A 47500-nucleotide genomic window follows, 5' to 3' on the forward strand; every position below is an offset into this window, starting at 1 on the left:
GGACTGTTTATCAAAAACACAGCACTCTGCAAACACGAAAGTGGACGTATAGGGTGTGACACCTGCCCGGTGCCGGAAGGTTAATTGATGGGGTTAGCGCAAGCGAAGCTCTTGATCGAAGCCCCGGTAAACGGCGGCCGTAACTATAACGGTCCTAAGGTAGCGAAATTCCTTGTCGGGTAAGTTCCGACCTGCACGAATGGTGTAACCATGGCCATGCTGTCTCCACCCGAGACTCAGTGAAATCGAATTCGCCGTGAAGATGCGGTGTACCCGCGGCTAGACGGAAAGACCCCGTGAACCTTTACTACAGCTTGGCACTGAACATTGAACCTACATGTGTAGGATAGGTGGGAGGCTTTGAAGGCGTGACGCCAGTTGCGCTGGAGCCGTCCTTGAAATACCACCCTTGTATGTTTGATGTTCTAACGCAGGCCCCTGAATCGGGGTCGCGGACAGTGCCTGGTGGGTAGTTTGACTGGGGCGGTCTCCTCCCAAAGAGTAACGGAGGAGCACGAAGGTTGGCTAATCCTGGTCGGACATCAGGAGGTTAGTGCAATGGCATAAGCCAGCTTAACTGCGAGACGGACAGGTCGAGCAGGTACGAAAGTAGGTCATAGTGATCCGGTGGTTCTGAATGGAAGGGCCATCGCTCAACGGATAAAAGGTACTCCGGGGATAACAGGCTGATACCGCCCAAGAGTTCATATCGACGGCGGTGTTTGGCACCTCGATGTCGGCTCATCACATCCTGGGGCTGAAGTCGGTCCCAAGGGTATGGCTGTTCGCCATTTAAAGTGGTACGCGAGCTGGGTTCAGAACGTCGTGAGACAGTTCGGTCCCTATCTGCCGTGGGCGTTGGATGATTGAAGGGAGTTGCTCCTAGTACGAGAGGACCGGAGTGAACGAACCTCTGGTGTTCGGGTTGTCACGCCAGTGGCACTGCCCGGTAGCTAAGTTCGGAATCGATAACCGCTGAAAGCATCTAAGCGGGAAGCGAGCCCTGAGATGAGTCATCCCTGACCCCTTGAGGGTCCTAAAGGGCCGTTGGAGACCACAACGTTGATAGGTGGGGTGTGTAAGCGCGGCGACGTGTTGAGCTAACCCATACTAATTACCCGTGAGGCTTAACCATACAACACCCAAGAAGTGTTTCTGGCCTTGTAGCGAATGAACGAACTACGAATTCAGTGATAGCGACCAAGTCGTTATTCACGTCAGCTTTCCAAGATTGAAGAATTTGCCTGGCGGCCATAGCGCCGTGGAACCACCTGAACCCATGCCGAACTCAGAAGTGAAACGCGGTAGCGCCGATGGTAGTGTGGCATTCGCCATGCGAGAGTAGGACACTGCCAGGCACCCAATTAAACGGTGATGTGAAATCACGTTACTGGCTGCGAGGATGACACCTCATAAAGAAGCAGCAAAAGATTTAGCGAAAGCTAACCGAATGCGGAGCGGTAGTTCAGTCGGTTAGAATACCGGCCTGTCACGCCGGGGGTCGCGGGTTCGAGTCCCGTCCGCTCCGCCACTAACAAGAAGCCCAGTCGACAGACTGGGCTTTTTTTCGTCTCGACGATCTCCTTACCCTATCTCTGTTACCCAGATTTCGCTGTTCCATCCTGTTTCATGCTCATCTGAAAATTCGCCGCCGCCCATGGTTGTCGCTATAATGGCGCCCTCAAGCAAGGTGGTGGTATGAAAGCAGAGTATCTACAGCGATTCGGGGGCATTGCCCGTCTTTATGGTCAGAGCGCGCTTCGCTCCTTCAGCCAGGCGAAAGTCTGCGTGGTCGGGATCGGTGGCGTCGGCTCCTGGGCGGCGGAAGCCTTGGCCCGTGCTGGCATCAATCAGATCACTCTGATCGACATGGACGATATCTGCATCACCAATACCAATCGCCAGATCCATGCGATGCAAGGGACAGTTGGTCGCCTCAAGACAGAGGTGATGGCCGAGCGTATCCGAGCCATCAACCCGGATTGCGAGGTGATCGAGGTGGATGACTTCGTCACAGCAGACAACCTGGCTGAACACATCAAACGGGAGTTTGACTATGTGGTGGATGCCATCGACTCGGTCAAGGCCAAGGTGGCACTGATTGCCTTCTGCAAGCGCAACAAGATCCCGGTGATAGTGGCGGGCGGTGCAGGCGGGCAGATGGACCCGACCCAGATCACCGTGGCCGATCTGGCCAAGACTATTCAAGATCCACTGGCCGCCAAGGTGCGCTCCGATCTGCGTCGACTGCACAACTTCAGCAAGAATCCGGCGCGCAAGTTCGGTGTGGAGTGTGTCTTCTCAACCGAGCAGCTGAGCTACCCGGACGGCCATGGTGGCACCTGTCAGGCCAAGGCGGCCAGCGATGGCAACATGAAGATGGATTGCGCCTCTGGCTTTGGTGCCGTGACGCCGGTGACGGCGACCTTTGGTCTGGTGGCCGCGTCCCGGGTATTGAAGAAGATTGCCGAGCGCGGGGCTCGCGCCGAGAAAGAGATGGTTGGGCCGGTTAGCGAGGCGTAATCGGCCATTGAAGCCAGGAGTGTTCGGCTATACCGCTTGCTCCCGGATTGCCAAGACGATCGCCCTGAGCCCGTTACCTCGTGACGGGCTCAAGTGTTTCTCAAGTCCCAGTTCGCTGAAATACCCTTCCATATCAAAAGCCTGGATCGCCGCAGACGATTGGTGGTTGAGTGCCGCCAGCACGATGACGATAAGGCCCCGAACGATGCGGGCATCGGAATCACAGGCAAAGTGCCAGCAGCCATCCTCGCTTTGTTCTCCCTTCAGCCAAGCCTGGCTTTCACACCCCTTGAGGCGAAACTCCTCCTGCTGCCATTCGCCGGGTAGCGCTGGCAGCTGTTTGCCGAGCTGGATGATGAGCCGGTACTGGTTCTCCCAGCCGTGGGCTGCGGCAAACTGCTGGCGGATGGTGTCGGTGTTGGGCTCAAGGCCAATCCGGGTATAGCTTGCGAGATCACTCATTCGGTTGTCTGCCTTAGAAGAAGTCACTGAGTTTGTGCAGGGCGGCCAGCAGGGCGTCGACATCATCCCGATTGTTGTAGCAGGCCAGCGAGGCGCGCATGGTGCCGCCGATCCCGAGCGATTCCATCAGCGGCATGGCGCAGTGATGGCCGACTCGCAGGGCGATCCCCTGCATATCGAGCAGGGTAGCGGCATCTTGCGGGTGGATGTCGTCGAGCAGGAAAGAGACCGCACCGGCGCGCTGATTGGGTTCGCCGACCAGACGCAGCCCTGGCACCTGTTGCAGACCAGCGATCAGATAGTCTGTCAGGGTTTGCTCATGGCTGGCGAGCCATTGCCGATCTTGCGCCATCACAAAATCGATGGCGGCGGCGAGGCCGATAGCGCCAGCGATATGGGGGGTGCCCGCCTCGAATTTGAAGGGCAGGGTATTGAAGGTGGTGCCGCTGAAACTGACCCGCTCGATCATCTCGCCACCAGCTTGCCAGGGCGGCATCCGCTCCAATAGCTCGGTGCAGCCCCACAACACACCGATGCCGGTCGGGCCATAGAGCTTGTGGCCGGAGAAGGCGTAGAAGTCGCAACCGATGGCTTGCACATCCACCTCGAGATGAGCCACCGCCTGGGCACCGTCGATCAGGGTCAGGGCGCCGACTGCCTTGGCCGCCGCCACTATCTCGGCAACAGGGTTGACGGTACCGAGGGCGTTAGAGACATGGGCCACGCTCACCAGTCGGGTACGTGGTCCCAGCATGGTCAGATAGGCGGCCATGTCGAGATCGCCCCGCTCATCGAGGGGGATGACCCGGATCACGGCGCCGGTGCGCTGGGCGACCAGCTGCCAGGGGACGATATTGGCGTGATGCTCCAGAGCGCTGAGCAGGATCTCATCCCCAGCCTTAAGCTCGTTCATCCCCCAGCTCTGGGCCACCAGATTGATCGCCTCCGTGGTGCCGCGGGTCCAGATCACCTCTTGGCTGCGGGGTGTATTGATAAAGCGGGAGACCGTCTCGCGGGCAGTTTCGAAGGCGCGGGTCGCGCGGCCACTCAGGGCGTGGGCGGCACGGTGCACATTGGCGTTGTCGGCCCGATAGTAGTGAGTGATGGCATCCAGTACCGCGCGCGGCTTCTGGGTGGTGGCTGCGTTGTCCAGATAGACCAGAGGGTGGCCGTTTACCTCCTGCGCCAAGGCCGGAAACTGGCTGCGCAGTTGGTCGTGCTGTTGCTGATTCATGCTCCCCTCATCATCTGGAAAAAGTCATCATCTCGAAAGGTCGGCCATGATCCTGAAAATAGCGCCCGAACACAAGGCGCGATAAGCCAGATGAGCGGTTGACTGCCGTGCAGCAGGTACGGCTCATCGGGTGATTTCTGGTACAATGCCGCCCCTCATCATAAGCCAAGAGATCCGGCCCATGAAGCTCAACCCCAATCAGAACGAAGCGGTCAAGTATGTTTCCGGCCCTTGCCTGGTGCTGGCGGGTGCCGGATCGGGCAAGACCCGCGTCATCACCAACAAGATTGCCTATCTGGTGCAGCAGTGCGGCTACAACGCGCGCAACATAGCAGCGGTCACCTTCACCAACAAGGCGGCGCGGGAGATGAAGGAGCGGGTCGGCCAGACTTTGGGTCGCAAGGAGGCGCGGGGGCTGATGGTCTCCACCTTCCATACCCTGGGTCTCGATATCATTCGTCGTGAGCACAAGAGCCTGAATCTCAAGGCGAACTTCTCCCTGTTCGATGACACCGACCAGCTGGCGCTGCTCAAGGAGCTCACCGAAGACGAGCTCGACAACGACAAGGACAAGCTCTCGGCCCTTATCAGCCAAATCTCCAACTGGAAGAACGACCTTATCCTGCCCGCCCGTGCCATGCGCATCGCCCGCGGGCCGGAAGAGGTGCTGATGGCCCAGCTCTACGAGCGTTATCACCGCCAGATGGTGGCCTATAACGCGCTGGATTTTGACGACCTCATCGTGATGCCCACCCTGCTGCTCAAGAGCAATCAGGAGGTGCGCGAGCGTTGGCAGAACAAGATCCGCTATCTGCTGGTCGATGAGTACCAAGACACCAATACCAGCCAGTACGAGCTGGTGAAGCAGATCGTCGGCGAGCGTGCCCGTTTTACCGTGGTAGGGGATGATGACCAGTCCATCTACTCCTGGCGCGGTGCCAAGCCGCAGAATCTGGTGCTGCTGAGTGAAGATTTCCCCAGCCTCAAGCTGATCAAGCTGGAGCAGAACTACCGCTCCAAGCGGCGGATCCTCAAGTGCGCCAACATCCTGATCGCCAACAACCCGCACGTCTATGACAAGGCGCTCTTCTCCGAGTTGGATGAAGGGGTGAAGCTCAAGGTGCTGTTTGCCAAGAACGAGGAGCATGAAGCGGAGCGGATCGCTGCCGAGATGATGGGTCACAAGTTTATGAACCGCACCCGGTTCAAGGATTACGCCATCCTCTATCGGGGCAACCATCAGTCGCGCATCTTCGAGAAGGCGTTGATGACCAACCGGATTCCTTACCGCATCTCCGGCGGCACCTCGTTCTTCTCCCGCACCGAGATCAAGGACATCATGGCCTACCTCAAGCTGCTGGTGAACCCGGATGAGGACACCGCCTTCCTGCGGGTGGTCAACCTGCCGCGCCGCGAGATTGGCACCACTACCCTCGAAAAACTGGGTCAGTATGCCAATCAGCGCGGCAAGAGTCTGTTTGCCGCCAGCTTCGAGCTGGGACTGGAGCAGCACCTCTCCGGCCGTGGCCTCGTGGCCCTGCAGGCCTTTACCAATTGGCTGGTACGCCTTGGCGATCAGGCGCTGCGCGGCAATCCGGTGGAGGCGGTGCGGGACATGATCAAGGAGATCCACTACGAAGAGTGGCTCTACGAGACCTCCCCCAGCCCGAAAGCGGCCGAGATGCGGATGCAGAACGTCTCCACCCTCTATCGCTGGATCACCGAGATGCTGGAAGGGGATGAGCTGGAGGAGTCGATGACGCTGGCTCAGGTGGTCACTCGCCTCACCTTGCGCGACATGATGGAGCGCAACGAAGGTGAGGATGATGCGGATCAGGTGCAGTTGATGACGCTGCATGCCTCAAAGGGGCTGGAGTTCCCCTATGTCTACATGGTGGGGATGGAGGAGGGCTTGCTGCCCCACCAGACCAGCATAGATGAAGACAACGTGGAGGAGGAGCGGCGTCTCGCCTACGTGGGGATCACCCGGGCTCAGGCCGAACTGACCTTCACCCTCTGCAAGGAGCGGCGCCAGTTTGGCGAGTCGGTACGGCCAGAGCCGAGCCGCTTCCTGCTGGAGCTGCCGCAGGATGACCTTGAATGGGAAAACCAGAAGAAGGTGACTGCCGAGGAGCGTCAGCAGAAGGGGCAGGTCGGTGTTGCCAACCTGCGGGCGCTGTTCAAGAAGGATTAATCCTAAGGATTGGCCGGGGTCAGTAGCGGCACTATATCTGCTCCCGGCATGGGCGGAGAGATATAGCGCCCTTGCCCCATCCGGCAGCCAATATCAATCAGCTTTTGCAACTGCTGCTGGTTCTCGATCCCCTCGACTACCAGGGTGTAATCGAGATCCTGACAGATATCCCGCATGGCGCGGATCAGCGCCAAATCTTTAGGCGATTGCAGCATCCGTTGGGTAAAGCTGTCATCCACCTTGATGTAATCCACCGGGAAGTGGAACAGGGCGTTGAGGGAGGAGAAGCCTGTGCCGAAATCATCGAGGCTGATCTGGATACCCTTGGCCCTCAGGTCATGCAGGGATGCCAGCGCATCGGAATCTTGCCGCGACAGCTCCCGCTCGTTGAATTCAAAAATCAGATAGCCGGGGGCGACACCTTCCTCTTCGATAATTCCCATCAGCCGCATGATGTGGTCATGGTTGACCAGATGCTTGCCAGACAGATTGATGGCGACCTTGAACTTGCCCTGCCCGGAGATTGGCAGCCAGTTCTTCAGCTGCTGACAGGTGTGGCGCAGGATCTGGTAATCCAGCTCCAGTATCAGACCACACTGCTCTGCCAGCGGAATAAAGTCGAACGCATCCTTCAGAATCCCCTCCTCGGTCAGCCAGCGCGCCATCACCTCCAGTCCGGTCAGGCGGCTATCCTGCAGCCGGATCACCGGTTGGAAATAGGGGACGATACGCCCCTCCCGCAGGGCTCTGGCCAGCATCTCTTCCGGCGAATTCCAGTTCTGATTGATGCAATCATCCGAGTAGCTGACGATGCGACTGCGACCATTGCGCTTGGCCTGATACATGGCCAGATCGGCCTGATGGAGCAGCTGGCTGATATCTGAGGTTTGCTCGGATACGCTCGATACCCCAAGGCTGACGGTAATGCTCAGCTCGTTGCCGAGTAGCCGGAACGGGTAGGAGAGACGGCTGATAATGCGGTTGAGCACCGGGCTGATGTCATCGTCGCTCTTGCTGCTGTCCAGATAGATGACAAACTCGTCGCCCCCCAATCTGGCCACCAGATCGTTTTGCCGGATGCAGGTTTGCAGGCGGCGGCTCACCTCCTTGAGCAGCTGATCGCCAGCGCTGTGGCCGAGGGTGTCATTGATCTGCTTGAAATGATCCACATCGATAAAAATTACCGCGAATCCCGGCGACTTGTAGCGGTTGTAGTGGGTCATGGCATGGTTGAGGTGGTTCATCAACAGCGCGCGGTTGGGCAGCTGGGTCAGCGGGTCGTGAAGCGCATCGAATTGCAGCCGCCGTTCCAGCTCCTGATGCTGCTTGAGCTGCTTTTGCAGCCTGAGGTTGGTCTGACGCAGCTGTTGCAGCCGCTGGTTGATGGAGTCTTCGGTATTGATGTCGTTGAGCTGCTGGCGGATCCGTCTCAGCTCCAGCAGCAGGGTGAGCTGGCCACGCAGGAAGTCGAGAAACAGCTTGTCGTCGGTTTCCAGCGGTTGAGCCGTGCTGATGATGAAGTGGGCGAAGTACTGTTGTTGCAGCCGCAGCGGCATGCTGTGCCAGTAGCGTGACTCCCTGCTCACCTCGATATTGCTGGTGCTGTGGCACAAGCCGCTGATGAACTCGTCCCCTTGATGGGGATGGGCGGGGTAGATCTTTTCCAGCTTCTGACTGGTTAGCCTGACCAGCAGCATGTCCTCGATGGTGAGCATCTGGCGCAGTACCGCTTCCAGTTGGGAGAAGAGCGCCTGGGCCGGCAGGGTATTGGCGAGCCGCATGATGCGGCTGATGCTCTCGATTTTCTTTTTCCAGTTCGGGTCTTTGCGAATCAGCGGCGAAGGCAGCTCGGTGAGATGGGATCCCGCCTGGGTTTCGGTCAGCCGTTTGGCCAGACACTCCAGCAGCAGGCGCAGGGTCGGCAGGTCGGCTGGGGTGCCACGCGCCAGCAACCACTGTATCTGGCCATGCTCAATGGGGAAGACGCACCACCCTTCGGCCTCATCCAGCTGGGTGAGCTGATCGGTGATGCGGGACTGCTCCCGGCCCAGCTGTTGCTTGAAGATGTCGCTGACCTTGTAGGCGTAAAGCCAGTTCAGGCCGGTATCGGAGAGGCCCAACATGCCGAAATGTTGCAGCGGGCAGAGTTGGTCAATCTGCTGGATCAGGGAATCGTAATCGTCAGACGTGGCGGTTTGTGGCGCCGGGAAGTCCATAATGGCAGAGACCAACGCCAACAGAGGAGTTGAGTAGTGGGGTTCGATGGATTGGGCCGACATGTGCAACTCCCGATATGTCTACCTTACAAGAGTAGTCGGAAGCCGATAGATTGAAAGGGCCGCAATTGCGGCCCTTTCAAATACTTACAGCTTGTCGATCATGTAGTGGATGGCGTTTTCAATCTCTTCATCACTACAGTTCGCACAGGTACCGCGCGGAGGCATCATGCCGGACTTGCCGGTAAAGCCTTCAATGGCATGTTTCTTCAGTGTGTCTATCCCCTGTGCAACACGGGGTTCCCAGGCTGCCTTGTCACCCCGTTTGGGGGCACCGGCTGCACCGGTGTCGTGACAGGCAAAGCAGGCGCCCTTGTATACCGTTTCGCCATCGCGGGGACCGGAAGAGGCGGCCGCCGTCGGTGCAGCACTCGCGCCGGCAATACCTTCCAGATCCTTGGCGGTATAGACCTGACCGATTGGTTTGATCCGCTCGGCAATGGCTTCCGGTGACATCTCATCGGCAGCAAGCACTGCCCCAGACAAGCTGGCGGCCGTCATCCCGACAGCCAGCAAATAGCTCAGTTTTTTCAACACGCTCATATACTCCCAGCAGTCTTTTATTATCCATGTAAACGACGGGATTATAACCGAATAGTTACAGCCATTTAAACGCTTGTGTGTGAAGTGTTAAACACTCTGCGTACAAAGTTTTGGGCGATATCACGGCAATTTGGGTGGTGGAGATAAAAAGAAACCCGGCATTCGCCGGGTTTCGGGTACCCAAGGGGTGAAATGGGTTATTTGTCCCAGCTCAGGATCACCTTGCCGGAGTGGCCGGAGCGCATCGCATCGAACCCCTGCTGGAATTCGTCGATATGGAATCTGTGGGTGATGATGGGGGAGAGATCCAGCCCGGACTGGATCAGGCTGGCCATTTTGTACCAGGTCTCGAACATCTCGCGGCCATAGATCCCTTTGATAAACAGCCCCTTGAAGATCACCTTGTTCCAGTCGATGGCCATGGTGGAGGGGGGGATGCCGAGCATGGCGATCTTGCCGCCGTGGTTCATCTTGTCGAGCATCTCCTGGAAGGCGCTCGGGACGCCGGACATCTCCAGCCCCACGTCAAACCCTTCGGTCATGCCCAGCTCGCTCATCACGTCAGCCAGCTTCTCCTTGGCCACGTTGACCGCGCGGGTGGCGCCCATCTTGCGGGCTAGCTCCAGCCGGTATTCGTTGACGTCGGTGATCACCACGTGGCGCGCACCCACATGGCGGCAGACGGCGGCGGCCATGATGCCGATGGGGCCTGCCCCGGTGATGAGCACATCTTCACCCACCAGATCGAAGGATAGGGCGGTGTGCACCGCATTGCCGAACGGGTCGAAGATGGCAGCCAGCTCGTCCGGGATGTTGTCCGGCAGCTTGAAGGCGTTGAATGCGGGGATCACCAGATATTCGGCGAAGGCACCCGGGCGATTGACACCAACACCAATGGTGTTGCGGCAGAGGTGAGTGCGGCCAGCGCGGCAGTTGCGGCAGTGACCGCAGGTGATATGCCCTTCACCGGAGACCCGATCGCCGATGGCGAAGCCGCGCACCTCCTGACCGATGGCGACCACTTCCCCGACATATTCGTGGCCGACCACCATGGGTACCGGAATGGTCTTCTGGGACCACTCGTCCCAGTTGTAGATGTGGATATCGGTGCCGCAGATGGCGGTTTTGCGGATCTTGATCAGCAGGTCGTTGTGGCCGAGCTCAGGGGCCGGCACATCCGTCATCCAGATGCCGACCTCTTTGTGCAGTTTGGAGAGTGCTTTCATGGCTGTTCCTTCAATATGAATGCAGAAAAAAGGGGCTGCAGCCCCTTGATTCAAATCAGATAACGCCGAGTTCACGGCCGATGCGGATAAAGGCGTCGATCGCCTTGTCCAGCTGCTCGCGGGTATGGGCGGCAGACATCTGGGTGCGTATGCGCGCCTGACCCTTGGGCACGACCGGGAAGGAGAAGCCCACCACATAGATGCCGGCTGCCAGCATGCGGCTTGCCATTTCGGAGGCCAGTTTGGCATCCCCCAGCATCACCGGAATGATGGCGTGGTCGGCGCCAGCCAGAGTGAAGCCAGCGGCGCTCATCCGCTCGCGGAAGTAACGGCTGTTCTCTTTCAGACGGGCGCGCAGGTCGTGACCTTCCGCCAGCATGTCGATTACCTTGATGGTGGCGGCAACGATGGAGGGGGCCAGCGAGTTGGAGAAGAGGTACGGGCGGGAGCGCTGACGCAGCCAGTCGATCACCTCTTTCTTGCCGGAGGTATAACCGCCGGAGGCGCCACCGAGCGCCTTGCCCAGGGTGCCGGTGATGATGTCGACCCGATCCATCACACCACAGTATTCGTGGGTGCCACGACCGTTTTCGCCGATAAAGCCGACGGCGTGGGAATCATCCACCATCACCAGCGCATCGTATTTGTCCGCCAGATCGCAGATGGATTTGAGGTCGGCGATGACCCCATCCATGGAGAAGACACCGTCGGTGGCGATCAGCTTGAAGCGGGCGTCGTCGGCATCAGCCTGCTTGAGCTGGGCTTCCAGCTCGGCCATGTCGTTGTTGGCGTAGCGATAGCGCTTGGCCTTGCACAGCCGCACGCCGTCGATGATGGAGGCGTGGTTGAGGGCATCGGAGATGATGGCATCTTCGGCGCCGAACAGGGTCTCGAACAGGCCGCCGTTGGCATCGAAACAGGAGGAGTAGAGGATGGTGTCTTCGGTGCCGAGGAAGGCAGACATCTTCTGCTCCAGCGCTTTATGCTGGTCCTGGGTGCCACAGATGAAGCGCACCGAGGCCATGCCGAAGCCGTGGCTGTCGAGTCCCTGATGGGCGGCAGCGATCAGATCCGGGTGGTTGGCCAGCCCAAGATAGTTGTTGGCACAGAAGTTCAGTACCTGCTCACCGCCGACGGCGATGCTGGCCTGCTGGGCGGAGGTGATGATGCGCTCCTGCTTGTACAACCCTTCAGCTTGCACCTGGTTCAGTTGCTCGGTCAGGTGACGATAGAATCCGTTAGACATCCTCGATCCTTAGTGGCTATTTCAGCTGCGTATCAACAGAGGGCGACATTTTACTGCAATCTGTTGCGGTAAATTCAAATGATTGTGCTGATATTCAACAAATGTGAAACAGATCTCACCCGACTGGTTGGGCCAGCTGGCGGTAGTGCTGCTCCAGCTGCTGGATCTGTCCGGCTACCTGGGGTTGCACATAGGGGCGCAGCAGGAACAGCACCTTCAACACGCCTTGATAGAGCAGCGGTTTGGTGATGCGGGTGTTGGGGGCCTGGGCAATCTGGAACGGGATCCAGCAGGTCACCACCATCTTGATGGTCTGGCCCAGATCCGGCAGGTCTTCATCGCTGACATCGATAATGCCCCCTTCGCGCAGGCTTCTGAGCAGCGCGACCACGGAGGAGCGCATCTGCTCCTGGGCCTTGAGGTACTTCTGTTGCAGCGGTTCGTCACGGCTCAGGATGTCCGGCAGATTGGCGTAGAAGAAGCGGAACTGCCACATCAGATAGAAGATGGCATCGAGATAGCCCATCAGATCCTGCAGGGTGATTTCACGGTTGCGGGTCGGGACGAAGCTCTCGCTCAGGTGACGGGCATACTGGTCGAAGATGGAGTGGATGATGTCTTCTTTATTGCGGAAGTGGTAGTAGAGGTTGCCCGGGCTGATGCCCATGTGCGCCGCAATATGGTTGGTGGTGATGTTGCGTTCACCCTGATCGTTGAACAGCTCGGTCGCGCTGTGAATGATCCTGTCTCTGGTTTTCATCACTCATTCCTCCAACAGGTTCCGATCGGGGTAGTTTTGAACAAGGTCGAATCCCCGGACGGCCCGTGATAAACTTTTCGGCAATTTCAAATTGGCTCACTATACACAGCTTTAACAAGCAGTCACATGTAGCCATCAACGTACGAGAGGCAAACTCCATGATCGTAGTAACTGGCGGTGCTGGCTTTATCGGCAGCAATCTGGTCAAGCAGCTGAACGCTCAAGGACGGACCGATATCGTGGTCATTGATGACCTGACCGACGGCACCAAGTTCGTCAACCTGGTCGATCTGACCATCGCTGACTACATGGACAAAGACGAGTTTCAGGCTCGGATCGTCTCCGGTGACGAGTTTGAAGAGTGGGACAACGGCATCGAGGTGATCTTCCACGAAGGCGCCTGCTCTGCCACCACCGAGTGGAACGGCAAGTTCATCATGGAGGTCAACTACGAGTACTCCAAGGATCTGTTCCACTACTGCATCGAGCGGGAAATACCCTTCATCTATGCTTCCTCCGCCGCTACCTACGGTGGCCGCAACGACAACTTCATCGAAGATCCCAGGTTCGAGCAGCCGCTTAACGTCTATGGCTACTCCAAGCAGCTGTTCGATCAGTACGTGCGCCGCCTGATGCCGGAAATCAATTCCCAGGTGGTGGGCCTCAAGTACTTCAACGTCTATGGCCCGCGCGAGCAGCACAAGGGTTCAATGGCTTCCGTTGCCTTCCACCTCAACACCCAGGTGAAGAAGGGCGAAAATCCCAAGCTGTTTGAAGGTTGCGATGGTTTCCCGAACGGCGGCCAGATGCGCGACTTCATTTATGTGGATGACGTCTGCAAAGTGAACTTGTGGTTCTGGCAGAACCCGCAGCACTCCGGCATTTTCAACTGCGGTACCGGTCGCGCCGAGCCGTTCCAGAACGTGGCAGAGGCGGTGATCAAGTATCACCAACAGGGGTCTGTCGAATACATCCCCTTCCCGGATCACCTGAAAGGCCGCTATCAGAGTTTCACTCAGGCCGATATGACCAAGCTGCGCAGCGTGGGTTATGACGCCGAGTTCATGACAGTGGCCGAAGGGGTGGCCGATTACATGGCCTGGCTCAATAGATAACGCGTAATAGCAATATATTGATACTGTTAGTGAAACCGGAAGCGGACTCTACTCCGCTTCCGGTTTTTCTGGGCTGACTTTCCCTTTCTGCAACGAGTAACCACGCAATGAATATCTTGATGGCACTCTCCCAGCTCGAAGTAACGGGCGCAGAGGTCTATGCCACCACGGTCGGTAACGAACTCACCCGGCGTGGTCACAATGTCTTCTATGTGTCAGATACTCTGACCAAGCCCACGTTGGGCCCGGTATTCAAGCTGCGGTTCAACAAGCGCAGCATTCTGCGCCGTTTCTGGCACGTTTTTTACCTCATCTATCTCATCAAGAAGCATCACATCCAGCTGGTTCATGCCCACTCTCGCGCCTCCGGCTGGAGCAGCTATGTGGCTTGCAAGCTGACCGGTACACCCATGATCACCACTGTGCATGGCCGCCAGCCGGTGCATGCTTCCCGCAAGGCCTTCCATGCCCTCGGCTATCGGGCTGTGGCGGTGTGCGAAGATATCGCCAGCCAGATTATCGACAATCTGGGAGTCGAACCGGCCATCGTTCAGGTACTGCGCAACGGCATCGAGACCGACAAATTTCAGCCCGTCGCCGCGCCCGCCAATGACAAGCCGGTGATCGCCATCATTGGTCGCCTGAGTGGTCCCAAGGGGGAGCTCTGTTATCGCCTGCTGGACGAGGTGCTGGATCTGGACGCCTGCCAGGTGCGGGTAGTGAGTGGCAGCCAGGTGCCCGAGCGCTTCGCGCGTTTTCGTGACCGGGTCGACTTCGTCGGTTACGTTGACGATGTCCCCGCTCTGATGGCGCAGTGCGATCTGGTGATCGGTGCCGGCAGGGTGGCGATGGAGGCCCTGCTGTGTGGTCGCCCGGCGTTTGCCATCGGCGAGGCCAAGGCCATCGGCCTGGTGACGGAAGAGAATCTGGCCGAGGCGCTCGCCAGCAACTTCGGCGATATAGGCCCCAAGGATCTGGCTATCGATTTTGCTGCCCTTAAGGGAGAAATCGAGACCGCCTTGGCCAGCAAGACGGTGCCGGAAGCCATTCGCCAACGCATTCAGGATGAGTATGGCTTGCAGGGGGTAGTATCCGGCCTCGAAACCATCTATCAGGATGCCGTAGTCGAAACCCTGCGCCGCGAGATGCCCGTCATCATGTACCACCGCTTTATCGAACAGGATAGCGAGAAAGGGGTGCACGGTACCTGGATGCCGATCACCATGTTCGAGAAGCATCTGCGCCTGATGAAGTGGCTCGGCTACGAGACCCTGACTTTCCGCGATTTGGCGGACAAAGGCTTTATCCACCGTCTGCAATACGGCAAGAAGTACCTGATGATCACTGCCGATGACGGCTATCAGGACAATCTGACCCGCATGCTGCCGCTGCTGGAAAAATATGGTTATAAAGCCGTGGTGTACGTGGTTACCGGTGAAGGCTATAACCGTTGGGATGTCGAGCATCCGACCAATCCGGATACCAAGGTCTCATTGATGAGTGGTGAGCAGGTCAAGGCGCTGGCCGCCAGCGGTCATGTGGAAATTGGTGGTCATACTCTGACTCACCCCCGCTTGAGCAAGCTCACACCCGAACAACAAGCCCATGAAATTCAGGAGAATAAACGCCAACTGGAGGCCCTGCTTGGCCATCCGCTGCTCTCGTTTGCCTACCCTTACGGAGATATGAACGAGAGTGCCAAGGAGCAGGCTATCGCCGCCGGGTATCGTTTTGCTGTCGCTACCAATAGTGGCCCCAAAGCAATGCACCAGGACCCTTTCCAGATCCGCCGGATTGCTATCTTCCCCCGTACTGATGTATTCGGGCTGTGGCGAAAAATTCGCGGAAATTATGTGTTCAGGAAGTGAACTGATAGCTTCCTGCCATACTCAAGGTAATTAATAGGTATGACAGACTCTATAAAGCGATACTTGGAGAGTGACCGTTGCTCATCATTAATGTTTCTCTCCATTATATGCTACGTGATGTTCAAAGATTCATTTCAGGTTGTTGGCGATTTCTTTCAAACCGTTATGATTATTGGTGGTTTGGTAGCAATAGCAGTGTATCGGGATTTCTTTTCCAGAAATGTAGTATTTTGGTTGCTAGTAATTGGAGGAGTAATTCAGTTCGCAAGCTGGTTTATGTCAACTAGAACTATACCTGAACTCGCACAGCCTACTCCTAATCTCAAACCGTTTTCTTATTTAATGGTGTTTCTTGTCGTGGCTTTCTGGCTAAAGGGGTCACTTAAGAGATCGATCGTGACACTACTTGCATTTTCTGTTGGTAGTGTTTTTACGTTGTTTTATTACTCTGATTTTTTTGAACAATTTATAATTGGAATGCACGGTAGTCGAGTAGACTTTGGCTATAGAAATGCGCAGCATGGTTCCTTGATAATAGGCGCAGCTTTCATTTGTACACTTTGGTTTATATATACTATTGCGCCACGGAAAATAAATAACAAAGGTATTGTTGTTTCAATATCATGTTTGTTTTTGGTTCTTTTAGGGGCATTGTTGATGATGTTACAGTCAAGACAATCTTGGCTGGCAGTGTTCATATCTATATTTTTGATACCATTGTTATATGCTTATTTTAGAGACAGGGTTTCACTCAGAAAGATTATCATGCTCTATGGTATCTTATTCGTCATCGGAATTCTCATATACCATGTTGATTTTGTTCATAATCGTATTTATGCTGGCTTTTCACATCCAGGTGATTTACATAACATGTTATCAGGGAACTGGCGGGAGGTGAAAGATATAAGTATTGGTGTCAGGCTACAGACATGGCTGGAGGCGATTAATTGGTTTTACTCTCATCCTATTTTTGGTACTGGTGATGGCAGCCGCGCTTTAGTTATTACTCAGTCAACTGTTTTGCCTGACTATATTAAGGCGGAATTTAGACATCTGCATAATTCAAATTTTGAAACTGCAGTTTCTTATGGTGCAATGGGGCTCGTATTCACCTATGTACTGATGTTTTATCCTGTATACAAGGCTGTGAGGAGTAATGCTCCTACCTTAATAAAAGGTATTGCCATTAGTTTCTTGATCTATTGGCTAATAATTAATAATTTTGAATCGTTCTTATATATGCGTTCAGGTCAATGGGTTTTCAACACCTTTATGGGAACAGTGTATTCATTTGCATTATATAGAGACTTTCTTGAATATCAATCTCGCCGAAATAAATTGGACGAATATAATATATGAAAATTTTTATTGTCAGCTTAAAAAATGCTGAGTCTCGCCGTGAACGAGTTAAGCGAGTTTTGGCAGAACTTGATGTTGAGTTTGAATTTTTTGATGCAATAAATGGTTTTGCTGGACTGCCCGAAAGATTACAAGGGTGTCCGGATGATATGCACCGAAAATTATTAAGAAGTCGTCCACTGACTCCCGGTGAGAAAGGCTGCTATGCAAGTCATTATTTACTATGGGAGAAATGCATAGAGCTAAATGAGCCGATAATTATCCTTGAGGATGATTTTCTACCGACAAGATATTTCTGTGATATATTCGAAGCCCTACCTAAACTACATGAAAAATATGAGTATTTGAAGCTGGAGCCGCAGATCGGTGACGCGACGGCACTGGAATATGAGCATGGAATACAAACAATGCTCTGGCATAACAATGTTAGGTGGACGACGGGATATAGTATTAATCCTGAAGGAGCCAGAAAGCTGGTTGGTTGCAGTAGCAGATGGCTATGTTCAGTAGATAACTTTATTGGTGAGTCATATCGACACAAAGTCCAGTCAGTCGGTGTGCTGCCATATGCAATATATAGCCCTGGTGATATGGAGAGTGGAATTCAAAACAAGGTGGCCTTGGCTAAGGTGCCGCTACTTTTTAAGGCATCTCGAGAAACATATAGGTTTTATCGCTTTGTAAGAATGTATTTTTGGAATAAAAAATATAAAAATCAGAAGGGATAACATGAAAGCTACAAAAAATAATACAGGAATAGGTTGTGATAAAATACATGCAATATGGTTGGGGGACCGCTTGCCACCACTTGCACATGTATGTATTGATGATTGGAGTAAGCAGGGGTATGAATATAAAATATGGTTAGATTGCGACCCTAAAATAAAAGATTGGATAGCTGGGTGTGAATTTTCAAAGCGATGCTATGAAAAGGGGCTCTATGCTTTTGTGACTGATTATCTTCGCTTGAAAATTCTTGCTGAAGAGGGCGGTCTATATATGGATACGGATGTTACAATAAATAAAAACCCGTTTGGTATTTTCCATGAATATAATTTTGGGGTTGGTTATGAAGAGGGTGATAGAATTGGTACGGCAGTAATTTACGCCAAGCAGGATTCTTCTACATTAGCACGGTTGATCCATTTCTACGAGAATGAAATCATGAAGTCAGAGCTCTATATGGGGCCTGATATTATGACCCATATTCTTAAAAGTGAGTCGATTGTAGAAAATGTTGGGGTTTTTGATAAACATTATTTTTATGATTATAGTGGCGAAAAAATAAATTACACTCCACACCCAGATAGATATGTAACACACTGGTTTCAACATAGTTGGAAACGCTCAAACGGATTAGTATTTCTGAAATCAAAACATAAGGGTATGTTGGGGTTTCTATATGAATATCAAAAAGAGCTATTTCGCTTCAGGAGTTAAGGAATGATACGCTTTTTACATTCATTCTTAACGCTTGATATCGATGATAAAATGTGAGTTGCAGTTGGGAAACGTTGGTGAATAACTGTTAAAGTTCCAGTCAAATTTTTCTGGTTGGTATGAATTTGATGGTTGTGTTTAGTGAGCGCTACAGCAAGATGATGTTTGGGGCCGTTATTTTGTCTGGGCTGATGTTATCTTGGTTGTTCTTTAGCCACCAACTCCTCACCGGCGACCAGACCCAGATGCTCTACAAGGGTTACCTTGGGGCTTATGAGGGGGTCTGGCTCAGCTATGGCAATGCGGCGAGTGCGGTGGGCAATGTGCCGGGGAGCTTGTCGGCCTGGCTGATTGGCGGGCCGCTGCTGCTGTGGGATTCTCCCTATGCCCCCATGGTGTTGCTGCTGGCGATGCGGTTGGTCGGATTCCTGCTGTTTGATGCAGTGATCCGTCAGGTGTTTGATGACAGGGTGCGTCTGCTGTTTCTGGTGCTCTGCTGGCTTAACCCCTGGTTCCAGTACGAGAGTCTGCTCTACAACCCCTCCTATCTGTTCCTCTTCTCGGCCATGCACTGCTGGTCGGCCTGGCATATGCGCGAGCGGGCCTCCTTCTGGCACATGATCGTTCACCTGCTGGCCATCGGCATGGCGATGCAGCTGCACTACTCCTGGCCGCTGCTGGCGGTGATGTCCACCTATCTGTTCTGGCGCCGCATTCTCAAGGTGAGCTGGAGCGGGGTGGTGGTGGCTACCCTGCTGATCGGTGCCTCCCTGATCCCTTACGCCATGGAAGTGATGAGCAACAGCCATATTACCCAGAACGTCGATCCCGAGGCGCGCCAGCGCTATATCGGCTGGGGGCTGGTGCATGTCTATCCGGTGTTGAAATCAGTGCTCTACTGGCTGCGCTATGGCTCCTGGCTGTTTGCCAGTAAGCTGGTCAACGACACCCAGTTTATCTGGCTGGCGGGGCACGAATACCTGCAGATGGCAGCGATCTGGGTGTGGCGCATCGTGATTTACGGCGTGGGTTCTGCAACTGTGTTGCTGGCGGCCAAGGCCAACTGGCAGCTGTGGCGCGAACTCAAGCCGCATCTGTTGCGCAGCGACCGAGCGCCACTGGATGGCGAGAGCTGGCTCGGGCTCTATGCGCTGGCGGCGGTGCTGGCGGTGCTGGTGAGTGCGGCCCTGTCGCCCATCATCTTCAACTACTGGCACCTGATGCTGATCTTCCCCTATGCATTGTTCCCGATCCTGCTGCTGCTGGTGCGCTGGAGCCGCCGTTATCCCCAGTGGGTGGGCAAGGGACTGTTGGCTGCGACCCTGTTTTGCACTGTCGTCAACCTGATTGCCGCCACCGACAGCACCAAGTTCTCCTATCAGGCGGACTACCAGCAGCAGGTCGAAACCTATCTGCAAGAGGAAGGCCTCGCCCCTCGTCAGCCTTGATAACCCATCAGCCCCGCACACTTGCGGGGCTGATGCTATTTGGGGACGTGCTGGCTGGGCCGGTTATCTCTTCACATACATCAAAGGTGCGATCGCGCCGCGCTCCTATACTCCATCAAGATGCTCATCTCAGGAGTAAACGGCCATGCGTCTACTGTTTCTCTGCTGCTTGATCGTAGGGACTCCGCTGCTGGCGGCGCCGATCCAGCTCAAGTTGCTGGAGTGGGGCTATCTGCCTGCCGGGTATGAGCAGCAGTTTGCCGACTATGCCAGGGCCAACGGGATGGAGGTGACGGTCAGCCGGGTCGAACCGCTGCTGACCGACTTTGACAGCGTTTACCGGGCCTTGCGGACCCGCTCTGCCGACGTGGTGATACCGACCAGCTATTTCTACAAGGCGCATCATCACCCCCTGTTCAAGTTACTGCTGCCCATCGATTTCAGCCGTCTGAGCCACTATCCGGAGCTGAAACCGACCCTCAGGAATACCGAATATGACAAGCAGGGGGAACGCAATTACTCGGTCCCGTTCACATACGCCATGTTCAGCCTGGCCTACGACAGCAAACAGATTGCCCAGGCGCCGACCAGCTGGCAGGTGTTGGCTGATGACCTGCCCCAGGGGCAATTTGCCGTGTTTTGCGATCAGTTCGAGCCCCTGTTGTTCTCCGTGCTGCTCTCCCTTGGCAAATCGCCGGCCCTGTTTGCCAGTGGTGAGATGCTGGCCGATCAACCACTGCAGCAGGAGGTGGAGCGGCTCCTGACCCGGCGTCTGAAGTCCAGTCGCGGCTTCTGGTTCAATCAGACCAATAGCTGCGAGGCTCTGCGTCAGCAGCGGCTGGCCACCACCTGGGGACTGGAGCTGGTGGAGTGCAACCGGCAAAACGGCCAGCAATGGCGGATCGCCATGGTGCAGGAGGGGGCTATCTATGCGCTGGATGCGCTCTCCATCGCCCGCCATGTGAAGGATGACCCGGACAAGCTCAAGGCTGCCTACCTGCTGATCGACTTTCTGCTGAGTGCCCCGTTGCAAAGCCGGATGCTGGTGGGCACCCCCACCATATCGGGCAGCAACCTGGCTGCCCGACCCCCGCTTACTCCCGAGGAGCAGGCTGTGCTGCCCGAACGTGCCATGCCTGAATTTGATGAACGGCTGCTGGTGCCCGCGCTGCCCGCTCATATCAAAAACCGTTACAAGCGGATGGTGCAGCAGGCGCTGGTTGCCAGCGGCAAGGCGGAACTGGCCAAGCAGTGTCCCTGGGATGTGGAGAACTGACGTCTGCCCCGTGATTGACCGCTATCGTGGGAGCACCAAAACAACACTGCGGCAATTCTGGCTTTCTCTTGAACCGAGTGGCCTGGCCTCTCCGTCATCCCGAGGCTTGGCATGGTTCACGCCTCTTTCTTTTCCCGGCCTTCTCCCGGCGTTTATACCGGATCGATCTGTGCTCTCTTGCCGGTCTGACCGTGACCGCTGCGACAATATTGTGCGCGCACTCTTGATAGAGTGGTCATTTTGAGACTGGAGAACACCAGATGAAGCGAGTGCTATTTCCCATCCTGATGGCGGGCATGCTGGGGGCCTGCAGCAGCGCGCCGCAGCAACCGCAGTGTGCCGCGCTGGCCGGTGGCTGGCAGGTTCAGGCTCTGCCGAATACCCAGGCCGACGCCGCACTGGCCAGCGTGCTGGCTCGCATGAACACGGCCGCCAAGCTCGATGGCATCCGCGAGGTGCGCAGCCAGGTGGTGTCCGGGGTCAACTACGATATCGAATTCCAGCTCGACAACGGCGAAGTGTGGAACACCCGCGTCTATCGGGATCTGCAGGGCAACTACCAGATGACCCGGGTTGCCCAGCAGGGCGAACTGCCCCCGCTGCCATGCATCAAGGGGAAGTAACAACGACTCCCATCGAGCCCCTCGCCTGAGGGGCTCCTCTGGCCAGCCGGCTTCCGCTTTTCCTGTGCCGTGCGGCAAAGGTAGGATGAGCATTCATCTTTCGCGCCCGTGCCACAGGAGCCCGCCATGAGCCGCCACCCCTGCATCAAACACTGGAGCGAACTGCAAGAAGCGGAGCCGGGTTGCTACGCCGGCAGCCAGGAGCGACTGTCCCAGGGTAGCCCCCTCGGCAGGCACTACGGCTTTGCCCGCATCGGCATTCACCACGAACTGCTGGCCCCGGGTCATCGCACCAGCTGGCCTCACGCCGAAGAGACCGAGGATGAATTTGTTCACGTGCTGGAAGGCACCCCGGATGTCTGGCTCGATGGCGAGCTCCATCGGCTGCAGCCTGGCGACTCGGTCGGCTTCAAGGCGGGCGATGGCCTGGCCCACACCTTTATCAACAACACCGACAAGCCAGTGCGGCTGCTCTGTGTCGGCGACAGGGAGCGGGATGACAATCGCATCCACTATGCCCTACACCCCGAGCGCAATCGCCAGATCGGCGAGCGCCACTGGGACGATGTACCTGCCCGCGAGCTGGGGGATCACGATGGCCTGCCCGACCAGCTGCGCGAGAGCCAGGGGCCGTTTTAACGCCTGACTGCCCCTCTGAAACGCAACAGCCTGCCGGATGGCAGGCTGTTGGTTATCTGGTGGCTTGTTCCCGCGACGGTAATCCGATGTGATGCCGGCAATCCTTACTGCAGCTTGATCCCGCCCAGATAGTCGCGCTTGCCGAGATCGACCCCCGCCTGGCGCAGCAGGGCATAGGTCATGGTGAGGTGGAAGTAGAAGTTGGGAATGCCGTACTCATGAACGCAGGTATGGCCGTCCATCCCCTTGCCACCGGCCCAGTAGGGGAAGTAGTGGCCGCTTTCGTAATCGCTGTAGTCGGCGTCCAGCCTGCTTTGCAAAAAGGCGATGGTGTTGCCGATATGGGCGCGCAGATCCGCCATGGTTTTGGGTTCGTCCCCCATGGCCGGTGTCTCGCTGTGGCTGGCGGTGGCCACCACGGCGCGGGCCGAATCGCAGCAGATCAGCACCTGTTTGGCGAGCGGCAGCATGTCGACGATAAGGCGCTCGTTGAAGAAGTTCTCCACATTGAACTGTTTCGCCTCGGCATGGGATTGCGCCTTGGCCAGGCAGTGGTCGAGGTTGGTCAGCATCTTGATAAACTGGGCTGTGATATCGCGGTTCATGGTGCATTCCCTGTAGGTTGAAAGCGGCTTGGTGCGAGCGAGGTTCACTATAACGGATCCGCCTTTCGCTTCGAGCCCATGGCGGCAGAAAGCGCAGCATGCGCGCGTGTAGCGCGACAGGCTCTGCCTGCGCTCCCGAGTTTCCTCGCCGTGATGAGTCCCTCTTTGCCCCTTTTTTGATCTGCGACATACATCCCGTTTTTTCAGGGGCGTAGTCTGGCTCCGTTGTCCTGGGCACAGGCCTGGACACAGGAAAAGGAGAAAGTAATGAAGATCTATGATCGCAACAGAAACGTGCTCAACATCGGCCAGCGCGTAATGATTGCCGCCACCGGCGCCGTCGATACCCTGAAGGAGGCCCACACCGACAATATGACCCCCTATGAGGCAGAGCACGAGAAGTGCGTGCTGCTGGCAAACTCCGGGGAGCGTTACGCGCCCATCGAGTTGATTAGACTAGGCTGATAACCCGCTTTATCTGTCACCCTACTCTTTACAATTCACCCGGCCGCAGCACCTCGTCTGATGGCCGGGTTTCTGACTCCCCTACTGGCTTTACCACCAACGTTTATTACGTGGATGTGAGTCTGCGCCCCGGCCTTATCCATGGCCTCTTATGATGCCAATACGATGCAACTGGCCGGTATCCAGCCGGATTCGCCCCTTTCCCCTTGCACCCAGAGCCAGCCGGCCAGCTCACGTACTATCGTGACCAGCTCCCCCACCGCCACATCCAGCTCGCGGGCGGTGTAATCCTGCAGCGCGAGTGCCTCTTCCTCGCCGATGGGGGTGAGCAGCGACCGCGGGGCCCACCCCTCGTTGCCATCGGCCGTGATGGTACGTACCCAGCCTGGAAATTCGTCGTCTTCATGGCCGATACGCACCCGCTCTCCGGCCTGAAAGCCGATGGGATTGGGGTAACTGGTTTGGTGAGCAGTGGTAATCAATGCCTGCATGGTCTCTCTCCAGATGAGTCATCCTCTCGCCACTATCGCAGCAACCGATCAGCTTGGGGGAGAGAAGCTGCATATCGGCCTCGATTAATTCCCGGAAAAGAGAGGCGGGTCACGGCTTGAAGGGCAATGGGCAATTGCCTGCCAACCAAGCTCCATGCGAACCTTTACTTTCCTTTAATCCAATAAAAACAAAGACTATGTTCAGGAAAATAATGGTAACCGCCGCCCTGCTGTCGGCGGGTCTGATGTCTGGTTGTGCCTCCGTGCCCATGGCCGACACCTCGGCGGATGCCCAGGCCAAGCAGTTTGTCGCGCCGGCCAATGCCGCCAACCTCTATATCTATCGCAATGAAACCTTCGGGGCCGCCGTCAAGATGCCGGTGCTGGTGGATGGTATGGCGGTCGGCGACACCGTGGCCCACACCTATATCCTCAAGCAGGTGACGCCGGGCAGCCACACCATCACCTCCAAGTCGGAGAACGATGCCACCCTGACCCTCAGCACCGAGGCGGGTAAAAACTACTACGTCTGGCAAGAGGTCAAGATGGGCCTGCTGATGGCTCGCTCCAAGCTGAGTCAGGTCAGTGAAGAGGAGGGCAAACAAGGAGTGATGGAGAGCAAGTTGGTCAAGTGATCAGATTTCTTCACCTAAAAACACGGCGTAGCCTCACCAGCTACGCCTTCTGCCAGAAAGATGGGTGTCCCATATTTCCTGTCCGTGTAGGTTCGATTAGCGAAGCGTAATCGGACGATCGCGTAATGGAACATCCGCGTCATCATGGCCTGCAAGCAGATCGAAGTGAGGCAAGGCTATGCTTGGCTTTTCGGCCGAGGCGAGAGGAAGGGCATGGCCAACTGGCGGCGGGCATGGTGGCCCGGAGGAACCTGGTTCTTTACCGTCAATCTGCTGGAGCGGCGCAACAATCGGCTGCTGGTGGAGCAGATCGACCTGCTGCGCCACAGCGTTGCCAAGGTGCAACAGGCTCACCCCTTCGCCATTCACGCCTGGGTGGTGTTGCCCGACCATCTCCACTGCATCCTCTCTTTGCCGGAGGGAGACACCGATTTCCCCCTGCGTTGGCGGCTGATCAAAAGCCACTTTTCCCGTGCCTTACCGGTGAACGAGCGGCGCAGCCAGACCCGGTTACGCCACGGGGAGCGGGGCATCTGGCAGCGCCATTATTGGGAACACCTGATCCGGGATGAGCAGGATTACCGCCGCCATATGGATTACGTCCATATCAACCCGCTCAAACATGGTCATGTCACGCGGGTGGCCGATTGGCCGTATTCCACCTTCCATCGCTATGTGGCGAGCGGCGTCTATCCACCGGATTGGTGCGGGTCGGTGGATGGGATGTTGGAGGGATTGGAGTGAACCTCTCAAGGGTTTTAAGGCTCGAAGATATGATTGCTAGAATTCGCGATCGTCCGATTACGCTTCGCTAATCGAACCTACAAGTCCTGAGTTAGGGAAAGTGCGAATAAGCAGGTCATTTCTTCCCAAGCTGGCTCGCTGATTAAAATTTCGCGGATCCGGGCCGATTGTTCTCCCGTAAACACCTCGAATTAGCCTATTTAGGCCGTTTTTTCGCCATTCCTGGCGTTATTTCCGGTTTTTAGTGAGATCTCTCCCACTGACGTATCATCTGGTCCACCCGAAACAGGTTGGCCAGGGTGAATAACATCGCCAGTTGGTTATCGTTTTTCTGTAGCCCCTTGTATCTGGCTTTCACGAAGCCGAACTGCCGCTTGATGATGCGAAACGGGTGCTCCACTTTGGCCCGGATGCGGGCTTTCATGTATTCGATGTTGATGGCCGTTTTGTTCTTGCGTGGATGCTGTTTCAAGGTTCTTACCTTGCCGGGGCGCTCGGCGATCAGCCAGTCCACATCCACCTCGGCCAGCTCCTCGCGCTGTGGCGCCCCTTGGTAGCCGGCATCGGCTGAGACAAATTGCTCCTCTCCATGCAGCAGATTACCCAGCTGATTGAGGTCATGCTCGTTGGCCGCGGTGGTGACTAGGCTGTGGGTCAGGCCACTCTTGGCATCGACACCAATGTGGGCCTTCATGCCAAAGTGCCACTGATTGCCTTTCTTGGTCTGATGCATCTCCGGATCGCGTTGCTGCTCTTTGTTCTTGGTCGAGCTGGGTGCCTCAATGATGGTGGCATCGACCAAGGTGCCTTGAGTCATCATGACGCCTGCTTCGGCCAGCCAGCGATTGATGGTCTTGAACAATTGGCGGGCCAGTTGATGCTGCTCCAGCAGGTGGCGGAAATTCATGATGGTGGTGCGGTCCGGCAAGGCGCTATCCAGGGATAACCGGGCAAACAGACGCATGGAGGCGATTTCGTACAGAGCATCTTCCATCGCGCCATCGCTCAGGTTGTACCAATGCTGCATGCAGTGAATGCGTAGCATGGTTTCCAGCGGATAAGGTCGCCGGCCATTACCAGCCTTGGGGTAAAACGGCTCGATGACTTCCACCATGTTTTGCCATGGCAGAATCTGCTCCATGCGGGACAAGAAAATCTCTTTTCTGGTCTGACGGCGCTTACTGCTGAATTCACTGTCGGCGAAGGTGAGTTGATGACTCATGATGGCCCTCGGAAATGCGGCTCCGGATGAACATTATGATCTCATATCACAGACTTGTTCGCACCTTCCCTAGATCCTGAGATTAATGCATATCCAATAAGTGCATTATCTGATTTCAGAGCATGGTTCCAAAACATTTACTTGCCTGAGAAATATCCGGCTTACATAAGAAGAAAAGTTAGCGATGGTACGGTTAATTTGGAGTCTATGCCGCTTCTTCTCTCAGCAGTAATGCCGCCAGATGTAGCTAGTAAAATTCTAATCAATTAATTTTCATTCCGTTTATTTTTTCTAACTGCGAGGCATATTCGGATGGTCTCATATTTAAGGTTGTTGCGATGATGATATAAAAAACCAACCCGGCCTCAGCCGGGTTGGTTGCATCAATAGCGGGAAAAATCAGAGCGCTTCCAATCTGGCATATGCCGTCACCAGCCACTTGGCGCCGACGTCGTCGAACTGGATCTGCACCCGGCTTTGCTGGCCGACCCCTTCGAAGTTGAGCACTATCCCTTCCCCAAATTTCGGATGGAGCACCCGCTGGCCCAGCTTGATGCCGCTGGCGTCGAAGCTTTGTTGTACTTCGTTCTGGCTAAAGCGGCCGTACTGGGTGGGTCTGCTGACCTGAGTACGCAGGCGGATCTCTTCCAGACACTCGGCGGGCATCTCGCGGATAAAGCGGCTCGGCTTGTGGAACATCTCGCGGCCATAGATGCGGCGGCTCTCGGCATAACAGATGTAGAGCTTCTCCATGGCGCGGGTCATGCCGACATAACAGAGGCGCCGCTCCTCCTCCAGCCGGCCCGACTCCTCGGTCGATTGCTGGCTGGGGAACATCCCTTCTTCCACGCCGACCAGCAGCACCAGCGGGAACTCCAGCCCCTTGGCACTGTGCAAGGTCATCAGCTGCACTGCGTCGGCATATTCGTCCGCCTGATTCTCGCCGGATTCGAGCGCCGCGTGGGCGAGGAAGGCGGAGAGATCGCTCATGTCTTCCAGCTCGTCCGGGCGCTGGTACTGGCGGCAGGCGGTGACCAGTTCGTCCAGGTTCTCTACCCGCGCCTGGGATTTCTCGCCCTTCTCCGCCAGATACATCGCCTTGAGGCCGGAGTGCTGGATGGCGATATCCGCCTGCTGGTGCAGGGGCAGCAGGGAGACCTGCTCTTCCAGCGCGTCGATAAGCTCGACAAAGCCGCGTACCGCATTGCCGGCGCGACCGGTCAGCACCTTGTCATTGAGCAGCCCTTTGGCCGATTGCCAGAGGTTGAGCCCCTGATCCCGGGCGTTATTGCGCAGGATCTCGAGGGTGCGATCACCGATGCCACGGGTCGGGGTGTTGACCACCCGCTCGAAGCTGGCGTCGTCGCCACGGTTGTTGATAAGCCGCAGGTAGGCCATGGCGTCCTTGATCTCCTGGCGCTCGAAGAAGCGCAGGCCGCCGTAGATGCGATACGGCATGGCGTCCTGCATCAGCGCCTCTTCCAGCACCCGCGACTGGGCGTTGGAGCGATAGAGGATGGCGCAGTCGGCGAGCAGGCCACCTTTCTCTTTCCAGTCCTTGAGGCGGCCGACCACGAAGCGCGCCTCGTCCACCTCGTTGAAGGCGGCGTAGAGGGAAATCGGCTCGCCCTCGGCCCCCTCGGTCCACAGCTCCTTGCCCAGGCGCTCGGCGTTGTTGGCGATGACGCTGTTGGCCGCTTTCAGGATATTGGCGGTGGAGCGGTAGTTCTGCTCGAGGCGGATGGTCTCGGCGCCCTGATAGTCGGTCAGGAAGCGCTGGATGTTCTCAATCTTGGCGCCGCGCCAGCCGTAGATGGACTGGTCATCGTCGCCGACGATCATCACCTTGCCGCTGTTGCCCGCCAGCATCCGCAACCAGGCGTACTGGATGCCGTTGGTATCCTGGAACTCGTCCACCAGGATGTTCTGGAAGCGGTCGCGGTAGTGCTCGAGGATGTGCGGCTTGTTGAGCCACAGCTCGTGGGCGCGCAGCAAGAGCTCGGCAAAGTCCACCAGCCCGGAGCGATCGCAGGTCTCCTGATAGGTCTTGTAGATCTGCTGATAGGTGCGGGTGACGGGGTCGCCGTAGAGGTCGATGTCGCCGGGGCGCAACCCCTCGTCCTTCTTGCCGTTGATGTAGCCCATCACGGCGCGCGGGGCCCAGTGCTTCTCGTCGAGGTTGAGCGCCTTGAGCACCCGGCGGATGAGACGGTACTGGTCGTCGGAGTCGAGGATCTGGAAATCCTGCGGCAGCCCCGCATCCAGATGATGGGCCCGCAGCAGGCGATGGGCGATGCCGTGGAAGGTGCCGATCCACATGCCGCGGACATTGTCGCCGATCACTTTCTCGACCCGGCCACGCATTTCGGCCGCCGCCTTGTTGGTAAAGGTCACCGCGATGATGGAGAAGGGTGAACAGCGTTCCACCTGCATCAGCCAGGCGATACGGTGCACCAGCACCCGGGTCTTGCCCGAACCGGCACCGGCCAGCACCAGCAGGTTGCAGCGGGGGGCCGCTACCGCGTCTCTTTGCTTGTCGTTGAGCCCGTCGAGCAGGGTTGAAACGTCCATCACCACTCCTGTTTATTTATACAGGCGGCGATTATACGGCCATCCACCCGTCAGACCAAACCCAAAGTCAGGGGGCGGGCATCGGGGGAGGGGCCCGCATTCCGATGTGATGTCTACCTCGGGCGTAAATCGAAGAAGGGGATGAAGGGGAGCGGCGGCGCGCCTTGTCGGTGCAGCGTGGGAATTTGCGAGCCGGATCACGGACGGGCAGGGGGGAGAGATGAATCTCGGGAAAACGATTTACATTAACTCATTGAACAATAAGAAAAATATCGTTTTGGTCTTTAGCTATTCAGAACAAAAAACTTAAAAATCGCCAAAAAACAACATGTTATATAGTTACTTGCTTATAACTCAAACCGTTAGCGCAAACGTTTTTCTATTATCATCTGCTTGACCCCCACCCGGGCTGACTTAGAGTAAGTCTGCGTGCTAGTTGGCCTGCCCGGGCAGGCAAGCAGGTTCCCTCACTTAATAACAATCAAGGATACGATCGTGACTAAAGTGCTCAAGCTGGCCACCGTGGCCACCCTCACCCTCGCCGCCCTCTCAGCTCAGGCTGCTTCCGAGCCCGCCGTGATCTACGACACCGCCGGCAAGTTTGACAAATCATTCAACGAAGCCGTGTTCCGCAACGGCGTCGAAGTCTACAACAAGGACAAGGGCGTCAAGGTCAAGGAGTTCGAACCCCAGAACGAAGCCCAGCGCGAACAGGGCCTGCGCCGTCTGGCCAGCCGTGGCAACGGCCCTATCGTAGCGGTCGGTTTCAACATGGGCTCGGCAGTAGAGAAGGTCGCGACCGAATTCCCGAAAACCCAGTTCACCATCATCGACATGGTGGTCGACAAGCCGAACGTGCAGTCCGTCATCTTCAAGGAGCATGAAGGCTCCTTCCTGGTGGGCGCACTGGCGGCCATCGCCTCCAAGAGCGGCAAGGTCGGCTTCGTGGGCGGCATGGATATCCCGCTGATCCGCAAGTTCCAGTGCGGCTACGAGCAGGGCGCCAAGTACGTCAACCCGAAGATCGACGTGTTCCAGAACATGACCGGTTCCACCCCGGCGGCTTTTGCTGACCCGGCCAAGGGTGCCGAGCTGGCCAAGTCCCAGTTCGCCAAGGGCGCGGACGTGGTCTATGCCGCCGCCGGCGGTACCGGCATCGGCGTCTACCAGGCTGCCAAGGACGAGGGCAAGCTGGCCATCGGCGTGGATTCCAATCAGAACCACCTGCAACCGGGCACCATGCTGACCTCTATGGTCAAGTCGGTCGGCCTGGCCGCCTACCAGACCTGGGATGACGCCGCCAAGGGCGAGTGGAAGCCGGGCATCAAAAACCTGGGCCTGGCCGAGGGCGGTGTGGATTGGGCACTCGACAAGGATAACGAGAAGCTGATCACTCCGGAAATGAAGGCCAAGGTAGACGCCATCAAGGCCGACATCATCGCTGGCAAGATCAAGGTTCATGACTACATGAGCGACAACTCCTGCAAATACTAATCAGAACCTAGCTACGACTCTCAACGCACCGACCGGCCCGCACGGGCCGGTTTTTAGTCTTACTTCATGACACGCAGGGCTGCATCATGGACCAGACAGATCGCTATGCCATCGAATTAAGAGGTATCGATAAGCGGTTCGGCGACGTATACGCCAACAAGCTGATTGACCTCCAGGTTCGTAAAGGCAGCATTCACGGCATTGTCGGCGAGAACGGCGCCGGCAAATCCACCCTGATGAGCATTATTTACGGTTTCTACCATGCCGACAAAGGCGAGATGCTGATCGACGGGAAACCCTTCAAACCCCATGGCTCACAAGATGCGATTGCCGCAGGGGTGGGCATGGTGCACCAGCACTTCATGCTGGTGAACAACTTTACTGTTTTGGAAAACGTCATCCTCGGCGCCGAGAACGGCTGGCACCTGCGTCAGAGCGTGGCGGCGGCGGAAAAGCTGCTCGGCGAGCTGGCCCGGGACTATGGTCTCGAAGTGCCGCTGCACGAGAAGGTGGAAGATCTGCCGGTGGGCCTGCAGCAGCGGGTCGAGATCCTCAAGGCGCTCTATCGCGGCGCCCGCATCCTGATCCTCGACGAGCCGACCGGGGTACTGACCCCGCAAGAGGCGGATCACCTGTTCGAGGTGCTGAAAAAGCTGCGGGATCAGGGGGCGACCATCATCCTCATCACCCACAAGCTGCGGGAAATCCTGGCCATCACGGATCAGGTCTCCATCATGCGCCGTGGCGAGATGGTGGCCCACGTGGCCACCAAAGACACCGACAAGGAGCAGCTCGCCGAGCTGATGGTGGGGCGCAAGGTGCGCCTCAAGGTCGACAAGGGGCCGACCCAGCCGGGCGACGCCAAGCTCAAGGTCGAGGGGCTCAGCTATGTCGACGCCAGCAAGGTGGAGCGGGTCAAATCGGTCAGCTTCGAGGTGCGTGCCGGTGAAGTGGTCGGCATCGCCGGGGTCTCCGGCAACGGCCAGTCCGAACTGCTCAGCCTGCTGGGGGGCATCCTCAAGCCGAGCAAGGGGGGCTTTACCATCAGCAGTCGCGACGGGGTGCACCGGGTCAGCGCCGAGCATCCCGCCGATCCCGAGCTAGTGCGCAACTATGGCCTCGGCCATGTGCCGGAAGACAGGCACAAGATGGGCCTCATCAACCGCTTCGAGGCGAAAGAGGCCTTCATCCTCGGCTATCACCGCCGCCCGCAATACAACAAGGGGTGGCTGCAGAACAAAGACGCGATCCAGCAGGATTGCCAGGCCAAGATGGAGAAGTGGGACGTGCGCCCGCCCAGCCCCGAGCACAAGACAGCCAACTTCTCCGGCGGCAACCAGCAGAAGCTGGTGATCGCCCGTGAGGTGGAGCAAGACCCGGACGTGCTGCTGATCGGTCAGCCGACCCGCGGGGTCGACATCGGCGCTATCGAGTACATTCACCAGCAGGTGATCGCCATGCGCGACAAGGGCAAGGCGGTGCTGCTGGTGTCGGTGGAACTGGACGAGATCATGAGCCTGTCGGATCGCATCCTGGTCATCGCCGATGGCCGCATCGTCGGCGAGCTGGATGCCGCCAGGGCGGATGAGCGCACCATAGGTCTGATGATGGCGAATATCGTTCCCGATGAAGTGGCTGCTGGCCTGACACAAGGAGCGACGCCATGATGATCACCTCTGTTTGTCGACAGCGTGGTCTGATGATGGTCAATACATCCGTACCCGATGACGTGGCGGCCAGCCCGACACAAGGAGCGACGCCATGAGGATCACATCTGTTTGTCGTCAGCGCGGTCTGATGATGGTCAATACATCTGTGCCCGATGACGTTGCCAAGGAGGCCCGCTGATGAGCCAAGTTCGTGTCCCTGCCTGGGTCTCCGTGGGCGTCTTGTCTGCGGTCAATATTCTGCTGGCCTTCCTGGTGTCGGCCATCCTGTTCTACTACCTCGACATCAACCCGGTCGATGCCGCCGAGATCATGTGGTACGGCGCCTTCGGCACCGGCGAGGGGATAGGTTTCACCCTCTACTACGCCACCGGCTTCATCTTCACCGGTCTGGCGGTGGCGGTGGCCTTTCACGCCGGCCTGTTCAACATCGGCGGTGAGGGGCAGGCCTACATAGGCGGCCTCGGCGTCGGCCTGGTCTGTCTGCTGCTCGGCGATGTGCTGCCGTTTGCCCTGCTGCTGCCGCTGGCCATCATCGCCGGCGGCTTGTTCGGCGCGGCCTGGGCCTTTATCCCGGCCTGGCTGCAAGCCAAGCGCGGCAGCCACATCGTCATCACCACCATCATGTTCAACTTCATCGCCGCCTCACTGATGGCCTATCTGCTGGTGGAGGTGTTTAAGCCGCCCGGATCCATGGCCACCGAGAGTCGGGTGTTCGCCGAGGTGAGCTGGTTGCCCAAGCTGAGCACCATGGCGGCCAGCTTCGGGATGGAAGTGCCCAACAGCCCGCTCAACATCAGTTTCGTCTGGGCGTTGATCTGCGCGCTCCTGGTGTGGGTCTTCATCTGGCATACCCGCTGGGGTTACGAGATCCGGGCGGTGGGGGCGAGCCAGAGTGCTTCCGCCTACGCGGGCATCTCCTATCCCAGAGTGGTGATCCTGGCCATGGTGATCTCCGGCATGCTGGCGGGCTTCTTTGCCCTCAACGTGCTGCAGGGGGAGCTGCACCAGATCAAGCTCAACTTCGTGGAAGGGTTTGGCTTCACCGGCATCGCGGTGGCCCTGATGGGGCGCAACCACCCGGTCGGCGTCATCATCGCCAGCCTGCTGTTCGGTTTCCTCTATCAGGGGGGCGCCGAGCTCAGCTTCGAATTCGGCGTTGACCGCAACATAGTGGTGGTGCTGCAGGGGCTGGTGATCCTGTTCTGCGGCGCGCTGGAGCACATGATGCGCCCGCGCATCGAGCAGCTCTATCTGGCCTTTGCCAGCCGCTCAACTGCACAAGTGAAGGGGGCCTGATCATGGATGACTTCGCCAACCTGCAATCACTGGCCCAGCACCTGACCGTCGAGGGGGTATCACCATGTTTGAACTGCTGATCCTGATGCTGGATGCCACCATCCGCACCGCGCCGCCTCTCATACTGGCGGCCATGGCGGGCATGTTCTGCGAGCGCTCCGGGGTGGTCAACATCGCCCTGGAGGGCAAGCTGCTGGCGGCCGCCTTTGCCGGCGGTGCCGCCGCCGCGGTCTCCGGCTCGGCCTGGATCGGGCTGGGGGCCGGGGTGCTGGTCTCGGTGTTGTTTGCCCTGATGCACGGCTTTGCCACCATCACCCACCGGGGTGATCAGGTGGTGAGCGGCATGGCCATCAACATACTGGCGGCCGGCCTGACCGTTACCCTGGGCCGTTACTGGTTCGATCAGGGGGGCCAGACCCCGGCGCTCTCCGGTGATGCCCGTTTCGCCCCCATCGATCTGCCCTATGCCAAGGAGCTGTATGACGTGCCCGTCATCGGCCAGCTCTACAGCGAGCTCCTGAGCGGCCACTCCCTGCTGGAGTACCTGGCGTTCGCCGCCGTGCCGCTGGCCTGGTGGGTGCTGTTTCGCACCCGCTTCGGGCTGCGGTTACGGGCGGTGGGCGAGGCCCCGGCGGCGGTCGATACTGCCGGCATCTCTGTGGTGCGGATGCGCTACACGGCGCTCATCATCGGCGGTCTGCTGGCGGGGTTGGGTGGCGTCTACCTGTCGGTGGCCCAGACTGCCCAGTTCATCCCTAACATGAGCGCGGGCAAGGGCTTCATGGCGCTGGCCGCGCTGGTGTTCGGCAAGTGGCGCCCCTGGAACGCCATGGCTGCCTGTCTGCTGTTCGGCTTCCTCGATGCGGTGGCCATTCGCCTGCAAGGGGTGAGCGTGGGGGGCTTTGCCATCCCGGTACAGGCCATCGAGGCGCTGCCCTATATCCTGACGGTGTTCCTGCTGGCCGGTTTTATCGGTCGAGCGGTGGCGCCCAAGGCACTCGGCACCCCTTATGTGAAGGAGCGGGAGTAGCGTCTACGCGTGCTCTATGCCCGGGGCCCCATTGGCGGGCCCCGTTCCAAAGCCCCCTCGTTATAGAGGGGGCTTTTGTTTTTACAGGATCTGGCGCTGGCAAATTGCTCGACAAGAGGTTGATGCGCGATGACGACCCGTTTCCGGCCCATTGGAGTTACAATACCGGCCTCCATGTGACCACTGCAGGTCAGATGCACCGAACTGAAAGGGTCTCTTGTTATGATGAAGCTTCGTTATCCCCTGATTTTTCTGCTGTTGACAAGCTGCCTCATCTTCGCGTTCTACGTTACCCGGCCAGAGATGCCGGAGCATGCCGACTACTATCCCGCCGCACGGGACATCAATGACTTCACCTTTACCGACGCGGACAATCAGCCCTTTACCCCCGCCAATCTGCTGGGACACTGGACCTTCCTGTTCGTCGGCTACACCTTCTGCCCCGATATCTGTCCCACCACCATGGCCGATTTGCGTTCCATCTACGGCGAGCTCAAGCAGCTGGCACCCAACAGCCAGGTGGTGTTCGTCTCGGCGGATCCCCAGCGGGATACCCTGGAGCGCCTCAAGACCTACACCGCCTTCTTCAATCCCGAATTCAAGGCGGTGACGGCGGATCACGACAAGCTGTTTCCCTTCGTGCGCAACCTGGGGCTCATCTACTCCATCGCCAATCAGGGGGAGAAGGATTACCTGATCGATCACTCCGCCTCCATCGTGCTTATCAATCCCAAGGGCAAGCTGCAGGGCGTGTTTCGCCCGCAGGTGGCGCCGGGTCAGGTGCCACGGGTGCAGATGGCGACCCTGCTCTCTGACTTCTCCCGCATTCTGAAGCTGTCGGGCAACCGGGAGTGACCCGTCCGGTTGCGCCCTGGTGGCGGGATCCCGCCCGCCACGGCGCCGTCTTTGCCCTCGCCCTGCCCATGGTGTTTTCCAACATCACCACCCCCATGCTGGGGCTGGTGGACACCTGGGTGATCGGTCATCTCGGCGAGGCCTGGTTTCTCGGCGGCGTGTCGGTCGGCTCGACCCTCATCAACCTGATCTTCTGGCTGCTCGGCTTCCTGCGGATGTCCACGACCGGGCTCACGGCCCAGGCCCATGGCGCCGCCGATCAGCGCGCCCAGCTTGATGCCCTGGTGCGGGCGCTGGGGCTGGCCATCGTCATGGGATTGGGGCTGCTTGTGCTGCTCTTTCCCCTGCTGCCCTGGCTCATCGCCCTGAGTGGCGGCTCCGCCGAGGTGCAGCTCTATGCCGGCCAGTACGTGGCGGTGCGGATCTGGAGTGCGCCGGCGGCGCTGTGCAATCTGGTGATCATGGGCTGGCTGCTGGGGATGCAGGATGCCCGCAGTCCCATGGTGATGCTGATCCTCACCAATCTGGTCAACATGGCGCTGGATGCCCTGTTCGTGCTGGGGCTGGGCTGGCAGGTGCGCGGCGTGGCCGCGGCCTCTGTGCTGGCGGATTACGGCGCGCTGGCGGTCGGCATCTGGCTGGTTCGCCACCATCTGCGCCAGTTGTTGCCCGAGGTGTGGCAGGACGGCTGGCAGCGCTGGCGGCGACTCGCCCCCCTGAAGCGGCTGCTCGGGCTGAACCGGGATATCTTCCTGCGGGCACTCTGTCTGCAACTCTGTTTTGCCTTCATGACCCTGCAGGGAGCCAGGCTGGGGGACGTGGCGGTGGCCGCCAATGCGGTGCTGCTCAACTTCCTGATGCTGATCTCCTACGGGCTGGACGGCTTTGCCTACGCGGTGGAGGCCATGGTGGGCCGCGCCATCGGCCAGCGGGATCGCCAGAAGCTGCGGGAGGCCATCCTGCTCAATCTGGGCTGGGCCGCCCTGATCGCGGCCGGATTTACCCTAGGATTTGCCCTGCTGGGCAGCCAGTTTATCGGCCGGATCACCGATATCCCTGAGGTGGTGGCCGCGGCCAATGGCCAGCTGCCCTGGCTGGTGGCCATGCCGCTGCTGGCGGTCTGGTGCTTCCTGCTGGACGGGGTCTTCATCGGCGCCACCCGGGCGAAGGAGATGCGCAACAGCATGCTGCTGGCGGTCTTCGGCGGTTTCTTCCCGGTCTGGTGGCTGACCCAGTCGTGGGGCGTGGCCGCCCTGTGGGCGGCGATGGCCGCGCTCATGGTGGGGCGCGGCCTGACCCTGGGGTTCTTGTGCTGGCAACTGGAGCGCAGCGGCCGTCTGATCGACGCCAGCCACTGATTTTTCTGCCTTAAAGGGCGCCTTCGTAGCCCAGCTGGCGCCAGCTCTCGTAGACGAACACCGACACCGCGTTGGAGAGGTTCATGCTGCGGCTCTGGGGCAGCATGGGGATGCGCAGCCGCTGTTCGAACGGCAGGCTCTCGATAAGATCCGCAGGCAGGCCGCGGCTCTCCGGGCCGAACAGCAGGGCATCACCCAAGGAAAACTGGGCCGCCGAGTGGGCTGTGCGCCCCTTGGTGGTGCAGGCGAACACCCGCTTCGGCGCCACCGCCGCCAAGAAGGCTTCAAAGTTCGGCCAGCGCTTCACCTCTGCAAATTCGTGATAGTCGAGCCCCGCCCGCTTCACCCGCTTGTCATCCCACTCGAACCCCAGCGGCTCTATCAGGTGCAGCCGGTAACCTGTGTTGGCACAGAGCCGGATGATGTTGCCCGTATTGGGCGGAATTTCGGGTTGGTAGAGCACGATATCGAGCATGGCAGGGCTCCTGCTGGGACGGAAAGGGCGCCAGCATACCCAGCGCCCGTGGCGTTGAAAAGATCAGGCGATGGGCAGGCGGATGGTAATGGTCAGTCCGGTCGGCTGGTTGCTGCTGGCCTGGATGGTGCCGCCGTGGCGATGGATCGCCTCCGAGGCGATGGCAAGCCCGAGCCCTGTGCCACCCGTCTTGGCGTTGCGGGCATCGTCGACCCGGAAGAAGGGCAGAAACAGCTGCTCCTGTTGCTCCGGCGGCACGCCTGGGCCGTCGTCGCGGATGATCATCACCCACTCCAACCCTTCCCGGTACCACTCCACCTTGATGAATTCACGGGCATATTTGAGCGCGTTACGCAGCGGATTTTCCACCGCCCGCGCCAGCAGCTCGGGCCACATCGGCAGCGACTCGGCCGGCAGTGGCGGCAGACGCAGCTGCTTGCCGCTCTGGTTGGCCTCGAACATGGCGTCTTCCAGAATGGGCTCCAGCAGCTCGGCCAGCGGTTGCACCACGGGGGCCTCCACATGCTGCTGTACCCGCGACAGATCCAGCAGGTCGCCGATCAGCTTGTCCAGCCGGCCAATCTCCGACTCTATCCGCGCCAGTTCGGCGCTGTCGCCCTGCTTGCGGCGGATCAGGGCCTGGGCCAGCTGCATCCGTGTGAGCGGGCTGCGCAGCTCGTGGGATATGTCGGAAAGCAGCTGTTTCTGCTTCTGGATCATGCTCTTGAGGGTATCCACCATGTGGCTCACGTTGTCGGCCAGCTGGCCTATCTCGTCACCCCGGCCGAGGTTGGGGATCTGGGTCTCCAGGCTGCCGGCAGCCAGCAGGGAGACCGCTTTTTGCAATTGCAGTATGGGGCGGGTCAGGCGCCAGGCGAGCAGCAGGCAGAGCGGGGTGCTGACCAGCATGGCGACCCCGAGGATGCGGATCGGGTGATCCAGGATCTGGATGAACAGGAACAGATAGGGGGTATCGACGTTGAGCCCGAAATAGACGTGGTATTGCTGGCCGCGATGCTCCATCAGAAAGGGGCCGGCGATGGCCTTGCGATCCTCGTGACCCAGCATGGGGTGGTTGGGATTGTCGGCATCTACCATGAAGCGAACCACGAACTTGCGGGGATGGACGGTGGACTGGATCTGGCCGTTGGCACCGCGCACATAGACGTTGTCCACCGGCAGCATGGTGATCTTCTCCATCGCCTTTGCCAGCTCGAAATCCCGCGCCGGGTCTGCGGCATCCTTGAGGATCTGCACGTTGTGTTGCATTCGCATCACCTCGTGGGCAGGCAACGGGAGCTGGTTGCGCGGATCCAGGTTGGGCAGGCTGATGACGGCGGCCATCATCACCAGCAGGATCAGCCAGAACCAGACGAAGATCTGGGTGGAGAGGCCGCTGATCGAGGGCGCCTTGATTACTCCTGTTCTAGCCACAGATAGCCGCGCCCCCGTACAGTCTTGAAGCGGGGCTGGCCATCGAGCCGTTCCGGCAACTTCTTGCGCAGGTTGCTCAGGTGCATGTCGATGGCGCGATCGAAGGGCTCCAGCTTCTTGCCGAGCACCTGCTCCGAGAGGTGACTCTTGCTGATGATCTGGCCCGGGTTGCGCAGCAGGCACTCCAGCAGGCCGAATTCGGTGGCGGTCAGCTCCAGCGGCTGTTCGCCGCAGCACGCCTGCTGCAGGCCCGGTTGCAGTACGATGTCCATGAAGTGGATTTCGTCGGAGCCGTGGCCGCGTTGGGGCTGATGATTCTGGGTGCGGCGCAGGATGGCCCGCACTCTCGCCAACAGCTCCCGATCATCAAATGGCTTGGCCAGATAGTCGTCGGCGCCGGCCTCCAGGCCGTTGACCCTGTCCTGGCTGTCGCCGCGGGCGGTCAGCATCAGCACCGGGGTGTCGTGGGTCTTGCGCAGCCGGGTCAGCATGGCAAAGCCGTTCAGTTTGGGCATCATCACGTCCAGCAGCACCAGGTTGAAGCGTTGTTCCGTCAGGCGCTGCAATCCCTCTTCACCATCCTCGGCGACCGTGACCTGAAATCCTTCCAGGGTCAGAATTTCGGTGAGCAGCTGGGTCAATTCAAGATCGTCATCGACCAGGAGTATTCTGTTCATCGGGTGTTCTTCCGCAGATTTTCGCGCCAAACTGACGCCGGGGTGAAGGTATAATAATTTTTTACGCGACAGAGGAAAGCCGGATTTGAGCCATCAACACTATTCCCGTTGGGTGACCTTTGCCAGCATGGCGGCGGTTGCGACAGCCACCCTGCTAATCATCGGCAAGCTGATCGCCTGGATCATGACCGACTCGTCGACCCTGCTGGCCTCCCTCACCGACTCCTTCATGGATGTCAGCGCCTCCATCATCAATCTGCTGGCGATCCGCTATGCGCTGGCTCCCGCCGATGACGAACACAGCTTTGGCCACGGTAAGGCCGAGTCCCTGGCCGGGCTCATCCAGGCGGCGTTCATCTCGGGCTCGGCCCTGCTGCTGGTGATGCACGGCATCTCCTCCCTGCTCAACCAGACGCCCATTCTGCGGCTGGAGGCGGGGATCTGGGTGACGGTCGGTTCCATCGTGCTGACCCTGCTGCTGGTCAGCTTCCAGAGTTTTGTCATCCGCAAGACCAACAGCGTGGCCATCAAGGCGGATATGCTGCACTACCGCTCCGATCTGCTGCTCAACGGTGGCGTGTTGCTGGCGCTGGTGCTGGCGGGGCAGGGCTGGTATTGGGCAGATGGCCTGTTTGCCGTGCTGATCGGGGGCATTTTGCTGTGGGGCGCCGTCCATATCGGCTACGAGTCGGTGCAGGCGCTGCTCGATCGTCAGTTGCCAGCGGAAGAACAAGCGAGAATAATGACCCTCTGCTGTGCCGTAGATGGCGTTCACGGCGTCCACGATCTGCGTACCCGTCAATCCGGGCCGACCCGATTCGTTCAGTTGCATCTGGAACTTGACGATCAGATCCCCCTGGTCAAGGCCCATCAGATAGCCGATGAAGCCGAGCAGGCGATACGCCAGGCATTCGAGCGAATGGATGTCATCATCCACATGGACCCCATCTCGGTACTGATAAAAGAACAACAGAGTCCTCACCCCGAACAACAGTAGGTTGCACCACATGGATGATCTGGTTGCCAAAACCTGGCAAAAAATTCAGCAAGAAGCGCTCTGCATGGCGGCCGAAGAGCCCATGCTGGCCAGCTTCTTCCACTCCACCATTCTCAATCACAAGAATCTGCGTTCGGCTCTCAGCTTTCAGCTGGCCAACAAGCTCGACAGTGCCACCATGCCCGCCATCGCCCTGCGCGAGGTGATCGAGCTGGCCCTGCGCAGCGAACCCGAACTGCTGGCCATGGTGGCTGCCGATATCTGCGCGGTGCAGGAGCGCGACCCGGCGGTCGATCTCTTCTCCACCCCGCTGCTCTACCTCAAGGGCTTTCATGCCCTGCAGGGTTACCGGGTCGCCAACTGGCTGTGGCGCCAGGGGCGCCGTTCCCTGGCCCTCTATCTGCAAAACCAGATCTCCGTGGTGTTCGGGGTGGATGTGCACCCGGCGGCGCGCATCGGCAAGGGCATCATGTTTGACCATGCCACCGGTATAGTGGTGGGTGAGACGGCGGTGATTGAGGATGATGTCTCCATCCTGCAGAGTGTGACCCTGGGCGGGACCGGTAAGGAGAGCGGCGATCGTCATCCCAAGATCCGCGAAGGGGTGATGATAGGGGCGGGCGCCAAGGTGCTCGGCAATATCGAAGTGGGCAGGGGCGCCAAGATAGGTGCCGGCAGCGTGGTGATCAACCCGGTGCCGCCCCATACCACGGTGGCCGGGGTGCCGGCCAAGATTGTGGGCCACCCGGAGTGCGACAAGCCTTCCCTGGATATGGATCAGTGCCTCTGATCCCCTGACCGAGACGATTCGATGGCCAAGCGCTGGTCAGGTTATCTGATCCTGGGGATGTGGCTGCTCAACCTGCTGCATCTCTATCTGGGATTCTCCCCCTGGCCCGCGGCCATCGCGGCCTGGGCAGCCTCTCTCCTCACCTGGCCCTGGCTGGTGGGGGCGGCCAGACGCCAGGCGCTGGCCCTGTACGGAGCGGCCCTGTTGCTGTTGCTCTTCGCCTGGTGGCAGGGGGCCAGCCTCAAGGCCGGCGACTGGCTGCTGCCCAACATCAACATGCTCACCATGTTTGCCGCGGTGAGCACCCTCAACCTCGCCACTTCCGGCCTGCTCACCGGCACCACCTCCTGGCCCGGTCGCAAGGGGTTGTGGAGCACCATGGCCAGCCTCAACCTGCTGGGGGCCGTCATCAACCTTTCGGTGCTCTTCATCATCGGCGATCGGCTGGAACGCAACGGCACCCTGGAGCGGCGCCAGGTGATGGTGCTGAGCCGGATCTTCTGCGCAGCCGCCTTCTGGTCCCCCTTCTTCGTCGCCATGGCGGTGGCGCTCACTTATGCCCCCGGTCTGCAACTCTCGGCGATCCTGCCCTTCGGCATCGTCGGCGCCCTGCTGGCGATGGGGCTGACGGCCTGGCAGGTGGAGCGGCTCGGCGTGCAGGATTTTGCCGGGTATCCGCTGCGCCTGCAGACCCTGGGGCTGCCGGTGGCGCTGGCGTTGCTGGTGCTGCTCATCAAGCAGATCTGGCCAGAGCTCGGCATTCTGGCGGTGATCGCCCTGGTGGCGCCGCTGCTGGCACTGATCTTCATGCCTAGTGCCGGGCGTAAGGCGGCCCTCAAGCGCCAGGTGGTGGAGCGCTTCCCCGCCATCGGCGGCCAGCTGGTGCTGTTTCTCGGGGCGGGTCTGCTGGCTGCCGGCATCAACAGCGCCCTGTCGGTGATCGATCTGGGAGGCGGCCACGGGCTGCCGTTCTTCAACCACTTCGGCTGGCTCGAAGCCTCCCTCACCCTGCTGCTGATCCTGCTGGTGGCCATCGTCGGGGTGCATCCCCTCATCAGCATCTCGGGGTTGGCTCCCCTGCTCTGGCCCCTGGCGCCGGATCCCAGCCTGCTTGGCATGAGCTTTTTGCTGGGTTGGGGGCTCGCCACCGGCACCAGCCCGCTCTCGGGATCCAACCTGGCGCTGGCCTCTCGCTACAACCTGAGTGCGGGGTCTATCCTGCGCTGGAATCTGGGCTACGGCCTGTCGATGTACTGTGTCGCCTGCCTGTTGCTGGGGGCCTATATCGCCCTGTACGGCTGATGGTCGGGGCTGGTCCCGACTTGGGGAGCAGGATGCGAGAAAAATAGACGCATATTTGGACAATACCTCTACGGAAGGCGCATTTTACAGCGTGCTGGCTTGTTTGTGCCGATGTGCTCGGGGTATGCTGGCTTCACGCGCTTGAATCGCCCTCTGTGGGGCATCGCAATTGAACAAACAGGTATGCATATGTCACTAGAAGTCCTTGAGCAACTCGAATCCAAAGTACAATCCGCCGTCGACAACATCTCCCTGCTGAAGATGGAGCTGGACGAGCTGAAAGAGCAGAACAGCAAGCTGCAAGACGAGAACCATCAGCTGCGCAACGAACACGTTGCATGGCAGGAGCGTCTGCGTGCCCTGCTGGGCAAGATGGATCAGATGGGCGAAAGCATCTAATCCGTCGCTATACGCGAGAATTGAAAACGGGCCGCTCCATGAGCGGCCCGTTTGTCTTGGCGCAGCGGGGGATCACAGGGCAAGCAGCTGCTTGACCGTCTTCTCGATGCCGTCCGCGGCCTCCACTATGTTGCTGGCCAGCATGTAGGCGGGAGTGGAGATCACCTTGCGCTCCTGATCCACCACGAACTCGTTGACCGGGCAGTTGAGATGGCTGCCGCCCATCGTCTCGATGGCGTTGGCGATGCCCTCATCGTGGCCTATGGTGGCCAGGGTGCCGGCGCCGTAGATAAGCGGGATCATGGCCGGGGCGATGCAGATATAGGCCGCCGGTTTGCCGGCCCTGGCAAAGCTCTGGCAGGCCTTTAGCACATCCGGCTGGATCTGGCACTCCGCCCCCTTGATGGCGAAGTCGCACAGGTTCTTGGCGGCGCCAAAGCCGCCGGGTACCAGCAGGGCGTCATAATCGGCCGCATCCAGCTCGGCGACATCTTTGATCTGGCCGCGGCAGATGCGGGCGGCCTCGATCAGCACGTTGCGACTATCTCCTTCACTCACCTCGCCAGTCAGGTGGTTGATCACGTGGAGTTGCGCCACGTTCGGGGCAAAGCATTGGGTGGTGGCGCCATGGCGTGCCAGCGCCAGCAGACTGATGACGGCTTCATGGATTTCTGCCCCGTCGAAGACGCCACAGCCACTCAAAATCACGGCCACTTTTTTCATGGAAAACTCCTCGTTGTTGAAAATGTGAGCCAGGATGGATTGTTGTACTTTTGTATGGTTATCGCTCGCCATCCGCTGGTCAAGTCATCTTGCTGTGCTAGGATTGTTTCGTTTTGGATCCTGCCGTACCTACTCCCTTAAAACTTTTTCCACATTGATCGAGATCATTTTAATGGTCTATCGATCTTGCTTTGTGTTTGTATTTGATTGTTTTTAATGGCATTTTTGGTTTTTGCGCACAGCTTTATCACTGCTGGCAATAATTCGCCCCATTTTTGAACACAGAGTTATCCACAGATTTTTATCCCGTCAGCAGCCATGCAGGCTGTTACCTGGCCCCTTGGTGTGAAGGGGGCCCTGTGGCATCCTAGCGGCTGTTTATCTCTGGCAGGACGATTTCATGGCCCCTAGCAACCCCCTTATTCTGGTCGACGGCTCCTCTTATCTTTACCGCGCCTTCTTTGCCTCGCAGCAGGCCGATCTGCGCACCTCGACCGGTTTGCCGAGCGGCGCCGTCCGTGTCATGGCCAACATGATGCGCAGCCTGCGCAAGCAGTATCCCGACTGCCATGTGGCCGTGGTGTTCGATGCCAAGGGCAAGACCTTCCGCGACGATATCTATCCCGAATACAAGGCCAACCGGGCCAGCATGCCGGACGATCTGCGCAGCCAGGTCGCCCCCATCCACCAGATGATCAAGGCGATGGGTTTCCCCTTCCTGATGGTGGAAGGAGTGGAGGCCGACGACGTGATCGGCACCCTGGCCCGCCAGGCAACCGAGAAGCAGTTGCCGGTGCTGATCAGCACCGGCGACAAGGACATGGCGCAGCTGGTCTCCGACCATGTCACCCTGATCGACACCATGAAGGACGTGAAGACCGATAGGGAAGGGGTGATCGAGAAGTTCGGCGTGCCGCCCGAGCTCATCATCGACTACCTGGCCCTGATGGGAGACAAGGTGGACAACATCCCCGGCATGACCGGCGTCGGCGAGAAGACAGCCCTGGCCCTGCTGCAGGGTATCGGCAGCATCGACGAGCTCGCCGCCAATCTGGACAAGGTGGCGGCGCTCGGCTTCCGTGGATCCAAGACCTTTGCCGACAAGTTCCGCGAGCAGGAGGAGCAGGTACGCCTCTCCTATACCCTCGCCACTATCAAGACCGACGTCGAGCTGGAGCAGAGCCTGGAAGAGCTGCAGCTCGGCCCCATCGACAAGGAGGCCCTGCTGGCGGTCTATCGCGAGTACGAGCTGCGCAACCTGATTAAAGAGCTGGAGTCCGGCGGTGAGGAGAGCGGCGCCGAGGGTGATGAGGAAGGCACAGCCCCGGCAGCTGCCATCGAAACCGACTACCGCTGCATTCTGGACGAGGCCGAATTCGATGAGTGGCTGGCACGCCTGCAGGCGGCCCCGCTGTTTGCCTTCGACACCGAGACCACCAGTCTCGACTATATGGAGGCGCGCATTGTTGGCGTCTCCTTTGCCATCGAACCGGGCAAGGCGGCCTACGTGCCCTTCGGTCACGACTATCTGGGGGCGCCGGTGCAGCTGACTGAGGCCGTGGTGCTTGGCAAGCTCAAACCACTGCTGGAAGATCCGGCCCGCCTCAAGGTGGGGCAGAACCTCAAGTACGATCGCAACGTGCTGCTCAATCACGGCATCGAGCTGCAGGGCATCGCCTACGACACCATGCTCGAGTCCTATGTGCTCAACTCCACCGCTAGCCGTCACGACATGGACTCGCTGGCCCGTAAGTATCTGAACGTCGAGACCATCTCGTTCGAAGATATCGCCGGCAAGGGGGTCAAGCAGCTTACCTTCAACCAGATCGAACTGGAGCAGGCGGCTCCCTATGCGGCGGAAGATGCCGACATCACCCTGCGTCTGCATCAGGCGCTGTGGGGCAAGCTCTCTGCCGAGCCGGGTCTCGCCAAGGTATTCAGCGAGATCGAACTGCCGCTGCTGCCGGTGCTGGCGCGGATGGAGCGACTCGGTACCACCATAGAGCCCAAGCTGCTGCATCAGCAGAGCCAGGAGATCGAAGTGCGACTGGCGGAGCTGGAGAAGCAGGCTCACGAGCTGGCCGGACAGGAGTTCAACCTCTCCTCGCCCAAGCAGCTGGGGGAGATCCTCTTTACCAAGCTGGGGCTGCCGATCATCAAAAAGACCCCCAAGGGAGCGCCATCCACTGCGGAAGAGGTGCTGGCCGAGCTGGCGGAGACCTATGAGCTGCCGCAACTGCTGATGGAGCACCGTGGGCTGGCCAAGCTCAAGTCCACCTACACGGACAAGCTGCCGCTGATGATCAAGCCGCAGACCGGGCGGGTGCACACCTCCTATCACCAGGCGGTGGCGGCGACCGGTCGGCTCTCGTCCACCGATCCCAACCTGCAGAACATCCCGGTGCGCAACGAACAGGGGCGTCGCATCCGGCAGGCCTTCATCCCGTGCGCCGGTTACAAGCTGGTGGCGGCGGACTACTCCCAGATCGAGCTGCGGATCATGGCCCACCTCTCCGGTGACAAGGGGCTGCTGACCGCTTTCGCCGAGGGCAAGGACATCCACAAGGCGACCGCCGCCGAGGTATTCGGGGTTGAACTTGATGCGGTGACCAGCGACATGCGTCGCAGCGCCAAGGCGATCAACTTCGGCCTCATCTACGGCATGAGCGCCTTCGGTCTGGCCAAGCAGCTGGGGATCGGCCGTGCCGAGGCGCAGAAGTACATGGATCTCTACTTCGAGCGCTACCCGGGTGTGCTGGAGTACATGGAGCGCACCCGCCAGCAGGCGGAAGCCCAGGGCTATGTCGAAACCCAGTTTGGTCGCCGTCTCTATCTGCCGGACATCAAGTCGCGCAATGCCGGTCTGCGCAAGGCGGCGGAACGGGCTGCCATCAACGCCCCCATGCAGGGGACGGCCGCCGACATCATCAAGCGCGCTATGATCAACGTGGATGGCTGGATCCGGGGGATTGAAGACGAGTCGATCCGCATGCTGATGCAGGTGCACGATGAACTGGTGTTCGAGATCCGCGAAGAGAAGCTGGAGGAGTACATCGCCATCATCAAGGAGAAGATGTCGAGCGCTGCCGAATTGCATGTGCCGCTGGTGGTCGAAGCGGGCACCGGTGACAACTGGGATCAGGCCCACTGATCACTGTCAGTCGTCATCGACAACATATATAGCTATATAAGAAGCGAAGCCCGGCATCATGCCGGGCTTCCTGTTTGTGGCTACGGTGTTTCAGGACTCTTGCAGGTATTCGTCCTTGAGCAGGACATAATTGTCGGCCGAGGTTTTGAGGAAGGCGATCTCGGCCGGCTTGAGAGGGCGCGCCTGCTTGATGGGATTGCCCATATAAAGAAAGCCGGCCTCGAGTCGCTTGCCCGGTGGCACCAGGCTACCGGCACCGATCATCACATCATCTTCGACCACGGCCCCGTCCAGCAGGATGGCACCCATGCCGACCAAGACCCGGTTGCCAATGGTGCAGCCATGCAGCATCGCCTTGTGGCCGACCGTGACATCTTCTCCGATCAACAACGGATAGCCGGCAGGGTTGCTGGTATTCTTGCGAGTCAGGTGCAGCACTGTGCCGTCCTGAATGTTGCTGCGGGCACCGATGCGGATATGATTGACGTCCCCTCTGGCGGCCACCATGGGCCAGATGCTGGCATCGTCACCCAGCTGGATATCGCCCACCAGGGTGGCGCAGGGGTCTACATATACCCGTTTGCCCAGTTGCGGGCGTTTTCCCTTGTAAGGTCTCAGTCGCAAGTCCATCTTGGCCTCCTTGTTTTCGGCCATTCTAGCAATTCGGTACTGGTTTCTGTGGATAAGTTTGTATAAAAGCTGTGCTTGGATATGAATAACTAAAAAAGTGCAGTTTTTTGCAATTTTATTGCAGGGGAGGGGTTGCCAGAACGAATTCACTCCCTATAATGCGCCTCCATCGACACGGCAAGCGGCAACGCAAACAACCGAGTCGGTGGCCTCGAAAAGCCTTTGCAAATAAGGCTTGACTCGAGAAGGCGGTT

The 47500-nt window shown here is 58.4% G+C and carries 41 protein-coding genes, 1 tRNA gene and 2 rRNA genes (1 of these 44 cut by a window edge); 28 read left to right on the forward strand and 16 right to left on the reverse strand.

Features of this window, described 5'->3' with window-relative positions; translation table 11 throughout:
* From MRK42_RS00575 to tcdA, 4 genes are all read left to right on the forward strand, one after another.
* A 23S ribosomal RNA gene (locus MRK42_RS00575) occupies positions 1–1135 on the forward strand (it extends 1754 nt beyond the left edge of the window).
* A gap of 108 nt (positions 1136–1243) precedes the next feature.
* Positions 1244–1358: ribosomal RNA gene (gene rrf, locus MRK42_RS00580) — 5S ribosomal RNA — on the forward strand.
* Between the two features lie 96 nt (positions 1359–1454).
* Positions 1455–1531 (forward strand) — tRNA-Asp (locus MRK42_RS00585).
* A gap of 167 nt (positions 1532–1698) precedes the next feature.
* Positions 1699–2523, forward strand: coding sequence for a tRNA cyclic N6-threonylcarbamoyladenosine(37) synthase TcdA (gene tcdA / locus MRK42_RS00590; RefSeq protein ID WP_354688716.1), 825 nt, complete (start codon positions 1699–1701; stop codon positions 2521–2523).
* 27 nt (positions 2524–2550) lie between these two features.
* Here the strand turns inward: tcdA and MRK42_RS00595 are convergent, their stop codons facing one another.
* Entirely contained in the window at positions 2551–2985 is a 435-nt protein-coding gene (locus tag MRK42_RS00595) for a SufE family protein (RefSeq protein ID WP_354688717.1), read from the reverse strand.
* A gap of 13 nt (positions 2986–2998) precedes the next feature.
* Positions 2999–4219 (reverse strand): cysteine desulfurase, encoded by a 1221-nt coding sequence (locus MRK42_RS00600; protein WP_354688718.1) that lies wholly within the window; start codon positions 4217–4219, stop codon positions 2999–3001.
* Between the two features lie 181 nt (positions 4220–4400).
* Between MRK42_RS00600 and rep the strand changes: the two genes are divergently transcribed.
* Positions 4401–6413: a DNA helicase Rep gene (rep, locus tag MRK42_RS00605; RefSeq protein WP_354688719.1), complete on the forward strand. Its 2013-nt coding sequence runs from the start codon at positions 4401–4403 to the stop codon at positions 6411–6413.
* A 2-nt stretch (positions 6414–6415) separates the two neighbouring features.
* Here rep and MRK42_RS00610 read toward each other — a convergent pair whose 3' ends face one another.
* From MRK42_RS00610 to MRK42_RS00630, 5 genes are all read right to left on the reverse strand, one after another.
* A complete protein-coding gene (locus MRK42_RS00610; protein ID WP_354688720.1) occupies positions 6416–8692 on the reverse strand; it encodes an EAL domain-containing protein in 2277 nt (758 codons plus the stop codon).
* Between the two features lie 84 nt (positions 8693–8776).
* Positions 8777–9232: a c-type cytochrome gene (locus MRK42_RS00615; RefSeq protein ID WP_354688721.1), complete on the reverse strand. Its 456-nt coding sequence runs from the start codon at positions 9230–9232 to the stop codon at positions 8777–8779.
* A gap of 197 nt (positions 9233–9429) precedes the next feature.
* Complete coding sequence (gene tdh / locus MRK42_RS00620; RefSeq protein ID WP_005340852.1) at positions 9430–10458, reverse strand: L-threonine 3-dehydrogenase; 1029 nt, start codon at positions 10456–10458, stop codon at positions 9430–9432.
* A 55-nt stretch (positions 10459–10513) separates the two neighbouring features.
* On the reverse strand, positions 10514–11704 hold the full coding sequence (locus tag MRK42_RS00625) for a glycine C-acetyltransferase (RefSeq protein WP_354688722.1): 1191 nt from the start codon (positions 11702–11704) through the stop codon (positions 10514–10516).
* Positions 11705–11819: 115 nt separating this feature from the next.
* Positions 11820–12464: a TetR/AcrR family transcriptional regulator gene (locus MRK42_RS00630; RefSeq protein ID WP_042057022.1), complete on the reverse strand. Its 645-nt coding sequence runs from the start codon at positions 12462–12464 to the stop codon at positions 11820–11822.
* 158 nt (positions 12465–12622) lie between these two features.
* On the opposite strand from MRK42_RS00630, the gene rfaD reads away from it, so the two are divergent.
* The 9 genes from rfaD (at position 12623) to MRK42_RS00675 (ending at position 22232) form a co-directional block, all read left to right on the forward strand.
* The gene (gene rfaD, locus MRK42_RS00635; RefSeq protein ID WP_354688723.1) at positions 12623–13579 is read left to right on the forward strand and encodes an ADP-glyceromanno-heptose 6-epimerase; all 957 of its coding nucleotides are present in this window, start codon (positions 12623–12625) and stop codon (positions 13577–13579) included.
* Between the two features lie 107 nt (positions 13580–13686).
* Positions 13687–15447, forward strand: a complete 1761-nt coding sequence (locus MRK42_RS00640; protein WP_354688724.1) for a polysaccharide deacetylase family protein — start codon at positions 13687–13689, stop codon at positions 15445–15447.
* Between the two features lie 117 nt (positions 15448–15564).
* On the forward strand, positions 15565–16806 hold the full coding sequence (locus MRK42_RS00645; RefSeq protein WP_354688725.1) for an O-antigen ligase family protein: 1242 nt from the start codon (positions 15565–15567) through the stop codon (positions 16804–16806).
* Positions 16803–17534 (forward strand): glycosyltransferase family 25 protein, encoded by a 732-nt coding sequence (locus tag MRK42_RS00650; protein WP_120416325.1) that lies wholly within the window; start codon positions 16803–16805, stop codon positions 17532–17534. Before MRK42_RS00645 ends, MRK42_RS00650 begins: the two co-directional genes overlap by 4 nt.
* 1 nt (position 17535) lies before the next feature.
* A complete protein-coding gene (locus MRK42_RS00655; RefSeq protein WP_354688726.1) occupies positions 17536–18246 on the forward strand; it encodes a glycosyltransferase in 711 nt (236 codons plus the stop codon).
* Positions 18247–18491: 245 nt separating this feature from the next.
* Positions 18492–19694: a 3-deoxy-D-manno-octulosonic acid transferase gene (locus tag MRK42_RS00660; RefSeq protein ID WP_354689033.1), complete on the forward strand. Its 1203-nt coding sequence runs from the start codon at positions 18492–18494 to the stop codon at positions 19692–19694.
* Positions 19695–19839: 145 nt separating this feature from the next.
* Complete coding sequence (locus tag MRK42_RS00665; protein ID WP_354688727.1) at positions 19840–20970, forward strand: PotD/PotF family extracellular solute-binding protein; 1131 nt, start codon at positions 19840–19842, stop codon at positions 20968–20970.
* A 260-nt stretch (positions 20971–21230) separates the two neighbouring features.
* The gene (locus MRK42_RS00670) at positions 21231–21593 is read left to right on the forward strand and encodes a cystatin domain-containing protein (protein WP_354688728.1); all 363 of its coding nucleotides are present in this window, start codon (positions 21231–21233) and stop codon (positions 21591–21593) included.
* Between the two features lie 126 nt (positions 21594–21719).
* Positions 21720–22232 (forward strand): cupin domain-containing protein, encoded by a 513-nt coding sequence (locus tag MRK42_RS00675; RefSeq protein WP_354688729.1) that lies wholly within the window; start codon positions 21720–21722, stop codon positions 22230–22232.
* A 104-nt stretch (positions 22233–22336) separates the two neighbouring features.
* Here the strand turns inward: MRK42_RS00675 and MRK42_RS00680 are convergent, their stop codons facing one another.
* Positions 22337–22837, reverse strand: a complete 501-nt coding sequence (locus tag MRK42_RS00680; protein WP_354688730.1) for a DUF1993 domain-containing protein — start codon at positions 22835–22837, stop codon at positions 22337–22339.
* Positions 22838–23104: 267 nt separating this feature from the next.
* On the opposite strand from MRK42_RS00680, the gene ydfZ reads away from it, so the two are divergent.
* Positions 23105–23302, forward strand: coding sequence for a putative selenium delivery protein YdfZ (gene ydfZ / locus MRK42_RS00685; protein WP_042072458.1), 198 nt, complete (start codon positions 23105–23107; stop codon positions 23300–23302).
* Between the two features lie 149 nt (positions 23303–23451).
* Here ydfZ and MRK42_RS00690 read toward each other — a convergent pair whose 3' ends face one another.
* Complete coding sequence (locus MRK42_RS00690; protein WP_354688731.1) at positions 23452–23793, reverse strand: SH3 domain-containing protein; 342 nt, start codon at positions 23791–23793, stop codon at positions 23452–23454.
* A 197-nt stretch (positions 23794–23990) separates the two neighbouring features.
* On the opposite strand from MRK42_RS00690, the gene MRK42_RS00695 reads away from it, so the two are divergent.
* Positions 23991–24428, forward strand: a complete 438-nt coding sequence (locus MRK42_RS00695; RefSeq protein ID WP_354688732.1) for a DUF2846 domain-containing protein — start codon at positions 23991–23993, stop codon at positions 24426–24428.
* 213 nt (positions 24429–24641) lie between these two features.
* The gene (locus MRK42_RS00700; protein ID WP_201995002.1) at positions 24642–25172 is read left to right on the forward strand and encodes a transposase; all 531 of its coding nucleotides are present in this window, start codon (positions 24642–24644) and stop codon (positions 25170–25172) included.
* A gap of 241 nt (positions 25173–25413) precedes the next feature.
* On the opposite strand, the gene MRK42_RS00705 is transcribed toward MRK42_RS00700, so the two are convergent.
* Positions 25414–26394 carry an IS5-like element IS5 family transposase gene (locus MRK42_RS00705; RefSeq protein ID WP_279458731.1) on the reverse strand — a complete coding sequence of 327 codons (981 nt, stop codon included), beginning with the start codon at positions 26392–26394 and terminating at the stop codon, positions 25414–25416.
* A 399-nt stretch (positions 26395–26793) separates the two neighbouring features.
* On the reverse strand, positions 26794–28965 hold the full coding sequence (uvrD, locus tag MRK42_RS00710; RefSeq protein WP_354688733.1) for a DNA helicase II: 2172 nt from the start codon (positions 28963–28965) through the stop codon (positions 26794–26796).
* 495 nt (positions 28966–29460) lie between these two features.
* On the opposite strand from uvrD, the gene MRK42_RS00715 reads away from it, so the two are divergent.
* From MRK42_RS00715 to MRK42_RS00740, 6 genes are all read left to right on the forward strand, one after another.
* Entirely contained in the window at positions 29461–30459 is a 999-nt protein-coding gene (locus MRK42_RS00715) for a BMP family ABC transporter substrate-binding protein (RefSeq protein WP_026457413.1), read from the forward strand.
* 86 nt (positions 30460–30545) lie between these two features.
* Positions 30546–32126 (forward strand): ABC transporter ATP-binding protein, encoded by a 1581-nt coding sequence (locus MRK42_RS00720; protein ID WP_354688734.1) that lies wholly within the window; start codon positions 30546–30548, stop codon positions 32124–32126.
* A gap of 180 nt (positions 32127–32306) precedes the next feature.
* The gene (locus tag MRK42_RS00725; RefSeq protein WP_354688735.1) at positions 32307–33425 is read left to right on the forward strand and encodes an ABC transporter permease; all 1119 of its coding nucleotides are present in this window, start codon (positions 32307–32309) and stop codon (positions 33423–33425) included.
* A 64-nt stretch (positions 33426–33489) separates the two neighbouring features.
* Positions 33490–34455 (forward strand): ABC transporter permease, encoded by a 966-nt coding sequence (locus MRK42_RS00730; protein ID WP_124238648.1) that lies wholly within the window; start codon positions 33490–33492, stop codon positions 34453–34455.
* Positions 34456–34677: 222 nt separating this feature from the next.
* Positions 34678–35310 (forward strand): SCO family protein, encoded by a 633-nt coding sequence (locus MRK42_RS00735; RefSeq protein ID WP_042072466.1) that lies wholly within the window; start codon positions 34678–34680, stop codon positions 35308–35310.
* On the forward strand, positions 35307–36668 hold the full coding sequence (locus tag MRK42_RS00740) for an MATE family efflux transporter (protein WP_354688736.1): 1362 nt from the start codon (positions 35307–35309) through the stop codon (positions 36666–36668). The genes MRK42_RS00735 and MRK42_RS00740 overlap by 4 nt, the downstream gene beginning before the upstream one ends.
* Before the next feature lie 10 nt (positions 36669–36678).
* On the opposite strand, the gene trmL is transcribed toward MRK42_RS00740, so the two are convergent.
* The 3 genes from trmL to MRK42_RS00755 form a co-directional block, all read right to left on the reverse strand.
* Positions 36679–37143 carry a tRNA (uridine(34)/cytosine(34)/5-carboxymethylaminomethyluridine(34)-2'-O)-methyltransferase TrmL gene (gene trmL / locus MRK42_RS00745; RefSeq protein WP_354688737.1) on the reverse strand — a complete coding sequence of 155 codons (465 nt, stop codon included), beginning with the start codon at positions 37141–37143 and terminating at the stop codon, positions 36679–36681.
* A 63-nt stretch (positions 37144–37206) separates the two neighbouring features.
* On the reverse strand, positions 37207–38577 hold the full coding sequence (locus MRK42_RS00750) for an ATP-binding protein (RefSeq protein WP_124238645.1): 1371 nt from the start codon (positions 38575–38577) through the stop codon (positions 37207–37209).
* Positions 38559–39254 carry a response regulator gene (locus MRK42_RS00755; RefSeq protein WP_354688738.1) on the reverse strand — a complete coding sequence of 232 codons (696 nt, stop codon included), beginning with the start codon at positions 39252–39254 and terminating at the stop codon, positions 38559–38561. The genes MRK42_RS00750 and MRK42_RS00755 overlap by 19 nt, the downstream gene beginning before the upstream one ends.
* A gap of 85 nt (positions 39255–39339) precedes the next feature.
* Here MRK42_RS00755 and MRK42_RS00760 point away from each other — a divergent pair, with 85 nt between their 5' ends.
* The 4 genes from MRK42_RS00760 to MRK42_RS00775 all read left to right on the forward strand — a co-directional run bounded on the left by MRK42_RS00760 (position 39340) and on the right by MRK42_RS00775 (position 42742).
* Positions 39340–40251: a cation diffusion facilitator family transporter gene (locus MRK42_RS00760; protein ID WP_026457438.1), complete on the forward strand. Its 912-nt coding sequence runs from the start codon at positions 39340–39342 to the stop codon at positions 40249–40251.
* A 10-nt stretch (positions 40252–40261) separates the two neighbouring features.
* Positions 40262–41041, forward strand: coding sequence for a serine O-acetyltransferase (gene cysE / locus MRK42_RS00765; RefSeq protein ID WP_026457437.1), 780 nt, complete (start codon positions 40262–40264; stop codon positions 41039–41041).
* Positions 41042–41062: 21 nt separating this feature from the next.
* Positions 41063–42343 (forward strand): hypothetical protein, encoded by a 1281-nt coding sequence (locus tag MRK42_RS00770; RefSeq protein ID WP_354688739.1) that lies wholly within the window; start codon positions 41063–41065, stop codon positions 42341–42343.
* Positions 42344–42532: 189 nt separating this feature from the next.
* The gene (locus MRK42_RS00775; protein ID WP_005307594.1) at positions 42533–42742 is read left to right on the forward strand and encodes a cell division protein ZapB; all 210 of its coding nucleotides are present in this window, start codon (positions 42533–42535) and stop codon (positions 42740–42742) included.
* Between the two features lie 72 nt (positions 42743–42814).
* On the opposite strand, the gene elbB is transcribed toward MRK42_RS00775, so the two are convergent.
* Positions 42815–43465 (reverse strand): isoprenoid biosynthesis glyoxalase ElbB, encoded by a 651-nt coding sequence (gene elbB / locus MRK42_RS00780; RefSeq protein WP_354688740.1) that lies wholly within the window; start codon positions 43463–43465, stop codon positions 42815–42817.
* A gap of 400 nt (positions 43466–43865) precedes the next feature.
* Here elbB and polA point away from each other — a divergent pair, with 400 nt between their 5' ends.
* The gene (gene polA, locus MRK42_RS00785; protein ID WP_354688741.1) at positions 43866–46616 is read left to right on the forward strand and encodes a DNA polymerase I; all 2751 of its coding nucleotides are present in this window, start codon (positions 43866–43868) and stop codon (positions 46614–46616) included.
* Between the two features lie 90 nt (positions 46617–46706).
* On the opposite strand, the gene MRK42_RS00790 is transcribed toward polA, so the two are convergent.
* A complete protein-coding gene (locus MRK42_RS00790; protein ID WP_338611567.1) occupies positions 46707–47246 on the reverse strand; it encodes a gamma carbonic anhydrase family protein in 540 nt (179 codons plus the stop codon).
* Positions 47247–47500 lie beyond the last annotated feature (254 nt).

The organism is Aeromonas sp. 19NY04SH05-1 (genome assembly GCF_040581895.1).
Classification (GTDB): Bacteria; Pseudomonadota; Gammaproteobacteria; order Enterobacterales; family Aeromonadaceae; genus Aeromonas; species Aeromonas enteropelogenes.

Bases quoted from the DNA above. Each gene is read 5' to 3' on its own strand.
- tcdA (WP_354688716.1), top strand. From the start codon at position 1,699: ATGAAAGCAGAGTATCTACAGCGATTCGGGGGCATTGCCCGTCTTTAT.
- MRK42_RS00595 (WP_354688717.1), bottom strand. From the start codon at position 2,985: ATGAGTGATCTCGCAAGCTATACCCGGATTGGCCTTGAGCCCAACACC.
- MRK42_RS00600 (WP_354688718.1), bottom strand. From the start codon at position 4,219: ATGAATCAGCAACAGCACGACCAACTGCGCAGCCAGTTTCCGGCCTTG.
- rep (WP_354688719.1), top strand. From the start codon at position 4,401: ATGAAGCTCAACCCCAATCAGAACGAAGCGGTCAAGTATGTTTCCGGC.
- MRK42_RS00610 (WP_354688720.1), bottom strand. From the start codon at position 8,692: ATGTCGGCCCAATCCATCGAACCCCACTACTCAACTCCTCTGTTGGCG.
- MRK42_RS00615 (WP_354688721.1), bottom strand. From the start codon at position 9,232: ATGAGCGTGTTGAAAAAACTGAGCTATTTGCTGGCTGTCGGGATGACG.
- tdh (WP_005340852.1), bottom strand. From the start codon at position 10,458: ATGAAAGCACTCTCCAAACTGCACAAAGAGGTCGGCATCTGGATGACG.
- MRK42_RS00625 (WP_354688722.1), bottom strand. From the start codon at position 11,704: ATGTCTAACGGATTCTATCGTCACCTGACCGAGCAACTGAACCAGGTG.
- MRK42_RS00630 (WP_042057022.1), bottom strand. From the start codon at position 12,464: ATGAAAACCAGAGACAGGATCATTCACAGCGCGACCGAGCTGTTCAAC.
- rfaD (WP_354688723.1), top strand. From the start codon at position 12,623: ATGATCGTAGTAACTGGCGGTGCTGGCTTTATCGGCAGCAATCTGGTC.
- MRK42_RS00640 (WP_354688724.1), top strand. From the start codon at position 13,687: ATGAATATCTTGATGGCACTCTCCCAGCTCGAAGTAACGGGCGCAGAG.
- MRK42_RS00645 (WP_354688725.1), top strand. From the start codon at position 15,565: ATGTTCAAAGATTCATTTCAGGTTGTTGGCGATTTCTTTCAAACCGTT.
- MRK42_RS00650 (WP_120416325.1), top strand. From the start codon at position 16,803: ATGAAAATTTTTATTGTCAGCTTAAAAAATGCTGAGTCTCGCCGTGAA.
- MRK42_RS00655 (WP_354688726.1), top strand. From the start codon at position 17,536: ATGAAAGCTACAAAAAATAATACAGGAATAGGTTGTGATAAAATACAT.
- MRK42_RS00660 (WP_354689033.1), top strand. From the start codon at position 18,492: ATGCTCTACAAGGGTTACCTTGGGGCTTATGAGGGGGTCTGGCTCAGC.
- MRK42_RS00665 (WP_354688727.1), top strand. From the start codon at position 19,840: ATGCGTCTACTGTTTCTCTGCTGCTTGATCGTAGGGACTCCGCTGCTG.
- MRK42_RS00670 (WP_354688728.1), top strand. From the start codon at position 21,231: ATGAAGCGAGTGCTATTTCCCATCCTGATGGCGGGCATGCTGGGGGCC.
- MRK42_RS00675 (WP_354688729.1), top strand. From the start codon at position 21,720: ATGAGCCGCCACCCCTGCATCAAACACTGGAGCGAACTGCAAGAAGCG.
- MRK42_RS00680 (WP_354688730.1), bottom strand. From the start codon at position 22,837: ATGAACCGCGATATCACAGCCCAGTTTATCAAGATGCTGACCAACCTC.
- ydfZ (WP_042072458.1), top strand. From the start codon at position 23,105: ATGAAGATCTATGATCGCAACAGAAACGTGCTCAACATCGGCCAGCGC.
- MRK42_RS00690 (WP_354688731.1), bottom strand. From the start codon at position 23,793: ATGCAGGCATTGATTACCACTGCTCACCAAACCAGTTACCCCAATCCC.
- MRK42_RS00695 (WP_354688732.1), top strand. From the start codon at position 23,991: ATGTTCAGGAAAATAATGGTAACCGCCGCCCTGCTGTCGGCGGGTCTG.
- MRK42_RS00700 (WP_201995002.1), top strand. From the start codon at position 24,642: ATGGCCAACTGGCGGCGGGCATGGTGGCCCGGAGGAACCTGGTTCTTT.
- MRK42_RS00705 (WP_279458731.1), bottom strand. From the start codon at position 26,394: ATGAGTCATCAACTCACCTTCGCCGACAGTGAATTCAGCAGTAAGCGC.
- uvrD (WP_354688733.1), bottom strand. From the start codon at position 28,965: ATGGACGTTTCAACCCTGCTCGACGGGCTCAACGACAAGCAAAGAGAC.
- MRK42_RS00720 (WP_354688734.1), top strand. From the start codon at position 30,546: ATGGACCAGACAGATCGCTATGCCATCGAATTAAGAGGTATCGATAAG.
- MRK42_RS00725 (WP_354688735.1), top strand. From the start codon at position 32,307: ATGAGCCAAGTTCGTGTCCCTGCCTGGGTCTCCGTGGGCGTCTTGTCT.
- MRK42_RS00730 (WP_124238648.1), top strand. From the start codon at position 33,490: ATGTTTGAACTGCTGATCCTGATGCTGGATGCCACCATCCGCACCGCG.
- MRK42_RS00735 (WP_042072466.1), top strand. From the start codon at position 34,678: ATGATGAAGCTTCGTTATCCCCTGATTTTTCTGCTGTTGACAAGCTGC.
- trmL (WP_354688737.1), bottom strand. From the start codon at position 37,143: ATGCTCGATATCGTGCTCTACCAACCCGAAATTCCGCCCAATACGGGC.
- MRK42_RS00755 (WP_354688738.1), bottom strand. From the start codon at position 39,254: ATGAACAGAATACTCCTGGTCGATGACGATCTTGAATTGACCCAGCTG.
- cysE (WP_026457437.1), top strand. From the start codon at position 40,262: ATGGATGATCTGGTTGCCAAAACCTGGCAAAAAATTCAGCAAGAAGCG.
- MRK42_RS00770 (WP_354688739.1), top strand. From the start codon at position 41,063: ATGGCCAAGCGCTGGTCAGGTTATCTGATCCTGGGGATGTGGCTGCTC.
- MRK42_RS00775 (WP_005307594.1), top strand. From the start codon at position 42,533: ATGTCACTAGAAGTCCTTGAGCAACTCGAATCCAAAGTACAATCCGCC.
- elbB (WP_354688740.1), bottom strand. From the start codon at position 43,465: ATGAAAAAAGTGGCCGTGATTTTGAGTGGCTGTGGCGTCTTCGACGGG.
- polA (WP_354688741.1), top strand. From the start codon at position 43,866: ATGGCCCCTAGCAACCCCCTTATTCTGGTCGACGGCTCCTCTTATCTT.
- MRK42_RS00790 (WP_338611567.1), bottom strand. From the start codon at position 47,246: ATGGACTTGCGACTGAGACCTTACAAGGGAAAACGCCCGCAACTGGGC.